At 70.5% G+C, this 55,103-nt stretch carries 61 protein-coding genes, 1 pseudogene and 1 riboswitch (2 of these 63 cut by a window edge); of the genes and pseudogenes, 27 read left to right on the top strand and 35 right to left on the bottom strand.

The window, feature by feature from the left end; translation table 11 throughout:
* From JKJ07_RS18150 to JKJ07_RS18090, 13 genes are all read right to left on the bottom strand, one after another.
* Window positions 1–464, bottom strand: the 5' portion of a protein-coding gene (locus tag JKJ07_RS18150; RefSeq protein WP_202992776.1) for a DEAD/DEAH box helicase. The gene continues 118 nt to the left of window position 1, outside the view; the window shows 464 of its 582 coding nt (coding positions 1–464); it begins with the start codon at window positions 462–464; its stop codon lies off the left edge, out of view.
* Window positions 465–490: 26 nt separating this feature from the next.
* Window positions 491–1,669 carry a DUF1996 domain-containing protein gene (locus JKJ07_RS51145; RefSeq protein WP_202992775.1) on the bottom strand — a complete coding sequence of 393 codons (1,179 nt, stop codon included), beginning with the start codon at window positions 1,667–1,669 and terminating at the stop codon, window positions 491–493.
* 70 nt (window positions 1,670–1,739) lie between these two features.
* Complete coding sequence (locus JKJ07_RS18140) at window positions 1,740–2,006, bottom strand: hypothetical protein (RefSeq protein ID WP_202992774.1); 267 nt, start codon at window positions 2,004–2,006, stop codon at window positions 1,740–1,742.
* 18 nt (window positions 2,007–2,024) lie between these two features.
* Window positions 2,025–2,363 carry a hypothetical protein gene (locus JKJ07_RS18135; protein WP_202992773.1) on the bottom strand — a complete coding sequence of 113 codons (339 nt, stop codon included), beginning with the start codon at window positions 2,361–2,363 and terminating at the stop codon, window positions 2,025–2,027.
* Between the two features lie 244 nt (window positions 2,364–2,607).
* Window positions 2,608–3,804 (bottom strand): ABC transporter permease, encoded by a 1,197-nt coding sequence (locus tag JKJ07_RS18130; protein WP_202992772.1) that lies wholly within the window; start codon window positions 3,802–3,804, stop codon window positions 2,608–2,610.
* A complete protein-coding gene (locus JKJ07_RS18125; protein WP_202992771.1) occupies window positions 3,801–5,309 on the bottom strand; it encodes a sugar ABC transporter ATP-binding protein in 1,509 nt (502 codons plus the stop codon). Before JKJ07_RS18125 ends, JKJ07_RS18130 begins: the two co-directional genes overlap by 4 nt.
* Window positions 5,306–6,298 (bottom strand): sugar ABC transporter substrate-binding protein, encoded by a 993-nt coding sequence (locus JKJ07_RS18120; RefSeq protein WP_202992770.1) that lies wholly within the window; start codon window positions 6,296–6,298, stop codon window positions 5,306–5,308. The genes JKJ07_RS18125 and JKJ07_RS18120 overlap by 4 nt, the downstream gene beginning before the upstream one ends.
* Window positions 6,299–6,332: 34 nt before the next feature.
* Window positions 6,333–7,661, bottom strand: a complete 1,329-nt coding sequence (locus JKJ07_RS18115; RefSeq protein ID WP_202992769.1) for a lyase family protein — start codon at window positions 7,659–7,661, stop codon at window positions 6,333–6,335.
* A 118-nt stretch (window positions 7,662–7,779) separates the two neighbouring features.
* Window positions 7,780–8,373 (bottom strand): class I SAM-dependent methyltransferase, encoded by a 594-nt coding sequence (locus JKJ07_RS18110; protein ID WP_438871417.1) that lies wholly within the window; start codon window positions 8,371–8,373, stop codon window positions 7,780–7,782.
* Window positions 8,374–8,383: 10 nt separating this feature from the next.
* Window positions 8,384–8,800, bottom strand: a complete 417-nt coding sequence (locus JKJ07_RS18105) for an iron chaperone (protein ID WP_202992768.1) — start codon at window positions 8,798–8,800, stop codon at window positions 8,384–8,386.
* An 88-nt stretch (window positions 8,801–8,888) separates the two neighbouring features.
* The gene (locus JKJ07_RS18100; RefSeq protein WP_202992767.1) at window positions 8,889–12,056 is read right to left on the bottom strand and encodes a helicase HerA domain-containing protein; all 3,168 of its coding nucleotides are present in this window, start codon (window positions 12,054–12,056) and stop codon (window positions 8,889–8,891) included.
* Entirely contained in the window at window positions 12,056–12,718 is a 663-nt protein-coding gene (locus tag JKJ07_RS18095) for a hypothetical protein (RefSeq protein WP_202992766.1), read from the bottom strand. The genes JKJ07_RS18100 and JKJ07_RS18095 overlap by 1 nt, the downstream gene beginning before the upstream one ends.
* On the bottom strand, window positions 12,705–13,622 hold the full coding sequence (locus JKJ07_RS18090) for a DUF559 domain-containing protein (protein ID WP_307834314.1): 918 nt from the start codon (window positions 13,620–13,622) through the stop codon (window positions 12,705–12,707). Before JKJ07_RS18090 ends, JKJ07_RS18095 begins: the two co-directional genes overlap by 14 nt.
* Before the next feature lie 382 nt (window positions 13,623–14,004).
* On the opposite strand from JKJ07_RS18090, the gene JKJ07_RS18085 reads away from it, so the two are divergent.
* The 6 genes from JKJ07_RS18085 (at window position 14,005) to JKJ07_RS18060 (ending at window position 16,875) form a co-directional block, all read left to right on the top strand.
* Window positions 14,005–14,760, top strand: a complete 756-nt coding sequence (locus JKJ07_RS18085) for a hypothetical protein (RefSeq protein ID WP_202992765.1) — start codon at window positions 14,005–14,007, stop codon at window positions 14,758–14,760.
* A gap of 5 nt (window positions 14,761–14,765) precedes the next feature.
* The gene (locus tag JKJ07_RS18080) at window positions 14,766–15,113 is read left to right on the top strand and encodes a hypothetical protein (protein ID WP_202992764.1); all 348 of its coding nucleotides are present in this window, start codon (window positions 14,766–14,768) and stop codon (window positions 15,111–15,113) included.
* Between the two features lie 9 nt (window positions 15,114–15,122).
* Window positions 15,123–15,491: a YbaB/EbfC family nucleoid-associated protein gene (locus tag JKJ07_RS18075; RefSeq protein ID WP_202992763.1), complete on the top strand. Its 369-nt coding sequence runs from the start codon at window positions 15,123–15,125 to the stop codon at window positions 15,489–15,491.
* A complete protein-coding gene (locus JKJ07_RS18070; RefSeq protein WP_202992762.1) occupies window positions 15,484–15,795 on the top strand; it encodes a type VII secretion target in 312 nt (103 codons plus the stop codon). Before JKJ07_RS18075 ends, JKJ07_RS18070 begins: the two co-directional genes overlap by 8 nt.
* Window positions 15,795–16,487, top strand: coding sequence for a WXG100 family type VII secretion target (locus JKJ07_RS18065; RefSeq protein WP_202992761.1), 693 nt, complete (start codon window positions 15,795–15,797; stop codon window positions 16,485–16,487). Before JKJ07_RS18070 ends, JKJ07_RS18065 begins: the two co-directional genes overlap by 1 nt.
* Before the next feature lie 64 nt (window positions 16,488–16,551).
* Window positions 16,552–16,875 carry a hypothetical protein gene (locus JKJ07_RS18060; RefSeq protein WP_202992760.1) on the top strand — a complete coding sequence of 108 codons (324 nt, stop codon included), beginning with the start codon at window positions 16,552–16,554 and terminating at the stop codon, window positions 16,873–16,875.
* A gap of 69 nt (window positions 16,876–16,944) precedes the next feature.
* On the opposite strand, the gene JKJ07_RS18055 is transcribed toward JKJ07_RS18060, so the two are convergent.
* From JKJ07_RS18055 to JKJ07_RS17990, 14 genes are all read right to left on the bottom strand, one after another.
* Window positions 16,945–18,129: a Gfo/Idh/MocA family protein gene (locus JKJ07_RS18055; protein WP_202992759.1), complete on the bottom strand. Its 1,185-nt coding sequence runs from the start codon at window positions 18,127–18,129 to the stop codon at window positions 16,945–16,947.
* Window positions 18,130–18,158: 29 nt separating this feature from the next.
* Window positions 18,159–19,205 (bottom strand): substrate-binding domain-containing protein, encoded by a 1,047-nt coding sequence (locus JKJ07_RS18050; RefSeq protein ID WP_202992758.1) that lies wholly within the window; start codon window positions 19,203–19,205, stop codon window positions 18,159–18,161.
* A 48-nt stretch (window positions 19,206–19,253) separates the two neighbouring features.
* Entirely contained in the window at window positions 19,254–20,270 is a 1,017-nt protein-coding gene (locus JKJ07_RS18045; protein WP_202992757.1) for an ABC transporter permease, read from the bottom strand.
* Window positions 20,267–21,874, bottom strand: a complete 1,608-nt coding sequence (locus JKJ07_RS18040; RefSeq protein ID WP_202992756.1) for a sugar ABC transporter ATP-binding protein — start codon at window positions 21,872–21,874, stop codon at window positions 20,267–20,269. The genes JKJ07_RS18045 and JKJ07_RS18040 overlap by 4 nt, the downstream gene beginning before the upstream one ends.
* Window positions 21,871–23,097, bottom strand: coding sequence for an ROK family transcriptional regulator (locus JKJ07_RS18035; protein ID WP_202992755.1), 1,227 nt, complete (start codon window positions 23,095–23,097; stop codon window positions 21,871–21,873). The genes JKJ07_RS18040 and JKJ07_RS18035 overlap by 4 nt, the downstream gene beginning before the upstream one ends.
* Window positions 23,098–23,327: 230 nt before the next feature.
* Window positions 23,328–24,437: a YihY/virulence factor BrkB family protein gene (locus JKJ07_RS18030; protein ID WP_202992754.1), complete on the bottom strand. Its 1,110-nt coding sequence runs from the start codon at window positions 24,435–24,437 to the stop codon at window positions 23,328–23,330.
* A gap of 201 nt (window positions 24,438–24,638) precedes the next feature.
* Window positions 24,639–25,448, bottom strand: coding sequence for an ABC transporter permease (locus tag JKJ07_RS18025; protein ID WP_202992753.1), 810 nt, complete (start codon window positions 25,446–25,448; stop codon window positions 24,639–24,641).
* Window positions 25,449–25,450: 2 nt separating this feature from the next.
* Window positions 25,451–26,209, bottom strand: coding sequence for an ABC transporter permease (locus tag JKJ07_RS18020; protein WP_202992752.1), 759 nt, complete (start codon window positions 26,207–26,209; stop codon window positions 25,451–25,453).
* Window positions 26,209–27,132, bottom strand: a complete 924-nt coding sequence (locus JKJ07_RS18015; RefSeq protein ID WP_202992751.1) for an ABC transporter ATP-binding protein — start codon at window positions 27,130–27,132, stop codon at window positions 26,209–26,211. The genes JKJ07_RS18020 and JKJ07_RS18015 overlap by 1 nt, the downstream gene beginning before the upstream one ends.
* Window positions 27,133–27,193: 61 nt before the next feature.
* Window positions 27,194–28,084: a MerR family transcriptional regulator gene (locus JKJ07_RS18010; protein WP_202992750.1), complete on the bottom strand. Its 891-nt coding sequence runs from the start codon at window positions 28,082–28,084 to the stop codon at window positions 27,194–27,196.
* A 221-nt stretch (window positions 28,085–28,305) separates the two neighbouring features.
* A complete protein-coding gene (locus JKJ07_RS18005; RefSeq protein ID WP_202992749.1) occupies window positions 28,306–28,911 on the bottom strand; it encodes a hypothetical protein in 606 nt (201 codons plus the stop codon).
* Window positions 28,908–30,767: a DNA primase gene (gene dnaG / locus JKJ07_RS18000; RefSeq protein ID WP_202992748.1), complete on the bottom strand. Its 1,860-nt coding sequence runs from the start codon at window positions 30,765–30,767 to the stop codon at window positions 28,908–28,910. Before dnaG ends, JKJ07_RS18005 begins: the two co-directional genes overlap by 4 nt.
* 11 nt (window positions 30,768–30,778) lie before the next feature.
* Window positions 30,779–31,993 (bottom strand): deoxyguanosinetriphosphate triphosphohydrolase, encoded by a 1,215-nt coding sequence (locus tag JKJ07_RS17995; RefSeq protein WP_202992747.1) that lies wholly within the window; start codon window positions 31,991–31,993, stop codon window positions 30,779–30,781.
* A 4-nt stretch (window positions 31,994–31,997) separates the two neighbouring features.
* A complete protein-coding gene (locus JKJ07_RS17990; protein ID WP_202992746.1) occupies window positions 31,998–32,360 on the bottom strand; it encodes a VOC family protein in 363 nt (120 codons plus the stop codon).
* Window positions 32,361–32,478: 118 nt separating this feature from the next.
* On the opposite strand from JKJ07_RS17990, the gene JKJ07_RS17985 reads away from it, so the two are divergent.
* From JKJ07_RS17985 to JKJ07_RS17955, 7 genes are all read left to right on the top strand, one after another.
* Entirely contained in the window at window positions 32,479–32,988 is a 510-nt protein-coding gene (locus tag JKJ07_RS17985) for a DUF4388 domain-containing protein (RefSeq protein WP_202992745.1), read from the top strand.
* A gap of 180 nt (window positions 32,989–33,168) precedes the next feature.
* Window positions 33,169–33,516, top strand: coding sequence for a hypothetical protein (locus JKJ07_RS17980; RefSeq protein ID WP_236029304.1), 348 nt, complete (start codon window positions 33,169–33,171; stop codon window positions 33,514–33,516).
* Window positions 33,517–33,533: 17 nt separating this feature from the next.
* Window positions 33,534–34,568 (top strand): DUF4388 domain-containing protein, encoded by a 1,035-nt coding sequence (locus tag JKJ07_RS17975; protein ID WP_202992743.1) that lies wholly within the window; start codon window positions 33,534–33,536, stop codon window positions 34,566–34,568.
* A 35-nt stretch (window positions 34,569–34,603) separates the two neighbouring features.
* Window positions 34,604–35,089: a roadblock/LC7 domain-containing protein gene (locus tag JKJ07_RS17970; RefSeq protein ID WP_202992742.1), complete on the top strand. Its 486-nt coding sequence runs from the start codon at window positions 34,604–34,606 to the stop codon at window positions 35,087–35,089.
* 67 nt (window positions 35,090–35,156) lie between these two features.
* Entirely contained in the window at window positions 35,157–35,528 is a 372-nt protein-coding gene (locus JKJ07_RS17965; RefSeq protein ID WP_202992741.1) for a hypothetical protein, read from the top strand.
* 72 nt (window positions 35,529–35,600) lie between these two features.
* Entirely contained in the window at window positions 35,601–36,671 is a 1,071-nt protein-coding gene (locus JKJ07_RS17960; RefSeq protein ID WP_202992740.1) for a DUF2786 domain-containing protein, read from the top strand.
* A gap of 57 nt (window positions 36,672–36,728) precedes the next feature.
* Window positions 36,729–37,802: an MFS transporter gene (locus tag JKJ07_RS17955; protein WP_202992739.1), complete on the top strand. Its 1,074-nt coding sequence runs from the start codon at window positions 36,729–36,731 to the stop codon at window positions 37,800–37,802.
* Here the strand turns inward: JKJ07_RS17955 and dusB are convergent.
* Window positions 37,799–38,917, bottom strand: coding sequence for a tRNA dihydrouridine synthase DusB (dusB, locus tag JKJ07_RS17950; protein ID WP_202993291.1), 1,119 nt, complete (start codon window positions 38,915–38,917; stop codon window positions 37,799–37,801). The two genes, JKJ07_RS17955 and dusB, sit on opposite strands and share 4 nt — an antisense overlap.
* Window positions 38,918–38,972: 55 nt before the next feature.
* Between dusB and JKJ07_RS17945 the strand changes: the two genes are divergently transcribed.
* Both JKJ07_RS17945 and JKJ07_RS17940 read left to right on the top strand, forming a co-directional pair.
* Window positions 38,973–39,446 (top strand): hypothetical protein, encoded by a 474-nt coding sequence (locus tag JKJ07_RS17945; RefSeq protein WP_236029303.1) that lies wholly within the window; start codon window positions 38,973–38,975, stop codon window positions 39,444–39,446.
* A gap of 37 nt (window positions 39,447–39,483) precedes the next feature.
* Window positions 39,484–39,966, top strand: coding sequence for an XdhC family protein (locus tag JKJ07_RS17940; protein WP_202992738.1), 483 nt, complete (start codon window positions 39,484–39,486; stop codon window positions 39,964–39,966).
* Here the strand turns inward: JKJ07_RS17940 and JKJ07_RS17935 are convergent.
* The 3 genes from JKJ07_RS17935 to JKJ07_RS17925 all read right to left on the bottom strand — a co-directional run bounded on the left by JKJ07_RS17935 (window position 39,963) and on the right by JKJ07_RS17925 (window position 42,278).
* Window positions 39,963–41,345 (bottom strand): glycine--tRNA ligase, encoded by a 1,383-nt coding sequence (locus JKJ07_RS17935; protein ID WP_202992737.1) that lies wholly within the window; start codon window positions 41,343–41,345, stop codon window positions 39,963–39,965. The genes JKJ07_RS17940 and JKJ07_RS17935 overlap by 4 nt on opposite strands.
* Window positions 41,346–41,424: 79 nt before the next feature.
* The gene (locus JKJ07_RS17930; RefSeq protein ID WP_202992736.1) at window positions 41,425–41,919 is read right to left on the bottom strand and encodes a hypothetical protein; all 495 of its coding nucleotides are present in this window, start codon (window positions 41,917–41,919) and stop codon (window positions 41,425–41,427) included.
* 17 nt (window positions 41,920–41,936) lie between these two features.
* Window positions 41,937–42,278, bottom strand: coding sequence for an antibiotic biosynthesis monooxygenase family protein (locus JKJ07_RS17925; protein WP_202992735.1), 342 nt, complete (start codon window positions 42,276–42,278; stop codon window positions 41,937–41,939).
* 34 nt (window positions 42,279–42,312) lie between these two features.
* Between JKJ07_RS17925 and JKJ07_RS17920 the strand changes: the two genes are divergently transcribed.
* The 7 genes from JKJ07_RS17920 to JKJ07_RS17890 are packed head-to-tail and all read left to right on the top strand — an operon-like array spanning window position 42,313 to window position 46,579.
* The gene (locus JKJ07_RS17920; protein ID WP_307834313.1) at window positions 42,313–42,564 is read left to right on the top strand and encodes a DUF6703 family protein; all 252 of its coding nucleotides are present in this window, start codon (window positions 42,313–42,315) and stop codon (window positions 42,562–42,564) included.
* 54 nt (window positions 42,565–42,618) lie between these two features.
* Entirely contained in the window at window positions 42,619–43,542 is a 924-nt protein-coding gene (locus tag JKJ07_RS17915) for a metal ABC transporter substrate-binding protein (protein ID WP_202992733.1), read from the top strand.
* A complete protein-coding gene (locus JKJ07_RS17910; RefSeq protein ID WP_202992732.1) occupies window positions 43,539–44,318 on the top strand; it encodes a metal ABC transporter ATP-binding protein in 780 nt (259 codons plus the stop codon). Before JKJ07_RS17915 ends, JKJ07_RS17910 begins: the two co-directional genes overlap by 4 nt.
* Window positions 44,319–44,362: 44 nt before the next feature.
* Window positions 44,363–45,232: a metal ABC transporter permease gene (locus JKJ07_RS17905; protein ID WP_202993289.1), complete on the top strand. Its 870-nt coding sequence runs from the start codon at window positions 44,363–44,365 to the stop codon at window positions 45,230–45,232.
* 5 nt (window positions 45,233–45,237) lie between these two features.
* Window positions 45,238–45,540: an ArsR/SmtB family transcription factor gene (locus JKJ07_RS17900; RefSeq protein ID WP_133872604.1), complete on the top strand. Its 303-nt coding sequence runs from the start codon at window positions 45,238–45,240 to the stop codon at window positions 45,538–45,540.
* Window positions 45,537–45,944 (top strand): Fur family transcriptional regulator, encoded by a 408-nt coding sequence (locus tag JKJ07_RS17895; protein ID WP_438871416.1) that lies wholly within the window; start codon window positions 45,537–45,539, stop codon window positions 45,942–45,944. Before JKJ07_RS17900 ends, JKJ07_RS17895 begins: the two co-directional genes overlap by 4 nt.
* A gap of 26 nt (window positions 45,945–45,970) precedes the next feature.
* A complete protein-coding gene (locus tag JKJ07_RS17890) occupies window positions 45,971–46,579 on the top strand; it encodes a hypothetical protein (protein WP_202992731.1) in 609 nt (202 codons plus the stop codon).
* On the opposite strand, the gene JKJ07_RS17885 is transcribed toward JKJ07_RS17890, so the two are convergent.
* Both JKJ07_RS17885 and JKJ07_RS17880 read right to left on the bottom strand, forming a co-directional pair.
* A complete protein-coding gene (locus JKJ07_RS17885) occupies window positions 46,545–47,096 on the bottom strand; it encodes a DUF6328 family protein (RefSeq protein WP_202992730.1) in 552 nt (183 codons plus the stop codon). The two genes, JKJ07_RS17890 and JKJ07_RS17885, sit on opposite strands and share 35 nt — an antisense overlap.
* A gap of 31 nt (window positions 47,097–47,127) precedes the next feature.
* Window positions 47,128–47,949, bottom strand: a complete 822-nt coding sequence (locus JKJ07_RS17880; RefSeq protein ID WP_202992729.1) for an alpha/beta fold hydrolase — start codon at window positions 47,947–47,949, stop codon at window positions 47,128–47,130.
* A 61-nt stretch (window positions 47,950–48,010) separates the two neighbouring features.
* Window positions 48,011–48,113: riboswitch (TPP riboswitch) on the top strand.
* A 69-nt stretch (window positions 48,114–48,182) separates the two neighbouring features.
* Here JKJ07_RS17880 and JKJ07_RS17875 point away from each other — a divergent pair.
* The 5 genes from JKJ07_RS17875 (at window position 48,183) to JKJ07_RS17855 (ending at window position 54,114) form a co-directional block, all read left to right on the top strand.
* On the top strand, window positions 48,183–48,755 hold the full coding sequence (locus tag JKJ07_RS17875; protein WP_202992728.1) for an ECF transporter S component: 573 nt from the start codon (window positions 48,183–48,185) through the stop codon (window positions 48,753–48,755).
* An 18-nt stretch (window positions 48,756–48,773) separates the two neighbouring features.
* Window positions 48,774–50,207 carry an ABC transporter ATP-binding protein gene (locus JKJ07_RS17870; protein ID WP_202992727.1) on the top strand — a complete coding sequence of 478 codons (1,434 nt, stop codon included), beginning with the start codon at window positions 48,774–48,776 and terminating at the stop codon, window positions 50,205–50,207.
* Window positions 50,204–51,004: an energy-coupling factor transporter transmembrane component T family protein gene (locus tag JKJ07_RS17865; RefSeq protein WP_202992726.1), complete on the top strand. Its 801-nt coding sequence runs from the start codon at window positions 50,204–50,206 to the stop codon at window positions 51,002–51,004. Before JKJ07_RS17870 ends, JKJ07_RS17865 begins: the two co-directional genes overlap by 4 nt.
* Before the next feature lie 1,254 nt (window positions 51,005–52,258).
* Window positions 52,259–53,449, top strand: a complete 1,191-nt coding sequence (locus tag JKJ07_RS17860) for a sensor histidine kinase (RefSeq protein WP_438871415.1) — start codon at window positions 52,259–52,261, stop codon at window positions 53,447–53,449.
* A 14-nt stretch (window positions 53,450–53,463) separates the two neighbouring features.
* A complete protein-coding gene (locus JKJ07_RS17855; protein WP_202992724.1) occupies window positions 53,464–54,114 on the top strand; it encodes a response regulator in 651 nt (216 codons plus the stop codon).
* Here JKJ07_RS17855 and JKJ07_RS17850 read toward each other — a convergent pair.
* A complete protein-coding gene (locus tag JKJ07_RS17850; protein WP_202992723.1) occupies window positions 54,111–54,854 on the bottom strand; it encodes an ABC transporter permease in 744 nt (247 codons plus the stop codon). The genes JKJ07_RS17855 and JKJ07_RS17850 overlap by 4 nt on opposite strands.
* Before the next feature lie 56 nt (window positions 54,855–54,910).
* Window positions 54,911–55,103, bottom strand: a pseudogene (locus tag JKJ07_RS17845) (ABC transporter ATP-binding protein); its annotated part runs 452 nt beyond the window's last position; the annotation flags it as partial.

Below are 55,103 nucleotides of genomic sequence, written 5' to 3'. Positions count from 1 at the left end.
CAGACGTGCTTGCCGGGCGCCGGGCGGAGCACTCGACGGGCGCACTGGACCAACAGGCCCTCGAAGGCGATCGGGCCGGCCAGGAACAGCGTGTCGAGGGCGGGTGCGTCGAAGTCCAGGCCGACGAACGACGTGGTGCCGACGGCGAGCAACCCGTCGCCCGCCGCGACCCTCGCGAGCCGGTCCGTTGCGGCGTTCCGGTCGGCGGCGCCCATGCCTCCGCGCAGCGACAGGGCATGGTGCCCGCGGGTCGTCAGCTGTGCGGCCAGGATCGCCACGTGGGCGACCCAGCGGGTGAGCACGAGGCAGTTCCGGCCGCGGTCCAGCGCGGCCGCGACGTCCGCGACGATCCGGCCGTTGCGGGCGTCGTCCGCGACCAGGGCTCGATGCACTGCCGCCTGGGTCAGGTTCCCCTCGGTCAGCCGGAAGCTGGTGTCGTGGACGAACAGGACCCTGTCACTCATGCTCCATGACTATAGTCACTCGGCAACTAGCGGTAGTAGCCGTTGTTGTCGCAGGTCTTACGTTCGGCGATGCAGTTCTTGGTGCGCTTGTTCATGGCGTCGGCGTCCCACATCACGAAGGCGTCGCCGTGCATGGAGGAGGCGCTTTTGCCCTGCGGATCCGAGGACAGGTAATAGCCGGCCTTCGTGCCCTTGGCCCCGTACTGGATGTCGAAGGTGATGGCCGGGATGCGTACGGGATGGCTCGCCGGGCAACCCTGCTCGTCGCCGTACTTGACGTGATCCTTGTGGTTGGGGCTGTCCAGGTTTTTGCCGTCCCAGCAGTCCGGGAACTGCATCATGAAATGCAGCGTGGCCGGCTCGCCGCAGATGGGCCAGTTGCCGTTCGTGCTGCGGGCGATGCCGTCGAGGTCGCCGGGGCCGTAGAAGGCGCAATAGAACTGCCCCTGCGCCCCGCGCGGCGTCGGCACCTTCTTCTTGGCGTCGCCGGCGATCATGCGCAGGCCGTTCGGCATCGGCATCACGTCCGACGAGCTCTTGCGCAGCGAGCGGTAATAGACGCGGAAGCCCGTGGTTTCGACCGGCTTCTTCGTCGCGTTGTCATAAAGAGTCGGGACCCAGTACGCCGAATGGTCGAGCACGGGCTTGCAGGTGGTCGCGGTGAACTTCATCAGGTCACCGGCGGTGGTGTCCGCGTCGACGGCCTTGTTGCCGACGAACGAATGCATGTGCGAAGCGCCCGCCAGCCCCGGAAAGACGATCGGGTCGTCGGCCCGGCGATGGCTGTATTGGCAGTCGGCGCGGAACTCGGGGAGGTCGCCGACGCCGGACGGCACGGGGTCGACCTTGCGCGCCTTGTAGGCGTTGACCTGCTTCTGCCAGGCGGCCCGGTCGACCGGGATCCAGCCGCCGCGAGGGGCCGGGGCGGTGGCGGCGGCCGTTGTCTTGGCGGGTCTCGCGGCGGGCGACGTGGAGGTCCGAGCAGCCGGAGTCGGCACGGCGGCGGCGGAAGTCGGCGGCGGGGTCGGGGCCGCTGTTCCCGCGACAAGCACGTCGCCGGCGGGCTCGCTCTCGCCCTTGCTGCCCGCCAGCGACACACCGGCCGCCGCGACCGCGACCACAGCCACGCCCGCGCAGACGACGGCCAGCGCCCGCTTGGGCCGCCGCCGATGACGCGACTGCGGCACGTCCGTCGAGTTCGACACAGGTCGCTCCTCACCCAGTTCTTGATCGCCGGATGGGGAGACGGGCCGCCCGTCCTCCGATAACAAAAAGTCAGGGAACGGCGGGATCGGGGTGCCCGCTCCCGAAGGCGACGGCCTGTTCCTCGTCGACCAGCCCGCTGTCCATCAGCCAGTCCACCGTGTGCCGAGCCGCGTGGGACGGCACCGGATCGACCAGAATCAGGGCAGGATCCAAATCGTCCAGGTCGACGGGGCTTTCGCCGTCGATGCCGCCATCCGACGTCCAGGGCCCAAGCGCACCCGTACGGGAATCAATCCTCGAGCGCGGCCGCCAGCTCTCCGAGATCCACCTGCTCAATCCGCAGCATGCCGGATCCTAACCGTCGTACGGGTCCGTGGGGATGAGCCGAATCTCCGGCATGACGGCCGCGCGCTCCTCGGGCGTCGCGTCGAAGGCCAGCATCTCGGCGCCCTCCGGAATGCCGACCCGGGGCAGAAAAATACCGTCGCGTGCCACGTCGCACCACAGCGTCGCGAAGCCGATTCTGCTTTCCGAGCTTCCCGTGTACGTGATGTGCAACCGCCCGCCATCCCCGTCCGGGCACAACGCTTCAACCCGTACGGGCCAGGCGTCACGAATCCTGGTGAAGGCGTCGAACCAGGCCTCCCACCGCCGCTGCGCTCCCGCCATGTCGGGCAGAGGACGGCCGGTCATCGGCTCGGCCGTTCGGTGGGGTCTGCCACCACCACGAAGGTAGCGATGCCCGTCCATGGCTGTTGCAAGATCGCGGAGCAGCCACCGCCTCCCCCGCCCACCCAGGGAAGAAAGACAGCCCCGAACTTACGCCCTTGTCAAGCCGGAGCCCCGAGTTGTCCACAGCGCCCGAAACCTATGCACAGGGAAGCCCGGCAGCGCCGTTGCTGCCGGGCCTCGTTCACTGCCCGTCGCCGGGCCTCGTTCAGTGTTCGACCAGCACCTTTTCCGACGGCTGCGTCGACGCCGGCGGATCGCCCTTCCCCCGCCGCAGAGCCAACCGGAACCGCCGACGCTCCCGACCACTGGTAGCCGTGTAGAGCGAAGCCGCAGCCACCAGCACGGTCCCCTGCACCACGTTCTGGTAGTTGGAGCCGATGTTCAGCACGTTGAACCCGTTGCTCAGCGTGAACAGAATCAGCGTGCCCACGACCGACTTCGCGACGTAACCCGAACCGCCGAAGAGGGAGGTTCCGCCCAGCACCGCGGCCGCGATGACGGTCAGTTCGCCGCCGGTCAGGACTGTGGGGTCGACGGAGTTGAAGCGGCCCGCGTAGAGCACGCCGACCATCGCCGCCACGGTGCCGTTCACCACGAAGGCCACCATCTTGTAGCGGTCGACGGCGATGCCGGACAGGCGCGCCGCCTCCGGGTTGCCGCCCACGGCGTACAGGTTGCGGCCGACCACCGTGAAGCGCAGCACCAGCGCGGTCAGGACGGCGAGCACCAGCATGATCCAGACGGGTGCGGTCTGGGTCAGCATCAGCGGGCGGAACACGGCCAGCAGGATCAGGGCCAGGCCGGCGAACCACAGGCCGGCCGTCGCCACGATCGACTTGCCGCGCCGGATCAGCAGGAGGGCGCCGGCGATCAGCAGCACGCCGATCACGACGGCCACGGCGATCGGCAGGGTCCAGCGGGCGGTCGCGAGGTCGAGCAGCGTCGTGTCCTTGGCGGTGATGCTCTGCCCGTCGAGGATCGCCTGCACCACGCCTCGCACCGCGGTCAGTGTGCCGAGCGTGACGATGAAGGCGTTGACCCCGAGCTTCTGTACGAGCACCGCGTTGACCAAACCGACCAGAGCCCCGGTGATCAGGGCGGCCAGCAGAGCCACCACCGGCCCGTACGAGTCGATGGTCTTCAACGCCACAGTGCCCGCGAGCGCCGCCGTGGAGGCCACCGACAGGTCGAAGTTGCCGGTGATCAGCACGACCGTCATGAAGATGGCCAGGATCGCGATGAGCGCCGACTGGTCGAGGATGTTGCTCAGGTTGACGCTGCTCAGGTAGCTCGGGCGCCCCTGCGCGGCCGACGTGATGGTCAGGATCGCGACGAGCGCGATGAACGCGTACACGACTCCGGCCGCCCGGGGCGCGAGCGAGCGCCGCCACGAAGAACTCATGCTGGTTGCCCCTCTTTCAAGCCACTGGCGAGCGCCGTGACCTCGTGCAAATCGGTGTCGGCGACCCGCAGGTCGGCGACGATCTCGCCGCGCCGGATGACGAGGATCCGGTCGCAGGCGGTGAGCAGTTCCTCGAACTCGCTGGACACCATGAGCACCCCGCGCCCGTCGTCGGCCAGCCGCCGTACGAGCTGCAGGATGTCGGCCTTGGCGCCCACGTCGACGCCGGCCGAGGGCTCGTCGAGCAGCAGCACCCGGGCCGGCCCGTACACCCATTTGGCGAACACGACCTTCTGCGCGTTGCCGCCCGACAGCTCCCCCACCGGCGAGTCGGTCGAGCCGGCCACGATGCCCAGGTCGTCGACGGCCTGCTCCGCGAGCGCACGCTCGCGGAAAAGTGCGGGCAGCATCCGTCGCCACGACATGCCGCTCAGGTAGGGCAGCGAGATGTTGCGCCAGATCTCCCAGTCCCGGATGAAGCCCTGCCGCGCCCGGTCCTCGGGGACGAGAGCCAGTCCCGCGCGGACGGCGGCCCGGGGCGAGTGCCGCACCAAATGGTCGTCGACCCGCACCTCGCCGGAAGAAGCCGGATCCGCGCGGTAGATCGCCTCCAGCAGCTCGGTGCGCCCGCTGCCCAGCAACCCAGCCAGTCCGACGACCTCACCCTCGTGCACGGTCAAGTCAATAGGTCCGAAATGTCCGGAAGAGGCGAGCTCGCGCACTTGAAGCACAGGCCGGCCAAGCGACCGTTGTAAAGGCGCAGACGCTTCGAGCCGGGCCAGCCGCTTCCCGACGATCGCGGTGACCAGGCTTTCCACTGTCACGTCGGCGGTCGGCGAATCGACCACCACGAGACCGTCCCGCAGCACGGTCAGGTGGTCGGTCAGCGCCATCACCTCGTCGAGGAAGTGCGACGTGTAGACGAACGTCGTTCCGGAGTCGCGCAGCCGCCGCACCGAGCGGAACAGCACCTCGCGCTCGGCCGGCGACAGCGCCGCGGTCGGCTCGTCGAGCAGCACCACGTCCGGGTCGCGGGCCAGCGCCTGCAGGATCGCCACCATCTGGCGGGCGCCCACCGAGAGCTCGGAGACCAGCTCGTCCGGGTTGAGCTCGTAGCCGACCCGCTCGCAGAGCGCCAGCAGCTCGGCGCGGCGGGCGGGGGCGTCCCATCGCTTGGTCTCGCGCCGGCCGAGGAACACGTTCTCGACCACGGTCATGGCGTCGACCAGCGGGGTGTGCTGGTGCACGGCGGCCATGCCGGCCTCGAGCGCCTGGCCGGGTCGCGACCAGTCGACCGGCTCGCCCTTCCACTCGACCGTGCCCGCGCTGGCCTGCTGCCAGCCGGACAGGATCTTGATCAGGGTGGACTTGCCGGCGCCGTTGGCGCCGATCAAGCCGTGGACCGTTCCCGGGAGCACCCGCATCGAGACGCCGCGCAGGGCCCGGGTGCCGCTCGTGTACGTCTTCTCGACGTCACGAACGGCGAGCACGGGTGCGGTCGTCACCATTGCGGGGTGCAGGAGTCGACGTTGGCCTTCGTCACTCCCGGGGTGTCGTAGAAGGTGGTCTTCGGCGCGCCCGACAGCTTGCCGGTCACGGCGTCGTGCAGCATCTGGACGGCCATCTCGCCCGAGTCGTACGGCTTGTAGCAGACCGTGCCGAGCAGGGTGCCGTCCTTGACACCCGCGATGCCGGCCGCGGAGCCGCCGACGCCGATGATCTTCGCTTTGGAGTTGGCCGACTTGACCGCGGCCGCGCAGCCGACCGCCATGTCGTCGCTGATCGCGTAGATCAGGGCCAGGTCGGGCGTGGCGGCCAGGATGTTCTGGCAGGCCGACTGCCCGTCCTGCTTGGTCCAGTTGCCCGGCTGCGTCGCGACGACCTGGAAGCCGCCCTTGGCGTCGAGCGCGGCCTTGAACTTCTCGACGCGCGTGGTGTTCTCGTCGAAGCCGGGCGCGCCCGTGATCACGGCCACCTTGCCCCCGCTGACCTCCTTGACCGCCAGGTCACCGGCGGTCTGCCCCGCGCCCTGCTCGTTCTCGGTCACGATGAACTTCAATTTCTCGTACGGGTTGTCGACCGCGCGGTCCGAGCCGACGTAACCGTGCGCGGTGCCGACCGGGATGTTCGCGTTGGCGGCCTGGTCGACCAGCGCCTGGCCGGGGCCGGGGGCCAGCGGCACGAGAATGATGCCGTCGACCTTCTGCGCGATCAGGTCCTGCATCTGGCTGGCCTGCTTCTGCTGGTCGCCCTGCGAGTCGAGCGCGACCAGCTTGATGCCGAGCTCGTCGGCCTTGGCCTTGGCCCCCTTGGCCAGCGCGGCCGGGAAGGTCACCGACTCCTGCTGGTTGGCCAGCCCGAAGGTGAGCTGCTTGGGCGCGGCCGACGCGCCGGCCGCGGTCGACTCGGACGGGGACTCGGTGTCGCAGGCGGCGGCGCCGGTCAAAAGCAGGCCGAGGCCGACGGTGACGGCCAGGCTCCGGGTGAGATTCATGGATGCTCCTGTTGGGACGGAGAGAGGGAGGGATTCAGGCGCGCCACTCGGACAGGGCGGCGTCGCAGACTCGGCGGGCGGAGCCGACATAGGCCGACGGCTCGGGAAGGGTGTCCGCGATCGTGGACCAGGTGACGTCCCCGACCTTGGCGCGCACGGCGTCTCGCAGTGAGGACCCCTCGGACCGGGAGTCGCGAACCGCGCCGTACACCAGCTCGTGTGCTTTGTCCCGGCCCAGGGTGGCGGCCAGGGCGATCATGTAGGCCTCGGCCATCAGCCGGCCCCCGTCGGCCTCGAGGTTGGCCGCCATCCGCTCGGGGAAGACCCGCAGCCCGTTCGCGATGGCGGCGGCGGCCCGCAGCGCGCCCGCGACGGCGGTCAGCGTGGCCGGCACGGCCTGCCACTCGACCTGCCACTCCCCCGCGGCGCGCTCGTGCCCGGCCTCCAGGGCCCGCAGCACGGCCTGCGCGTTGGCCTCGGCCATCACGCCGAACCCGACGGCCAGCTCGGACGAGATCGGGTTGGCCTTCTGCGGCATCGTTGAGGAGGCGCCGCGATACATCCCGTCGGCCTCGGCGATCTCGCCGACCTCGGTGCGGGACAGGTCGACGACCTCGCGCCCGAGCCGCACGCAGGTGGCCGCGGCCAGGGCGGCCGACTGGGTGAGCTCGCCGATCCGGTCGCGGGCGACGTGCCACGACGCGACGGTGTCGCGCAGCCCCAGGCGGGCCGCGAGATCGGTCCGTACGGCATCGGCGGTGTCCCCGAGGGCCGCCGAGGTGCCGCCCGCGCCGAACAGCGAGACGACGGAGACGGCGTCCCGGGCCGCGGTCAGGCGGGCCCGGTGCCGGGTCAGCTCGCCCAGGAAGACGGCCATCTTGGCGCCGAACGTGGTCGGCACGGCCTGCTGGGCGTGGGTGCGGCCGGCCATCACGGTGCCGGCGTGCTCCTCGACCAGCCGCGCCAGCCCGTCGCCGACGACGCCGACCTGGTCGAGCAGGCGGCTCGCGGCGTCGCGGACCTGCAGGGCGAGAGCACAGTCCATGATGTCTTGCGTGGTCGCGCCGTAGTGGACGAACGCGGCATCGCCGTCGTCGAGCGCCTCGCAGATCATCCGAACGAGCGGAAAGATCGGATAGCCGACGTTGGCCGACTCGGCCCACAGCCGGGGCAGGTCGATCACGTCGAGGCGGCAGGCCTGGGCGATGCGCTCGCCGGTGGCCGCGTCGACGACCCCGGCCGTGGCCAGCGCCCGGCCGAGCTCGGCCTCGACCCGCAGCCAGTCGGCGACGGCCCGCTCCTGCGAGAAGACGGCGGCCATGGGCTCGTCTCCGCCGAGCTGGGTCAGGAGGTCAAACGCCACGGTGTGCTCGCTCTCGTTCGCTCACTCAACGATCTGTTCAATCGTTTGAACGAGTGGAGACTATGACGCAGCACACGGTTCGGGCAACCGTTTGAACGGTGGGGATTTTTCCGGGGTGTTACAGGGCGGCGCGCAGAACGGCGACGAGGAAGTCCGATTCCGGCGTGAAGGGGCGCAGATCCCACGTGCCCAGGAGCAGGTCGGGGGTCAGCCCGGCGGCGGCCGCGTCGGCCAGGAAGTCGTCGAACGCGTAGTCGCGCCCGGCGCCGAAGCCGACGACAAAACGGGCACCATCGCCCAGATGGCGCCCAGCCTGGCGGAGAATCTCGACGCGGGTGCTGGGCGCCACGAAGGTCACCACGTTGCCGGCGCAGACGATCAGGTCGAACCGGCCGGGCAGGTCGAGCTCGCTCAGGTCGCCGACCAGCCACTCGGCGGCCGGGTGATCGGCGCGGGCCGCCTCGATCAGCTTCGGGTCGAGGTCGACGCCGACGACGTCGTGGCCGGCCGCGGCGAGATAGCCCCCGACGCGGCCCGTGCCGCACCCGGCGTCCAGGATCCGCGCGCCGCGGGGCACCATCGCGTCGACCAGGCGCGCCTCGCCGTGCAGGTCGGCCCCGGCCTCGGCCATCTTGCGGAACCGGTCGATGTACCACTGCGAGTGGTCCGGGTTCTCACCGAGGAGCTTGAGCCAGCCGTTCTGATCACTCACGGCCCCGATGTTATCCGGCGGCCCGCTTCACCAGGCCGGCAATGCGCTCCTCGACCTCGGGGGTGAGGGCCGTGACGGCGAACGCGGTCGGCCACATCGCGCCCTCGTCGAGCTGCGCGTCCTCGCTGAAGCCGAGGGTGGCGTACCGGACCTTGAACTTGACCTTGGCCTGGAAGAACACGGTCGCCTTACCCCCTTTCCCGTACGCCGGCATGCCGTACCACAGGCGCGGCAGCAGCTCGGGCGCGACCTCCTTGACGATCGCGTGCACACGCTCGGCGATGGCCCGGTCCTCGCCCGCCATCTCGGCGATCTTCTCGAGCACGGCCGGCTCCTGGTCCTTGCCCTTCGTGGTGCGGCCCTTGCGAACCTCCTGGGCCCGCTCCTTCATGGCCGCGCGTTCCTCGCTGGTGAAGTTCTCGCTCATGCCCCGAGCCTAGGAAAACCCTGGTCGCGGCCGCTTCTCGAATCCTGATCACTTCAAGCCGCGGGCGCGCGCGACGATCCTGGACGGTTCAGCCGCGGGCGCGCGCGACGACCTCCTCGACGGTCAGCGGGCTGCGCGGATGATGGGTCAGCGACAATGGCGTACGGATCTTGCGGGGTGCCGCCCCCTCGGCCGCCAGATAGAACTCGCCCGTCGTCAGCCGCGAGATGTCGGGGACGTCGCCGCCCTTCGCCTTGGCCATGTCGCGGGCCGCCTCGATCTGGATCGGGCTGTTCATCAGGCCGTACATCTGGGTGGCGGCGTTGCCCGGGATCCGGTTGTGCAGGCCCTTGGGCGCCTGAGTGGCGAAGACCAGCCCCAGGCCGTACTTGCGGGCCTGCGCGGCCAGCGCGAGCGTGCTCTGCGTGCAGGCGGTCATCGCGCCGGACGGGGCGAACGTCTGCGCCTCATCCATGATCAGCAGCCCCAGCAGCGGGCGGTCGCCGGCCGGGTTCTTCTTGATCCACGCGAACAGCGCCATCTGCAGCTGGTTGACGAAGCTCTGCCGGGCGTCGTCCGAGGGCAGGCCGACCAGGCTGATCACCGAGATCCGGGCCCGCTTGCCCGGCTTCGGGGTGAGCAGCCGCCCCGGGTCCATCGGGGTGCCGTCGCCGCCGAAGAGCGGGTCGTTGACCATGGCCGCGGTCAGGGTGTGGGCCAGCCCCAGCCCGATCTTGTCGGCGCCGTCGATGTCGATCAGCCCGTCCGGCAGGTCACCCAGCGTGTCGATGAGCCCCTTGAGGCGGCGGCCGCCACGCCGGCCGTAATGCTCGACCGCGGTCCGCAACACGGCCAGCCCGAGCTGCGCCTTCGTCGTTTTCGCGGTGACTCCGGCCCGCGGGGCGAGCGAGGCCACCGCGGCCTCCACCGCCTCGGCGAACTCGTCCGGATCATCCCGTACGCCGCGGAAGTCGGGCAGCGGCTGGAAGCTGAGCGGCCGACCGGCGGCGCGCCGCGGCGTCCAGACGACGACGTCGGTGCCGGCCAGATAGTCGGCGGCCTTGACGTCGTCGCCGGGTCGCCAGGCGGCGGGCTGCTCGGGCCAGGGCTCGCCCAGCCGGGCCAGGTCATTGTTCGGGTCGAGCACGATCGCCGAGACGCCCTGCAGCGCGCACTCCTCGACGATGCGCCGGATCAGCACGGTCTTGCCCGAACCGGAGCCGGCGAAGATCGTCGCGTGTTTGCGCAGCGCCTCGAGCGGCAGGCAAACGGGCCCGCCGTCCTCATAACCGTGACCGATCACAAAAGCCGGCCCGGCGCTCGTGGACTCGACGTGCGGGGGCCCGGCCTGCGCGGGCTCGGGCTCAACCCGTACGGGATCCGTCTTGGCCTGCGCGGGCTCGGGCTCAACCCGTACGGGATGGGTCTTGGGCTGCACCTCACCCAGGGCCTGCCGCAGGAACGCGAGCCCGTGGGCCGGACGCCGCTCGATCAGCCAGCCCTGCAGGTCCATAGTGGTCTCGGTCAGCATCACCTGCAGCGCCGACAACGTCCGCAGGTCGTCCTCGCTGAGCGGCAAGGTCATGCCGCCCTCCTGCTCCAACTTCAAGACCGCGGCCCGCGTACGCTCCCCCGCCGCCCATTTCCCGTTGCGCAACAGGAAGAGCCGGCGCTTGGGCGTACCGGCATCCACGGCCGCCGCCATCGACGCCTTGCGGATGCGCGACAGGGCCGCGCTGTGATGGTGCTCGTCGCTGATGGCGCGAAAACTCCAGTGCGCCTGATCCTCGGTCTGCTCGTTCAGGGTGAGCCGCAGCCGCGCGTGCAGCGGCGGGTCGTTGCTCGGCGGCGGGTCCACATTGAACGCCTCGCCCGCCTCGCCGCGCTCGAGGATCCACGCCGTGAGCCCGGCCGCCAGCAGCGGCGGCACCACCCTGTCCTCGGTGTCGCGGGCCAGCGGGGCGAGCACCTCGGCCGCCTTGCGCAGCTCGTCGAACCGGGCATCGAAATCCTCGGCACCCGTCGGCGGCTTCGGCGGCCGACGCTCGGAGGACACCGCGGCCCCGAGCCGTTCCAGCAACCGCACCTCGTCGTCGTCGATGCAGGCCCGGACGTGCTGGTCGATCTCCTTGAGCAGCTGCCGCGGCGTGTACCGCCCGGCCTGCGCGAAGGCCTGCGGCGCGACCGGCCACGTGGCGAAGGGCGGAGTGAAGCCGATCTCCTGATAGCGCGGCCCGAACCGCTTCTCGACGATCGCCCGGGCCAGGTCGTCGTCGTTGATCCGCTGCAGGTGCGGCGTCAGGCGGAACCGGTCGGCCACCGTGTCGGCCGCGGCCGTCGAGACGATCGTCCACGAGTTCGGGATGCAGGCCAGCACGGTCAGCGTGCGCCGGGTGATCTGGCGCAGCGTCATCAGCCCGTCGGCCATCCGGGCCAGCATCAGCGCCTGCTCGGGGTCGACGACGGCCGCCGCGGCCAGCGCCGGGTCGCTCTGCACGGCGACCTGGGCGATCAGCGTGTCGACCTGGTCGATCGCGATCACCGCCGGGCCGGTCAGCGCGAGCAGCCACGACAGGTCCTGCACGATCAGCTGCGCCGACCGCGGTGCCCGGCGCATCCCCCACGCGTGCCGCTCCCCGGGCACGTTCTCCTCGCCCGAGATGAAGTAGTTCTCGGCCAAGTCGCGGTGGGCGACCTCCTCGGAGGCGGCCAGGGCCAGGGCCCGCGCCGTCTCCTGGCTCGACCGCGCCACCTGCCGGTCGAAGGCGCCCAGCCCCTCGATGAACGCGTCCAGGTCGGCCCGGGTCAGGTCGGTGTCGCCCATGACCGCGCGCCGGGACTTGCGGGGCGCCCCGACCATCGCCGACAGCCGGCGCAGCAGCTGGGTGAGCTGGGTCTGGCCGGTGCCCGGCACGGGACGGGCCAGGCCGTCGAGCATCGCGGCCAGCACGCTGTCCCAGAAGCTGCCCGCGTCGAGCAGGCTGACCAGGAAGAAGTAACCCTCGCGGGCCTGCACCTGCTGCCGCACCCAGCCCAGCAGGTGGGTCTTGCCGGAGCCGCGCTGGCCCTGCACGACCAGGCCGATCGGGCTGGCGTCGCGGCTCCGCTCGGCCTCGGCGTAGCCGTCCGAGATCTCGCGCAGCACCGGCACGTGCAGGCCGTCGACGTGGAACGGCAGCGGCCGCCAGATGTCGTCGGGCACCGGCGCCCAGTTGAAGCGCAGCGACTTGAGCGCCGCCCGCTGCTCCTCGTTCATCACACCCCGACCGCCAGCAGGTGATTCTCCTGCCCGCCGAGCCGCAACGCGGCCTCGTGGTCGGCCGCGGTGAGGGTCCTCTGGTTCGACTCGGGCACGATCGTGACGGCACCGCGATCGCTGAGCTGCCGCAAGGCCTCGTCCAGCTCGTCACGCGGGACGTCGGCGAAGAACGGCCGCAACCGGCGCAGGCCCACCCAGTCGCCCGGCTTCTCGGCGAGCGCCCGGACGGCGGCCAAAACCCGCGGACCCAGCCCCGCCGGGGCGCGCATGTCCGTACGCGGACTCAGCCCAGCTGGGGCGCGCATCTCCGTACGGGCGAAGAGCTCGGTCAGGTTGGCCGCACCGCTGCGCTCGACGATCCGGTCCCGCAGGTGGGTGTGCAGGGCGGTCAGCGCGGCCCCGAGCGCCGTGGCCCCGCGCGCCTTGAAGTCGAAGTCGCTCTGCATCCGCACCCAGCCCTTGTCGTCGAGCTGCAGCGCGGTGGTGCGGCCACTCTTGCGGTTCGAGACGTAGTGCAGCCGCGCCAGCTTGTCACGGGACGGCTTGCGCACGTCAAGCCCGTACCGCTCCCGCAGTTCGGTATTGAGCACCTCGCGCGCCTCGACCATCAGCACCACGAGAATCGCGGCCTCCGAAGGGGTCAGGTCATCGCCGGCCATGCTGGTGTCCTTCCGCGTGGTCACGGCGCCGGGCCCGCACATACGTGCCGATCTGATGAACCACAGCGCCGAGGTCATGGGTGATGCGGGCATTGGTGAACCGAAGAACGGCATAACCGTCCAGCTGCAGTCGCACGTCCCGGCGCCGATCCGCCTCGAACCGCACGGGGTGACAGTGCTCGGGCCCGTCGATCTCGACCACGCACCTTTCGTCAGGCCAGAGCAGATCCAGCCGTACGGGCGGGGTGAGCTCGTTCGTGCGGTAGTCCTGATTCCAGCGGCGGCCGCCCGCCCACGCCTCCGCGGCGAGCGCGGCCTCGAGCGCCGTCTCGGCAGCACTCGCGGGATGCGGCCGCCCCCGAGCAGCAACGCTGCGGGCCGGCGCGACGATCGAGGCCCGGACGACGGGAACGCGGTCGTCGGTGGTGCCGAGCAGCCACACGGCCGGGCCACCGTTGTGCACCAGCCACTCGGCACCGGCGATCACCGACTCCCGGTCGTCGGGATCGTCGACGAGCAGAACCGTGCGGCGCCGGCCGAACGCCTCGGCCACCAGGCGGGCCAGCTGCCGGGCACGGACACGCAAGGGTGGCGTCGCTCGCGGCCGGCGACCGGTCAGCGCGAGGGTGGCGAGGTCGGTCAGGAACGTGCGGGGAAAGCGGTTCTCACCGGCCATCTCTTCCGCGAGCAGGCGGGCCGCGGCGAGGCCACCGACATCGGGGCGGGCAATGCTCGCGCCGGGAAGCCAGGCCGGCAGCAGCTCGACGGCCGCTCGTTCGAGATCGGCCACTGCGGCTTCGGCGAACGCTCCCGGCGTGACACAGCCCTCCGGCACACGGGTCACGATCGGCGCGAGGTCGTCGGGGCTGCTCGCCATCGTGCACGCGAGCTCGTCGACACTCACGCCATCAATCGAGACAACCCGATCAAGCGGAACATCGGCGACGATCATGCCTTCGCGCATTCCGCGGCAACCAGTGTTCTCAGCCCTCTCACAAAAGACGTCCGCCGTCCCGCAACAGCCTACGAATTTGATCTCTGAACCGCCACATCACAGGTGTGACCCTTTTCTCGCCGAACGGTCGATTGCCCTGACCAACTGTGACCTCAGTCGCAGGTCACGTGCATTTCGATCCGCGCTTTGCACCAATCTTGGGCGCTCTTTCCGGGATCGCGGTAATGCGCGACTTCGCGATCCACAATGAATGACTCCGCGGGGATCGATTGCCGTCTGTTGTTACGCTCCGGGGCCTGCCCGCTGACCTGCAACGAACGGACTGATCCGGGTGACGTCGCGACCGAGAAGCCACGGCTCCGGGGATTCGTCCGAGCCGCCCGACCCGGGCGTGAGCGGCGGCGGAAGCAAGCCGCCCGACAACGACGGACCGCCGCCACGTTCACCCGGGGCGGGCGACGACGGAAGCGCCGCCGGCCAGCAACGCATGATCGGTGAGGCGGCCATTGACGGGCGGGTGCGCACGGGTGAGAACGCCCGGCCGGTCGAGCAGGGCACCGCGTCCTCACCGCCGCTGTCCGACGATGACATCACCTTGGCCGGATTTCAGAAAATCTACGACGACCTCGGCGACGCTCCGCCAGTAATCGATTTCGTCCGGAACGATGACGACAATCCGGATGCCCACACCGTCGCGAAGCACGGGCATCAGGTACCGCTCCGGCGAGAACCGGGAGTGCAAACGATCGAGGGCCGCATCTACAAAGACTTCGGCTGGGGCAATCGGGCGACGCAGTCCTTCCGATGGGACAGCGACAAGGTCATGAGTGACGAGGTGAACGCCTACATCCATCAGAACTGGAACGCGATCCGCAGCGACTTGGCAATGGACGGCGAGCACCGCGCGGAGTATCACGCGGGCCACCGAGTCGGTGAGGGATTCTTCAACGGCGGGCTGGACGGCGGCGGCCCCCGTGAGGCGGTTTACATGGAGGCCAGCCGGGTGCGCATCCAGATCAGCGTCTCGGATTCGGACCCGCCCCACGCGTTCGTGGTCACCGCATTCCCCGTCGGCCTACTACGGTGAGGTTCATGGACATTCCGGAGCCCCTGCGCGCACGGCTAGCCGAGCGGGAGGCACGCTCGGATCTGGAAAAGGTGCGGTCGCTGCTGCAGGGTTATGTCGAAGACTCCGACGGCATCGACGAGATCCGGAACGGGCTCGCGAGGACCGCCCGGCGCAACACGCACTTCCTGCGGCAAGAGCTGGCCGCAGTCGAGTCACTCCTGACCGCCGAGCTGCCCAGCGGCACCCTGTTCCGCCTGGTCGCGGTCAACGGCGGCTGGGATTTGGACCACGATCCGACCGATGCCGGGGCTGCGGTGTTTTTGCGCGAGTTGGCCGGCTGGGTGCGGGAAGCCATTGACGCCGCGGGCTAAGAAGGAGCTATGACCGAGCCGCTGTTGGATCCGGATGCTTCTCGTGAATATTTGCGGGATTGGAAGGGGCGGGTGGATCGGGCCGCGGCGGCCGCTCAGGTGATGAGTGAGCGGCTGGGGCAGGCGAAGTTCACCGCCGCCGACGGCAATGGGCTCGTCGAGGTGACCATCGATTCCAGTGGTGTGTTGCTCGCCGTCGAGTTCAGTGAGCGGATTCAGCGGGTGCCGCCCGAGGCTGTGAGCCGGGCGGTCATGGGGGCGCTCGGCATCGCGCGGGGTAAGGCGGCCCGGGTCACGCGCGAGATCATCGACGAGACGCTGGGGCCCGATTCGACGGCGGGGCGTCTGATCAAGGAGCGGCAGGTCACCGATGAGTGACGGGTTCTCGGTCGACGCCCGGCAGATCCGGGCGCATGCGGCCAAGGTGGAGTCGATCGAGCAGCGGTTCGCGGCGGTCAAGTCGGCCAGTTCCGCCATCGTGGCCGACGATGCGGCGTACGGGCTGCTCTGCGGGTGGATGGCGGGCATCCTCGAGGCGCGGCACGCGAAGCAGGACGAGCTGTATGCCTATGTCGAGGAGAATCTGCGGCTCGCGTCGGAGGCGCTGGTCCGCACGAGCCAGGATTACGAGGTCGCCGATGACGCGGCCGCCGACCGGCTGCGGAAGGCGGGCGGGCTCTGATGACCAACCTGATCGCCGTCGCGTCGACCGGGCCGGGCACGTCGGGGGCGTCGCTCGTCGACAGCTTCCAAGGGTTGCAGCAGACGATCGCGGGTGGCAGCTGGGTCGATCAGGCGCTCGCCGGTGGGGCGTTCGCGCTGGAGGCGGCGTCGGCGGTGCTCGACCCGTTCAGCACGCTGCTGGCCAACGGGCTGGGCTGGGCGATGGAGTATTTCGAGCCGCTGCGGGAGGTGCTCGACAAGCTGGCGGGCATGCCCGACCGGGTCGCCGCGCACGCCGCCACCTGGGAGAACATGGCCCGGGAGCTGGCCTCGATGTCGGCCGACCTGCAGGGCGCGCTGGCCGCCGACGTGCCCGACTGGACGGGCCCGGCCGCGACGACCTATCAGAGCCTGATGGCGAACAACGTCGACGCGCTGGGCGGGCTCTCGTCGCTGGCGTCGACGATGGCGGTGTCCACCGAGGCCGCCGGCAACCTGGTCATGTTCACCCGGGACATCGTCCGGGATCTGATCGCCGACCTGGTGGCGCGGGTGATTGTGTGGGCCGCCGAGGCGTTGCTGATTGTCACGATCCCCGTGATCGCGGCGCAGCTCGCGTCGGCCGTGGTGAAGTGGGCCGGCCGGATTCTGGGTTACACGACGGCGCTGGTCACCAGCCTGACCAACCTGACCCGCCTGGTGAACGGCTGAACAGATCACCCGTCGGCGTGAGGGCGGTAATCACTTCGCCACGTAACCGTGTCATCGTCAGCGTGTGAATGATCAGCGCCGAGCGCCGGCCTACCTCGACGAGATCCGCGCGCTCATGCACGAGGTGCTCGCGGCCGGCGACCCCTCGATTCCGGCCGCCGCGATCCTGGCCGCGCTGCACGACCACCTGGAGACCGAGGAGTTCGCGACCAGCCTCTACCTGCTGTGGGGCTTCCTCGGCGAAAGCGAAAGCGAGAGTGAGTGGGAGCAGGGCCGGGCGGCCGACGCGGCCCGCGAGTGGCTGGCTCTCGATCATTCCGACCGCGCGTCCGTGCGCGGCTACTACGACCACTGGCTGTTCGACGTGTGCGGCTACCAACGGCCGTAATCCGTCGCGGGCCGGACCGGCGCGGGGCGCAACCGCGCCGTCCCTCGCCGGCCCGCGACGGACGCCTGGTTAGACCCGCTCCAGGGCCGGCTCGACCGAGGTCCACTCCGCCGATTCGGCCGAGCGGCTCACCGCGTCCAGCACCAGTTGCACCTGCAGCGCGTCGGCGAACGACGGCGTGGGCTGCTGCCCGGTGGCGATCGCCTCGATCAGGTCGCGCACCTCGTGGGTGAACGTGTGCTCGTAGCCGATGCCGTGACCCGGCGGCCACCACGCCCCGATGTACGGGTGGTCGGCCTCGGTGACCAGGATCCGGCTGAAACCCTGCTCGGCCGAGGGCAGCGCGCCGTCGTAGAACTCGAGCTCGTTCTGCCGCTCGAAGTCGAACGCGAGCGAGCCCAGCGAGCCGTTGAGCTCGACCCGCAGCGCGTTCTTGCGGCCGGTCGCGAAGCGGGTCGCCTCGTACGTGGCCACAGCTCCCCCGTCGAGCCTGGCCAGGAAGAGCGCCGCGTCGTCGACCGTGACGTCGCCCAGCCCGCTGCCGTCGGCCGCGGCGGACAGCCCGGCCGACTCGCCGGTCAGCGGCCGCTGCTTGATGAACGTCTCGGTCAGCGCGGACACCGTGGAGATCGACTGCCCGGTGACGAACTGGGTCAGGTCGATGATGTGGGCGCCGATGTCACCCAGCGCCCCCGAGCCCGCCAGCTCCTTGCGCAGACGCCAGACCAGCGGGAACGACGGGTCGATGATCCAGTCCTGCAGGTACTGGGCGCGGACGTGCCGGATGGTGCCGATCCGTCCGTCCCGCACGAGCTGCCGCATGAGTGCCACGGCGGGCACCCGGCGGTAATTGAAGCCACACATGGCCCGTACGCCGGAGGAAGCCGCCTGGGCCGCGGCCGCGGCCATCTCTCGCGCCTCGGCCACCGTGTTGGCCAGGGGCTTCTCGCAGAGAACGTGCTTGCCCGCGGCCAGCGCGGCCAGGGCAATCTCGGCGTGGGTGTCGCCCGGCGTGCAGATGTCGATCAGGTCGATGTCGTCCCGGTCGATCAGCGAGCGCCAGTCCGTGGTGTGCTCGTCCCAGCCGAGCTTCGCGGCGGCGGCCGCCACCCCTTCCGGGGAGCGGCCGCTGACCGCGGTCATCCGTGCCGACAGCGGCAGGTCGAAGGCGCGGTTGACGGTACGCCACGCCGTTGAGTGCGCGGCCCCCATGAACGCGTAGCCGACCATGCCGACCCGCAGCTGTTCCGACATCGAATCTCCTTATCGAAAACCCGGCCCGGTCAGAAGCCGAGCTTGGCGTACGCGTCCGCGTTGTCCTTGGTGATCGTCTCGGAGGCGAGCGTGATCTCCTTGGGCACCTGCAGCTCGACCAGGTCGCTCATGCCCTTGCCCTGCCCGATGAGCCGGGCCAGCGAGATGGCCGAGGAGGCCATCGACGGGCTGTACGTCACGGTCGCCTTGAGCACCGAGTTGTCGGCCTTGATCTGGTCGATCGCGGCCTTCGAGCCGGCCCCGCCGACCATGAAGAACTCGCTGCGGTTGGTCTGCTTGATCGCGGCCAGCACGCCGATGCCCTGGTCGTCGTCGTGGTTCCAGAGCGCGTCCATCTTGGGCAGCGCCTGCAGCAGCGCGGTCGCGGCGGCCTGGCCGGAGTCGGCGGTGAACTCGGCCGGGCGCCGGTTGGCCACCTTGAACCCGTACTCGGCGAGGGCGGTCTTGAAGCCCGCGCTGCGCTCCTGGGTCAGTTCGAGCGAGTCGATCCCGGGGATCTCGCCGATCAGCGGGTTGGCGACGTTCTTGGCCTTGAGCTGCTCGCCGATGTAGTGACCGGCGGCCAGGCCCATGCCGTAGTTGTCGCCCTTGATCTGCAGCCGGAAGGCGGCCTGCGACGGGAACGCCCGGTCCAGGTTGATCACCGGGATGCCGGCCTTCATGGCCTCGAGGCCGGCCGAGTCGAGCTCCTTGCCGTCGTGCGGCAGCATCACGATCACGGTGGGCTTCTGGGCCACCAGGGTCGAGATGGCGGCGCGCTGGGCGGCCGCGTCGGCGCCGGCCTCGACGGCCTTGAACTCCACGTCGGGGTACGCGGCGGCCTGGGCCTTGGCGTTGTTGGTGATCGCCGCGATCCAGCCGTGGTCGGCGGCCGGGGCGGTGAACCCGATGACGACCTTCTCGCCGGCCGCGGCGTTGGGGTTGGCGCTGGCGTCGGTGTTGGTGTTCACCTGCGCGCTGTTGTCGGGTTCGTTGCTCGTGCAGGCGGTGAGGAGGGCACCGGCACCGACGGCCGCGCCGCCGAACAGAATGCGCCTACGAGACAAAGCGGACATGATTCCTCCAAGGGGGTACCCGGACCGAGCGAAGCCGGGCGAAAGAGATCAGCGCTTGAACAATTGGGTGAGCGATTGGAACCGGAACTGCTGGATCAGGACGGCGGCCACGATGATCCCGCCCTTGACCATGTTCTGAACCTCGGTGGGGAGGTTGTTGATGGCGAACAGGTTGGTGATGGTGGAGAACACCAGCACGCCGAAGAGCGCGCCGACGATGGTGCCGCGGCCACCGCTGAGCAGCGTGCCGCCGATGATCGCCGCGGCGATCGCGTCGAGTTCGTAGAGGTTCGCCATGGCGGCCTGCGCGCTGGTCGCCTGCGACGTGAGCATGATCGCGGCGATGCCGCAGCACAGGCCGGACAGCGCGAACAGCAGCATCGTGTGCCGCTTGACGTTGATGCCGGCGAGCCGGGCCGCCTCGGGGTTGCCACCGACGGCCACCGTGCGCCGGCCGAACGTGGTGCGGTTGAGCAGCACCCAGCCCACGATCACGACGGCGGCCAGGATCCACACCAGCAGCGGGATGCCGAGCGGGCGGGTGCTGGCGATGTCGTTGATCGTGGAGTTGGTCGAGATCTGGGTCTGCTTGCCGGAGATCTGCGCGGCCAGGCCCCGAGCCGCGACCATCATCGCCAGCGTCGCGATGAAGGACACCAGCCTCCCGTACGCGATCAGGAAGCCGTTGATGAGCCCGACGGCGGTGCCGACGATGATCGCCGTGAAGATCATGCCGCCGGCCCCGTAGCTCTGGGTCGCGAGCGTGGTGGACCAGACTCCGGCGATGGCGACGATCGCCCCGACGGACAGGTCGATGCCGCCTCCGATGATCACGAAGGTCATGCCCACCGTGACCACGCCGATCGCCGACGCCTGCTGCAGGATCGTCAGGAAGTTGTTCTTGACCCAGGTCGGGTCGCTGTAGAGGTCGGGCTTCGTCGCGATGCCGACGATGATCAGGAGGATCAGCACGCCGACGAGACCCAGGTTGCGCAGGGTGTTCTCGTCGAGCTTGCGGCGTTCCTGCTTGGCGGGCGCCTCCGGGGGCGCCGTCTGGGTTGTCATGCTGGCTCCCCTTCCAGAATGGACTCAGTCGTGAGCGAACCCGACATGACGAGGTCGAGAACGGTGTCCTCGTCGATCTCGGGCGCCGGCGCCTCTCGGACGATCCGGCCCTCCCGCATGACCAGCACGCGGTCGGACAGGCCGAGCACCTCGGGCACCTCGCTCGAGACGAGCAGCACCCCGACGCCACGTTCGGCCAGGTCTTGAATCACCTGATAGAGCTCGGCCCGGGCGCCGACGTCGACGCCGCGGGTGGGCTCGTCGAGCAGCAGCAGCTTGGTGTCGTCGAGCAGCCAGCGCCCGACCACCACCTTCTGCTGGTTTCCGCCCGAGAGCGTGCGCACCGGGCGGGTGACGTCGCGCGGCCGCAGTTCGAGCAGGTCGGCCGTCTTCTCGGCGGCCCGGCGCTCGCCGCCCGCGTCGGTGAACCCGGCCTTGGCGAAGCCGCTGAACGACGCGAGCGTCATGTTCTTGTAGACCGGCTCGTCGAGCAGCAGCGCCTGGCTCTTGCGCTCCTCGGGGGCCATGCCCATGCCCTTGCGCACCGCCCGGCCGACCCCGGTGATCCGCTGGCCGTCGAGCGTGACCGTGCCGGAGTCGGCCCGGCGCGCGCCGAAGATGGTCTCCAGCAGCTCGGACCGGCCCGAGCCGACCAGGCCGGCGATGCCGACGATCTCGCCCGGCGCGACCGTGAGGCTGGCGTCGGCGAACTCGCCCTTGCGGCTCAGCCCCTCGACGACGAGCAGCGGGTCGCGCGCCTCGAGCGTGCGGCGCGGCGGGAAGACGTACTCGATGGATCGGCCGGTCATGCGGCTCACCAGGTCACGCGTCGGTGTGCTGCGGGCCGGCAGGTTGGCCGCGGTGGTGCGGCCGTCCTTGAGCACGGTGACCCGGTCGCCGATCTCGCGGATCTCCTCGAGCCGGTGCGAGATGTAGATGACCGCGATCCCCTGGGCGGTGAGGCCCTGGATGATGCGGAACAGATTGTCCACTTCGTCATGAGCGAGCACAGCGCTGGGCTCGTCCATGACGATCAGCTTGGCGTCGTGCGAGAGCGCACGGGCCATGCTGACGATCTGTTTGCCCGCCGCGGGCAGGTCACGCACGTGGGTCCGCGGCGGGATCTCCGGGTGGCCCAGGCGGGACAGGATCTCGCGGGTCTTCTGCGCCGTGGACCGCCGGCGGGTGAAGCCGAGGCGGGCGTCCTCGTGTCCGAGGAAGGCGTTCTCGGCCACCGACAGGTCGTCGACGAGGTCGAGCTCCTGATAGATGGTGGCGATGCCGGCGCGCATGGCGGCCTGCGGGGTGGCCGGCGCGAACGGCTCACCGAGCCAGGTGATCTCGCCGCCGTCGGCGTGGTGCACCCCGGCCAGCGTCTTGATCAGCGTGGACTTGCCGGCACCGTTCTGCCCGAGCAGGCAGTGCACCTCGCCGGCGCGCACCTCGAGCGACACGCCGTCGAGGGCCCGTACGCCCGGGAAGGTCTTCACCACATCGGTGAGGCGCAGAACCACGTCTCGGGGGCTGTCGCCGTCGTTCTGCTCCGGCGTCGCCGGCACTTGGTCATCGGATTTGAGGTCTTCACGCGGGGCGGGAATGGTCATGATGCCTGCTCGAAAGCCGTGTCGCTGGCCAGCACGGCGGCGCCGGTGACGCCGGCCCGGCTGCCCAGCTCCGAAAGGACAACGGGGAGGTTGCCGGTGGCCAGGGGCAGCGACCGGCGGTAGACCACACTGCGAATCTCGGCCAGCAGCACGTGCCCGAGCAGGGCCAGGCCGCCGCCGATGACGATCATCGAAGGGTTGGAGAAGGAGACCAGCGTGGCCAGCACCCCGCCGACGCGGCGGCCGCCCTCGCGGATCAGTCGGATACAGGTGACGTCACCCTCGGCGGCGCCCTCGGCGACGTCGCGGGCGGTGATCGTGACGACGGGCTCGGACTGGTCGTCGTCGCTCTGGCTCTCGGCCAGGCTCAACGCGGCGGCAAGCCGCTCGGCCAGGGCCGGCGACTCACCCGAGCGGGCGGCCGCGATGGCGTCCCGGCCCAGGGCGAAGCCGCTGAACAGGGCCTCCAGGCAGCCGGTGTTGCCGCACGAACAGACCGGTCCGTTCGCATCGACCTGGATGTGCCCGATGTCGCCCGCGCAGCCGTCGACCCCGCGATAGACCGTGCCACCCAGGTGGATGCCGCAGCCGATGCCCGTGCCGATCTTGACGAAGAGGAAGTCGTCGACCGAGTGCGCGACGCCGCCGTGCCGCTCGCCGATCGCCATGATGTTCACGTCGTTGTCGACGACGGCGGGGCACCCGTGTTCCCGGGCCAGCAGCTCCCGTACGGGATATCTGTCCCAGCCGGGCATGATCGGGGGCGACACGGGGACGCCGTCGCGGAAGCTCACCGGGCCGGGAACGCCGATGCCGACCGCGTCGAGCCGCTCGTACGCCCCGTCGGTGCGCGCCTTGTGCAGCAGCTCATTGACCCGTTGCAGTATGGTCCTCGGCCCCGAGCGGATGTCGGCGGTCTCGCGATAGGTCGCGACCGGCTCGAGCCGTCCGTTCGTGACCTCTATGTCGATCGAGCTGGCGCCCAGGTCGACGGCGGCGAAACGGAGTCGGGGGTCGAGCTCGACGAGCGTCGACCGGCGGCCGCCGCGCGAGGCGGCCATGCCGGCCTCGGCGATCAGGCCCGCCGCGACGAGCCGCTCGACCTCGGCCAGCAGGCGCGGGCGAGTCAGCTCGAGTCGATCCCCCAGTTCGGCGCGCGACACCGGTCCTTCGTCGCGCAGCAGGCGCAAAACCCGCAGGTGGGGAGCATCGGCCACGTGCACGAAAGACCTCCGGAGGCGCTTAACACCGGGGTAACCCTTCGGTGTTGTGACGGTCACAGTAGGCGCGTTGTGCCTCGGGAGTCCATACCTTCTCGAAGATCATCGCAAACTTTTGTCTCTTGGAGCAAAAGTTGGGTTTGTTATCGGCCGTTGACCTAGGTGTGTTTCCGGCGCCGGACACACGTGAGCCCCCGGCGTTTCCGCGCCGGGGGCTCGAGATCTTGCTCGTCTTAGTTGGTGCTCAACCCTTGCTCGCTGCCCTTCTTGATCTTGCGATCGTCGCGCAGTTCGAGGAACGGCTCGTCCGACGGGTCGTGGCCGGCCGCGATCGCCCGCCCGCGTTCCAGCTCGGCGTCGAGCTCGGCCCCGAGCAGGATCGCGATGTTCGAGATCCACAGCCAGACGAGGAAGGCGATGACACCACCCAGGGTCCCGTACGTCTTGTCGTAGTTGGCGAAGTTGCCCAGGTAGATCGCGAACCCGGCCGACGCGATCAGCCACAGCACCACGGCGAAGATGCCGCCCGGGCTGACCCAGCGGAACCCGCCGGTCTTGGCGTTCGGCGACGCCCAGTAGAGGATGGCGAACATCAGGCTGACCAGCATGATCAGCACCGGCCACTTGGCGATGTTCCAGGTCGTCACGGCCGCGTCGCCGAGGCCGATCCGGTCGCCGACCACCTGGGCCAGGTCGCCGGTGAAGATGACGATGAACGCGGAGACGATCAGCATGAGGCCGATGACCGCGGTGACACCGACCCGGATGGGCAGCGTCTTCCAGATCGGGCGGCCCTCGGGCACGTCGTAGACGGCGTTGGAGGCGCGCATGAAGGCGGCCACATAACCCGAGGCCGACCAGAACGCCAGGAGCACACCGATGATCGCGGCGAACCCGGCGCCGCCGGTGCCCTGAACCTGGTCGATCACCGTGCCGACCAGGTCCTCGATCTGCTGATTGTTAGCGATCTCGCTGACCGTGTCCTTCACGGTCTCCTGGCCGTTGTCGCTGAGCAGGCCGAGAATCGACACGAGCACGACGGCACCAGGGAAAATCGACAGCACGCCGTAGTACGTCAGCGCGGCCGCCCAGTCCGAGACGTTGTCCTCGGAGAACTGCTTGAACGTGCGCTTCACCGCGGCGAACAGGCCCTTGCCCTTGAGCTGGGTCGGGCTGTCCGGACCGGCGTCGGGCGACGGGGCGGAGAGGTTGGGCTCCTTGTCCTCGCCCGTCCGGGTGCTGGTGGCCGCGGCCACGTCGTAGTCCTCGGCTCCCTTGCCGCGGGCCTTCTCGGCGTCGGCGGAGCTCGCCTTCTCATCGTCGTGCTTGTGGCGCAGCTTCATCGGGTTCCTCCAGGCACACGGTCCTTGATCAGGTCCGCCTCGCACGCCGCCCCGGGCTCCGTGACATGCGACAACGACCTGATCCCGTGATGCCCGCCACGAGCCGCCCCTAACCACCTTCTCCCCGTTCGGGAACGTCACCGTTCACCATCTGCGCTTATTTGCGTCGCTTTATTTGCCTCGCTCTCATTTGCCTCGCTCTTATTTGCAGAGCTGCTTCGCCATCCGCCGGCCGGCCACGGTCAGGCCGAGCGCCATCAGGGCCAGCAGATAAGCCACGTCGAGCAGCTGCAGCCAGCCCGTCGTGCCGGTGCTCAACGCCCGGATCAGGTCGACCGAGCGGTAAAGCGGAGTGATCTCGATCAGCCAGCGCACGACCGCCGGATAGGCCGTGGGCGGGACGAAGGTGCCCGAGAACAGGAACAGGGCGAACTGACCGGCCGCGATGAGGTCGAAATCCTGCCAGCTGCGGATGATCGTCGCCACGGCCATGCCCAGCGCGCCGAAGGCCAGGCCCACCAGCAGCGTGGCGGGCAGCATGACCAGCGCGCGCGACCACGTGGTGAGGCCCATCAGCGTCATGATGACCACGAACGCGGCCGAATAGATCACGCCGCGGACCATCGCCCAGGCCAGCTCGCCCAGCGCGATCTCGATCGGGCGGACGGGGGTGGCCAGAATGCCCTCGTAGAGCCGGACGAACTTCATCTTGCCGAAGAAGTTGAACGTCGTCTCGGCCAGCGCCCCGGTCATCGCCGACGCCGCGAGCATGGCCGGGGCCACGAACTCGGCGTAACCCACCACCTCGCCCCCGGGCAGCGTGATGTCGCCGATCAGCGCGCCCACGCCGACCCCGATCGAGAACAGATAGAGCACCGGCTCGAGGAAGCCGGACACCATGACCACCCAGTACGCCGAGCGCAGCGTCGAGATGTTGCGCTCGGTCACCGAGGCCGCGCGGCGCCCCGTGCCCTCGAAGGACAGCAGCCGCGGCATCACCAGACTCACCATGATCACACCACCAGCCGGCGACGGAAACGGGCGTTGACCAGCAGCCAGCCGGCGACGCACCAGGCCAGCAGCACGGCCACGTGCACCACCCCGAGCGCCCCCGGGTCGAGGCCGAGCATCGCGTCACGGCTCAGCTCGACGCCGTGCCACAACGGGAACACGTATGCCACCCACTGCAGCAGCAGGGGCAGCGACTCGACCGGGAAGAACACCCCGGAGAACAGCGACATCGGCAGCACCGCGAACCGCATCAGGATGATCAGATAGCTGTCGCTGGTGATGCTGGCCGCATAGGCCATCGTGGGGGCGGCTGAGGCCATGCCGACCAGCAGCGCCACCAGCAGGGTCATCGGCGCCCACCACGAATGCAGCGTGCCGAAGGCGGCCGCCATCGCGAGGAACGCCGCCGCGGTGAGCAGCACCCGGAACAGCATGAAGGCCAGATGGCCGCCGATGATGTCGGCCACCCGCAGCGGCGCCGCGGCCTGCGCGAAATAGACCTTGAGCCACTCGAAATAGCTCAGCACCGGCCAGGTGGCCTCGCCGAACGCCGCCTGCATGGCCGTCGACGCGATCAGGCCAGGCACGATCCAGTCGATGTAGGGCACGCCCTCGACGCCGCCCCGCACGTAGGCCCCGACGCCGACGCCGAACCCGAGCAGCGTCAGCAACGGCATGACCAACGTCGACAAGGCGCTCGAGCGCCAGGTGCGGCGATAGTTGACCAGGTGATATTCCAGAACGGAGAGCGTGGCCGTCATCAGTCGACCAGCGTCCGGCCGGTGAGATGCAGAAAGACGTCCTCCAGGCTGCTGCGCCGCACGAGCACGCTGGCCGGGCTGAGCGAGCGGCGGTTGACCTCGTCGGCCGCGCCGTCGCCGTCGTCGACGTAGAGCAGGACGCGGTCGGGCAGCACCTCGAGCCGCTCGCCGATGCCGGCCAGCTTGTCGGCGTAGGCCGCCTGATCCTCGGTGTTGAAGCGCAGCTCGACGACCTCGCGCGTCGAATACTGCTCGATCAGCGCCCGCGGCGACCCCTCGGCGACGATGCGGCCGCCGTCCATCACCACCAGGCGGTCGCAGAGCTGCTCCGCCTCATCCATGTAATGGGTGGTCAGCACCAGCGTCACGCCCTGCTGCTTGAGCCGGAACAACCGCTCCCACACCAGGTGGCGGGCCTGCGGGTCGAGGCCGGTGGTGGGCTCGTCGAGCAGCACCATCTCGGGCTGGTTGACCATCGCGCGGGCGATCGTGAGCCGCCTCTTCATGCCGCCCGACAACGGCTCGACCTTGCTGTCGGCGCGCTCGGACAGCTGCACGAACTCGAGCAGCTCGTCGGCGCGGCGGCGGGCCTCCTTGCGCGCGATGCCGAAGAAGCGGGCGTAGGTCGTCAGGTTTTCCCGCACGGTGAGCTCGATGTCGAGGTTGTCGAGCTGGGGGCAGACGCCGAGCTTGGCCCGGATCTTGGGACCGTCGCGCCGCGGATCCAGGCCGAGGATCTCGAGCACGCCCTCGCTGGGCGGGGAGACACACCCGATCATGCGCATGGTCGAGCTCTTGCCCGCCCCGTTGGGCCCGAGGAAGCCGAACGCCTCGCCCCGCCGGACGTCGACGTCGATGCCGTCGACCGCGGTGAAATCGCCGAACCGTTTGATCAGGCCGCGCGCGTGTATCAGGGAGTCCACGCTGACGACCCTAGAGAGGGGGTACGACAGAAACGACCGCTTTTCCCACCGGCACAGGCGATCAGTTGTCCGGGGAGCAGGCGTTGGCCAGGGCGTCGCCGAAAAGCCGCCCAGCGAGTTCCACGCAGCGCATCCGAGCAGGCGAGAAGTCGTACGGCAGCTTGGTGATCGCCGCGGCGGCACTCAGCTTCGCGCCCTCATCCCCTGTCAGATCGGCGTCATAGCCCTCGAAGATCCTCTCCTCGTCCGCGTCGAGACCAGCCGCCTCGATGGCTCGATTCAGGGCCATCAGGTGAGCGCAGCGCTGCACGGCGAGCTCTTCGACGCGCGGGTCGTCGGGTTCGACGCCGTCGTCGAGGGCGGCCTCGGCCGCCTCCAGACGATCCTCCTCGGCCCGCAGGCCGGGGTGGGTGGCCAGCATGATGAACGTGCCGGCCTGGATGGCGGCGCCCAGCGGCCCGAAGATCCGTTCAGTGACCAACAGGGTGTCCAGATCCGAGTGGCGCAACGCGCCCGCGGGCAGGTCGCTGAGCCGGTCCGTGACCAGTTCCGAGAGCAGCCCCAGCGGGCTGCCCACCGCCTGCAGGCGCTGGACAGCCGCGCGCCGGCGTTTGACGGCGGCCTCCTGCGCCGCCAAGGTCTCCTCCAGGCGGGCCAGGACCGACTCGATACCCGGGGCTTGGTCCCGGGCTTCGTCCAGGGCTTCGTCCCGGGCTTCGTCGAAGGCGACCCGCATGTCATCCAGGCTGATACCGGCATCCGCCATCTTGCGGATCCACAGCAGGCGGGTCATGTCTTCGTAGCCGTAGCGGCGGCGGCCGTCCCCGCCGCGCTCGGGCTCCGGCAGCAGACCGATCTCGTGGTAGTGGCGGATGGCGCGTGGGGTTGTCCCGGCGAACGCGGCGGCATCACCGATCTTGACCTGCCGGGGAGGCGTGAGGGAGGGGTACATCGCAGACGGAGCCTTCCGTGTTGTGGTGCCCCGACCCCACCACATGCCGCTACGGCATGTGCAACAACAGCGTCACGGTGTACTAGTCCCCGGATAAAAAACCCGCCCTCCCAGGGGGGCCACCGCCACGGGATCATCATGACCGAAAAGCGGCGATCTTGCGCGGGGGCCTGTGGACAACCCGGGATTGTGGATAACTCGGGAGCCCGGTTGGGGCGGCCCTATTCTGGGGCGGCCATCGTGCCTTGGGCGGTGGCCACCAGCTCGTCAGTCAGCTCGATCACGGCAGGGAGGGTCACCGGTGTGCCCGAGTCGTAGCGAACCGCCCAGCTCAACCCGTTCCGCCCCGGCACGCGGCGGCCGACCACCCGCACCCCGCCCGCGCCCGACGGCAGCGGATGGTGCGTCGTGTAGGCCACCGACCTGGTCACCCGGGTGCGCACCTGGTCGGGCAGCTGGCCGGGTTCGAGCAGCAGGAAGCTCTGGATCGGGCCGTCCACGAGCACGGCGTAACCGTCGCGCTCCTCGGCCTGCTCGGCCGGGGTGATCCGCAGCTCGCGCCCCGACCAGGCCGCCTTGTGGATCTCATGCCAGCCCAGGCGGCGAGCCGAGGAGCCGGCCGGACGGGAGCCGGCCGAAGAGGAGCCGGCGGGAGCGGAGCCGCCAGAAGAGGAGCCGGCGGGGGAACCGGGCAGCCACAGCCCGTGGTTCGTCGCCACCACGGCCCGCTCGTCGGAGACCAGCGCCCACGCCACGACCCGCTCCTCCTTGTCGAGCTGCGGCTTGAGGGCCGCCGGGAGGGAGGGCTTGCGCCGAAGGAAGTTCACAGTCCACCTGCCGCCTGGTCGCGCAGGGCCCGGGCCTGCTGTTCGAGCGAGAAGAGCTCGCCGGCCAGGGCGAGGTAGGCGTCCTTGTTGGCCACCGGGTTGAGCCGTTGCACCTTGGACTTGAGGTCGCGGATGCGGGTCGTCACCGCGCCCATCTGCAGCCGGGCCAGCGTGATCTGCACGTAGTAGGGCTCCACGGCCCCGTCGACGCGCAGCGGCTCGACCGCGAGCTGCGAGATCATGCCCTGCCCGGCCAGGTCGGTGCAGCTGTCGCGCACCTTCTCGATCCAGACCACGCCACCGCTCGACACCGACGACGCGCCCCCGGCGGCCTCGATCGCCGTGCGCACCGCCTGATAGACCGGGTCGGCGTAGTTCTCGGCGCCGACGACGTCGAACATCGGGCCGGCCAGCACCGGTTCCTGCAGCGCGAGCTTGAGCGACTCGCGTTCGACCAGCCGCTGCGGCGCCTCGGCGGCCTGCGGGGCGGGCCGGGCGTCGGCCACGTCGGAGCCGCGCATGGCCGACGCCACGGCCCGCTGCACCGGCTCGAGATCCATGCCCAGGTCGCCGGCGAGCTTGCGGGCGTACTCGGGCCGCTTCTCCCGGTCTTTGATCTTGGCGATGAGCGGGGCGGCGCGGCGCATGGCGTCGACCCGGCCCTCGACCGTGTCGAGATCGAACTTGGCCAGCGTCTGCCGCAACGCGAAGTCGACCAGCGGCTCCCGCCCGGCGATCATGTCGCGGACGGCCAGGTCACCCTTGGCCAGCCGCAGCTCGCACGGGTCCATGTTGTCGGGGCTGACGGCGATGAACGTCCGCCCGACGAAGCGCTGATCCTCCTCGAAGGCCCGCAACGCCGCCTTCTGCCCCGCCGCGTCGCCGTCGAACGTATAGATGATCTCGCCGGTGAAGCTGTCGCTGTCCATCAGCAGGCGGCGCAGCACCCCGATGTGGTCGATGCCGAACGCCGTGCCGCAGGTGGCCACCGCCGTCGGCTCGCCGGCCTCGTGGCAGGCCATCACGTCGGTGTACCCCTCGACGATCACCGCCCGGCCCCGCTTGGCGATCTCGCGCTTGGCGTGGTCGATGCCGTAGAGCACGTGCGACTTCTTGTAGAGCGGCGTCTCGGGCGTGTTCAGATATTTCGGGCCGTCGTCGTCGTCGAACAGCTTGCGCGCGCCGAAGCCGATCACGTCGCCCGACAGGTCGCGGATCGGCCACAGCAGCCGCCGCCGGAACCGGTCGATCATCGAGCCCGACCGGGCCGGCTTGGTCAGCCCCGCGGTGTTCAGCTCGTCGGCCGTGAAGCCCTTCTGCCGCAAATGCTTGGCCAGCGCGTCCCACGAGTCGGGGGCGAACCCGCAGCCGTACCGCTCGGCCGCGTCACGCCCGAAGCCGCGCTCGGCCAGGAACTGCCGGGCCTTGCGCGCGCCCGGGGTGCCGAGCTGGTCGCGATAGAAGTCGGTCGCGGCGGCGTGCGCGGCCAGCAGCCGCTGCCGCTGCCCGGTCTGTGGCCGGGGCCCGCTCGGCGCGCCCGTCTCGTCGTAGCGCAGCTGCACGCCCGCACGCCCGGCGAGCCGCTCGATCGACTCCATGAACGACAGATGCTCGGCATCCATCAGGAACTTGATCGCGTCGCCGCCCACGCCACAACCGTGGCAATAATAAACATTTCGGGCAGGCGCCACCGTGAACGACGGGGTCTTCTCGTCGTGGAAGGGGCACAGGCCCTTGAGGTTGCCACCGCCCGCGGGCCGCAGCGTCACCGACTCGCTGATGATGTCGGCGATCGACGTGCGGTCGCGGACCAGTGCGATGTCTTCGTCCTTGACCCTGCCCGCCACGGCATACATCCTGCCTCGTGTCAGGCGCGCGCTGCCACCAGGGTCCCGTGCCAGCTCACCGCGGCCGTGTCGGTGAGCGACGCCACCTGGTCGATCACGACGCGCAGCGCCTCGGCGTCACTCTCCGCTGCCTCGAAGAGGGGCGCAAAGATCGGATCAAGAGCGTCCGGCGTACGCATGAGGGCCTGCACCAGCTCGACCAGGATGACACGCTGCCGCTCGTACCACTCCTCGGCCGCTCGCGTCCGCATCACGTAGCGCAACGCCATGCCCTTGAGCAGCGCGCACTGATTACGCACGGTTCGCGGCACGATCAGGTCGGCGGCGTACCGGCGTACGGGATCGGTGCCGAACCGGCTCTGGGTCGCGCCGACCGCCGAAGCCACGAAACGGCCGGTCAGCACGCTGGTCATCCGTTTGAGGCCGACCTGGGCCCGGTAGCTGCCGTCGTAGTCCGCGACCTCGGTCACCACCGGGTCGGCCAGCAGTTGATCGAGGGCGGCGGCCAGCTCGCCGACCGGCTCGTCGGAGTAGACCTCGGCCACGTCGGCGCACAGGGCGGCCCGCTCGCCGGCGTCCTCGATCAGCGGCCGCAGCGCCAGGTAGTTGCCGTGCACGCCGTCCTCGACGTCGTGCACGGAATAGGCCACGTCGTCGGCCCAGTCCATCACCTGCGCCTCGATGCAGCGCCGCTCACCCGGTTCGGCCCCGCGGATCCAGTCGAAGACCGGGCGGTCGTCGGCGTACACCCCGAACTTGCGCCGTCCCGGCTGCCGCTCCCAGGGGTATTTGCAGCTCGCGTCGAGCGACGCCCGGGTCAGGTTGAGCCCGGCCCCGGGCACCTTGGCCTCGAGCCGGGTCAGCACCCGCAGCGTCTGGGCGTTGCCCTCGAAGCCGCCGCAGGGTTCGGCCACGACGTGCAGCGCCGCCTCGCCGTTGTGGCCGAACGGCGGGTGGCCCAGGTCGTGGGCGAGCCCGGCCACGTCGACCACGTCGGGGTCGCAGCCGAGCCGCTCGCCCATCTCGCGGGAGATCTGCGCCACCTCGAGCGAGTGGGTCAGGCGCGTCCGCAGGAAGTCGTCCGAGCCCGCGGTGTGCACCTGGGTCTTGGCGGCGAGCCGGCGGAACCCGGCCGAGTGCAGCACCCGGGCGCGGTCGCGCTGGTAGGGCGTTCGTCCGTATCCGCTGTCCTTGGCCGGTTCGGGAATCCACCGCTGGGCGTCGAACGCCGTCATGTGATCAGCCTAAGCGGCTCCTCGAGGAGAGGACACAGAACTCGTTGCCCTCGGGGTCGGCCAGCACGACCCAGGGCACGTCGTCGCCCTGGCCGATGTCGGCGTGCCGGGCGCCCATGTCGAGCAGACGCTCCACCTCGGCCTCCTGGTCGTCCGGGCGCAGGTCGATGTGCAGCCGGTTCTTGACCTTCTTGACCTCGGGGTCGCGGCCGAAGAGCAGGCCTGGCAGCTGGTCGGCGCCGCGGCGGATCTCCACCTCGTCGGGCTGCTCGTGCACGATCACGTAGCCGAGCGCCTCGGCCCACCAGCGAGCGAGCCGCGCGGGGTCCTCCGCGTCGACGACGATCTGCTCCCATTGGCTCGGCATCCATCTCTCCTTCATCGAAAAGTGGCGATCATGTTACGCGCCTGCCTCCATTAGACCCCGTCGGTAACAGCGCACTGACGGTCCGACGACGGCCCTCGATGCCGCTGAGGATGACTGCGTGATTCCAGGTTCACCGGCCACCGCGAGTCTGCGGCGCCTGCTGACGGAGTTGGGTGAGTCCGCGCGCACCGGCGCGCTGCACATCGACGGGCACCCGGGTGGTGTCCTCTATCTGGTGGCCGGGCGGATCGCGTACGCCGAGACCCCGGCCTGCCCCGGCATCGGCGACCGCCTCGTCGCGTCGGGCCGCATCCCGGCCGCGGTCTGGCGGCGGGCGCTGGCCGAGGGCCGCGGCGCGCATCGGGTCGGGCGGCTGCTGCTGCGCGACGGGTTGATCGGGCAGCACGAGCTGGCGCTGCGGCTGGTGGCGGCGATCGCGGACGCCACGCACGAGCTGTTGCAGTCGGCCGCGGCCCCGGTGCGTTTCGTGCCGGGCGAGCGGCATTGGCTGGGCCCGGTGGCAGGTCTGGAGCCGGCCCGCCGTTTACGCGCGATCGGGAGACGAAATGCCTGCCCACGGGCGTGGTCGCCACGGCCGCCGACCATGACGCACATGGGGTGCGACTAGCTGCCGCGGTGTGGTCAGAGGATGGCCCACGGTGACGGCGAGGCCACGTGATCCAGCGGGGTGGCGCCGGCGCCGACCGGAGGCTCGCCGAGGACCGCGGCAATGATGCACGGCCCGGCGGGAGCAGCGCAGCGCTGAGGAGAAGAAGTGCCCGGCGTCGATCATTGTCTACAGGAGGCCATGGCGATCCCTGGCGCGGTCGGCGCCAGCCTCGTCGACTACACCACCGGCTTCCCGGTCGCCACGACGGGAGCCGCACCGAACTCCGATCACCAGGCCGCGGCGGCGGGGACGGCCGACGTGGTGCAGGCGGCCACCAGCCGATCGCTGTTCGTCTCGGCCCTGCCGCACGACCTGCTCGAAGATCTGATCATCACGACCGCCGGCGGCTATCACCTGCTGCGGCTGGTGCACACCGACTTCGACAGCCGGCTGGTGCTCTACGTCTGGCTCGACCGGGTGCAGGGCAACCTCGCGGTGGCCCGCCGCCGCATGCAGAAGCTCGCCGACGAGCTCGTCGCTACCTGATGGGAACGGGAGTGGTTTTGACAGCCTCGAAGACCGTCTCGCCGGGGCGCCTGCTCACGCAGGTGGCCGGCGAGCGGCAGACCGGCGTGCTGGTGGTCGGCGGCCACCCCGGCGGCGCGGTCTACGTCCTCGAGGGCCAGGTCATCTACGCCGAGTCGCCGGCCGCCCCCGGCGTCGGCGAGTTGCTCACGGCGTCGGGCCGGCTGGCCGGGCGCACCTGGCAGAACGCGCTCGACCTGGGCACCTCCACCGCGCGGGTCGGGCGGCTGCTGGTCGAGCAGGGCCACCTGACCCGGGGTGAGCTCGAGATGTGCGTGCTCGGGGCGATCTATGACGCGGCGTACTTCGCGCTCGCGGCCGGCGCGGCCCAGGTCGACTTCCTGACCGGGGCGACGCACTGGCTCGGCCCGGTCGTGCACGTCGACCCGGTGGCGGTCACCGACGAGGTGGCGCGACGGGTGCGCATCCTCGACGAAATCTTCCCGGACGCGCGGGTCGACACGACGGCGATCGCCCCGGCGACCCGGCCGCCCCGCGAGCGGATCTCGCTCACCGCCCTGCAGTGGGAGCTGCTCGTGCACGCGGACGGGCAGCGTACGCCGGCCGATCTGGCTCTGCTGCTGGGCAAGGCCGGGTTCGCCTGCGTGCAGGAGCTGCGCCGGATGGCGGCGATGGGGCTGATCGAGCTGCCCGAGAAACCGGCGCCCGGGCCGGAGCTCGTGCGGCTGCCCCGGGCGCGGGGCACGGCCGTTGACGTGCAGCGACCGCCGGTGGTTCAGGAGGCGCAGCCCGTGGTGGTGGAGGCGCAGCCCATGGTTGTGGAGGCCCGAGCCACCGCGCCAGTACCGGACAAAACGGATCCCCCGCGCCATTCGGTGCCCGATGAGAGCGCGGCCACCCAGGCGCTCTATCGACCGCCGCCCCGCCTGGCCCGCCGCAAACCCGGGGCCCGGCTGCCCAAGGAGGTCGCCGGCGAGCCCCCGCCGGTGCATCAGGGCACCGACGAAGTCCTGCTCAAGCGCATTCGCACCGCACTGAGGGCCTTGCGGTGACACGCGCACCCCCGAGGGAGAAGGAGAGACCGAGGATGACGGTGGATCCGGCGGTGCTCGAGGAGCTCGACCGCCTGCGAGGCCGGCTGCACGAACTCTCCGGCAGCGTGCTCGCCACCACCGACGGGCTGGTGGTCGCGCACGACGCGCACGACATCGAGCCGGACAGCATCGCCGCGCTGGCCGCGGCCCACCTCGCACTGGCCCGCCGCTTCGCACATGCCGTCAATCACGGCGATCTGCGCGAAAGCGTGGTGGAGTGCGATCGCGGCTACATAACCTCATACACGGCAGGCCCCAACGCCCTGCTCACCCTGGTCACCTCGGGCGACGCGAACCTGGCCATGGTGCACCTCGAGGCGCGCCGCTGCGTCCGCCGCCTCGTCCGGATCCTGAGGTTGGAGAACCCACGCCCTCGCCCGGAGATCCCGCAGCAGGCGGGACCACCGAGCCCTCTGGCCCGGCGCACGCCGATGGCCAGCCTGTCGACCAACGCCCGCCGGCGGCAGGCCGCGGGCTAGCCCGCATGTTTCGAACGGTCCGCCATCACGAACGGACCGCCATCCCACCGCACTGGAGGACAATTCCATGGCCGACATGGACACCGCACTCAAAGAGATCATGGAGATCGACGGCGCCGTCGGCGTCGCCCTGGTCGACCACACGAGCGGCATGGCCCTCGGCACCGTGGGCGGCGGCAAGGACCTCGACCTGACGGTCGCCGCGGCCGGCAACACCGATGTGGTGCGGGCCAAGCTGCGCGCGATGGAGATGCTCAACATCACCGAGAAGATCGAGGACATCCTGATCACCCTCGACACGCAGTATCACCTGATCCGCCCGCTGACCAGCCGGGCCGGCAAGGGCCTGTTCCTCTATGTGGCCCTGCGCCGCGACCGGTCGAATCTGGCCATGGCCCGGCACCAGCTCAAGCGCATCGAGAACGACATGGACGTCTAAAACCGTCATCTCCGATGCGGAAAGGGAGGGCCGTTCCGGGCCCTCCCTTTCCGCGCTCTACTGTTTTTACCTGTGTCAGTGCAGGAGATCGTGCGGGACGTGGCCGGCGGCGCGATCGGATATGAGGCCGGGCTCGACGCGCTGACCGTGGCGCCGGCGGCCGAGGTCGACGCCGCGCTCGGGGCGAGCCTGCGCGACGCGTTCGAGCGGCTCTTCAAGGGCGGGTGGCAGCCGGCCGAGCTGCACCGGGTGGTGGCCCGGCTGGGCGATCCGGTGAAGGCGGCGCTGGTCGCGGACGGCGCCACGGCGTACGGGAAACGCTTTGCCGATGTTGACTCGCGCTGGCAGGAGCAGGTCGCGCGGCTGCCGGGGGCGACCCGACGCCGGCCGGACAGGATCAGCCTGATCGACTCGTCGCTCGGCCTGCTGATCGAGCTGCGGCGGCTGCCGGTGATCGAGGTGCTGATCCCGCCGCCCGGGGCCGTCGCCGACAAATCGGACAACAAGATTCTCGAACGGGTGCGGGCACTGCTGGCCAAGGCGGAGTCGACCGACTTCCCGGCCGAGGCCGAGGCGTATTCGGCCAAGGCCCAGGAGCTGATCGCCCGGCACAGCATCGAGGAGGCCCTGACCAGCGCGGACAGGGCCGAGGTGGTGCCGTTCGCGCGGCGGATCGGCGTGGATCACCCGTACGAGAGTGAGAAGGCGAGCCTGCTCGACGCGGTGGCCCGGGCCAATCACTGCCACACGGTGTGGTCGCCCGAGCTGGGCTTCTCGACGGTGTTCGGCTTCGACGCGGACATCGACGGCGTCGAGCTGCTCTACACGTCGCTGCTGGTGCAGGCGAACCGGGCCATGTCGCGCGACGAGCCGGCCAAGGGCAAGGCGCGGATCAAGGCGTTCCGGCGCAGCTTTTTGGTGGCGTACGCGATCCGGATCGGCGAGCGGCTGGCGCAGGTCACTCGGGAGGCGCTGCAGTCACACTCCGACCTGTTGCCGGTGCTGCGCAACCGCGACGTGCAGGTTCGCGAGGTCATGCAAAAGGCGTTCCCCCGTACGGTTCGAGCCCGCGGAAGCCGGATCGACAGCCTCGAAGGGTGGGAGTCGGGCCGGGCCGCCGCCGACGAGGCCGAATTGGGTTGACGGGCAGGGCAGACTGAGGGCATGTCTCCCCCACGTTGACGCTGAACCTTCTATGCGGTGCGGGCCTGTTCCGAGGCCGTCCCGCTCTACCCGGTGTATGCGCTGCTCTTCGCCGACACCGGTCTTTCCACTGCCCAGGTGTCGTCGCTGTTCGCGATCTGGTCGGTGGTGGCGTTCGCCGCCGAGGTCCCGTCCGGCGCGCTCGCCGACGCCTGGTCCCGCAAGCGGCTGTACGCGCTGGGCGAACTGGTCACCGCGGCCGGCTTCCTGACGTGGCTCCTGTGGCCGTCGTACGCCGGGTTCGCGCTGGGCTTCGTGCTGTGGGGGCTGGGCGGGTCGCTGTCGTCGGGGTCGCTGGAGGCCCTGGTCTACGACGAGCTGGACCAGGCAGATCTTTACGCCCGCCTCATAGGCCGCGCCAACACCATCGCGATCCTGGCCATGCTGGGTGCCACGCTGATCGCCGCCCCGGCCTGGTCCGTCGGCGGGTATGCCCTGGTCGGCGGCTTGAGCGTGGCGTTCAAGCTGGCCGGGGCCGGGCTCGCGCTGCGCCTGCCGGAGACCCGGGCGGCCACCGACGACGAGGATGAGCCCTCCTATTGGACCCTGCTGCGCGGCGGCGTCCGCGAGGCCGTCGGCAACCGGCGCATCGGTCTGGCCGTGCTCGTGGCCGCCCTCGTGCCCGGCTTCACCGCGCTCGACGAATACCTGCCGCTGCTGTCGGCGGACAAGGGCGCCTCGATCGCCCAGGTGCCGCTGCTCTACGCCGTGACCGCCCTGGCCATGGCCGCGGGCAGCGCGCTGGCCGCCCGCAGCTTCCCGTTGCCGGCCGCCCTGACGATCGCCGCTGCCGCGGTCGCCGCGGGCGCGCTGATCCCCCACCTGACCGGCATGCTCGTCGTCTCGGTGGCGTTCGGCCTGCTCGAATACTCGATCATCCGCGCCGAGACCCGCCTGCAGGACACGATCACCGGCCCGGCCCGCAGCACCGTGCTCTCGGTGGCGGGCTTCGGCGGCGAGGTCTTCGCCGTGCTGCTCTACGCGGCCTTCGCCGTCGACCTGCCGCTGGCCACGCTGTTCGCCCTGTGCGCTCTGCCGCTGCTGGCCACGGCCGTGATCGCCCGGCGCTAGCCGCCGCTGTTCTCCATCTCGGCGCCCTCGGGCACGGTGTCGTCGTCGCGGCTCTCGAGCCACCCGTGCGGCAGGGAGACCTTGCCCGGCGCGTTGACCCGCCCGCGCGGCTGACCGAGCTCGCCCACCGGGAACGGCTCGCCCGGGTCGAGCTTGCCCAGCAGATCGTCCAGCTCGGCCAGCGACGCGACCATCGAGAGCCGCCGGCGCAGCTCGCCGCCGACCGGGAAGCCCTTCAAATACCAGGCGATGTGCTTGCGGAAGTCGGCGCAGCCGTGCTTCTCGTCGCCCAGCGCGTCGACCAGCAGCTCCGCGTGCCGCGACATGATCTTGGTGACCTCGCCCAGCACCGGCAGCACCGGCTTGTAGTCGGCGCCCTGCGTGAAGGCGGCCTCCAGGTCGGCGAACAGCCACGGCCGGCCCAGGCAGCCCCGCCCGACCACCACGCCGTCGACCCCGGTGTGCTCGACCATGCGCAGCGCGTCGGAGCCCTCCCAGATGTCGCCGTTGCCCAGCACGGGCACGTCGAGCGCCTGCTTCAGCGCGGCGATCGCGTCCCAGTCGGCCTGCCCCGAATACCGCTGCTCGGCCGTGCGCGCGTGCAGCGCCACCGCGGCCACGCCCGCCTCCTGGGCGATCAAACCCGCTTCCACGTACGTCAGATGGTCGTCGTCGATGCCCTTGCGCATCTTGATGGTGAGCGGAATCCCGTACGGCTTGGCCGCCTCGACCGCCTGCCGGACGATCCGCCCGAACAACTTGCGCCGCCACGGCAACGCCGAGCCCCCGCCGCGCCGGGTCACCTTGGGCACCGGGCACCCGAAGTTGAGGTCGACGTGGTCGGCCAGCCCGTCCTCGCCCACCATCCGCACCGCGGCCGCGGTCACGTCAGGATCGACCCCGTAGAGCTGCAGACTGCGAAAATCCTCGTCCTCGGCGAACGCCACCATCTTGAGCGTCTTGGGAATCCGCTCGACCAGCGCCCGCGTCGTGATCATCTCGCAGACGTAGACACCCCCGCCCTGCTCACGACAGAGGCGCCGGAAGGCCACGTTGGTGATGCCCGCCATCGGGGCGAGCACAACGGGCGGGTTCACGGCATGGTCGCCGAGCATGAGCGGTGCAGTCACGCCCCCCAGCGTAATTGCCAAGGGTCCGTACCCTAAATCCATGGAGGCTCGGAAGACCAGCGCTTGGAGCAGCAACTACGTCGTGACCGATCGTGGTCGCGAGATCACCACGTGGGACAAGTCGACCTGGAAGAGCGGCGGCGAGTTCACGCTCGAGGGCCGCCGGTTCCGGGTCCGGTCCAAGATCTGGGGCAGCAAATACACGATGGTCGACGACTCGGACACTGTCGTCGCCTCGGCCGAGCGCGTGGGCCGCAAACACTGGACGGTCTCGGCCGGCGGCCAGACCTACAACTTCCGCCGCAAGTCCTTCTGGAGCAGCGAGGAAGAGTTCGTGCTGGGCGACACCCGGGTCGGCAGCATCCGCAAGACCAGCTTCTGGGGCGGCACCGTCGAGGTCGAACTGCCCGGCCTGACCCCCCAACTCCAACTCTTCGTCCTGGCCGTGGTCCTCAGCAAATGGGACGCCGAAGCAGCCGCAGCAGCCGCCTCCAGCAGCGGCGGCGGTGGCTGAGCCCGCGCGCGGATCAGAGATCTGGCACAGTCGGGGCATGGGTGATGGTGAGCAGCCCCGGCGCTTAGTGGTCGTGTTCGAGTCGCCGGTGGCCGAGGCCATTCTTCGGCTGACTCCTGACCTCGGGTTTCAGACTGTGCTCGTGGAGCCGGACGCGACGCGGCTGGGTGGGACGCCGCGGGCGCGGGGGGATCGGTTCGTGACGGAGCTGGCGGCGGCCAATCTCGACGAGAACACCGATGTCGTGCTGACCGATCACAATCGGGGCGAGATCGGGGTCGTGTTGAAGCAGGCGCTCGCGGCGCCGACCCGCTATGTGGGGATCATGGGCAACCCCAAGAAGGAAGGGCCGCACGTGGCGGCCCTTCGCTCCCTGGGTGTCGCGGACGAGCAGATCGCCCGGGTGCACCGGCCCATCGGGCTCAACATCCGGGCCCGCACCCCGGCCGAGATCGCCGTGGCGACCCTGGCCGGGCTCATCGCCGACCGGAACGAGCGGCCGGGCGGGTTCGATTTCTAAGAGCAGCCGGGCAGGCGCTTGATCAGGTAGTCCTCGATCTGCGCCAGGCCGACCCGCTCCTGCTTCATCGTGTCGCGGTCGCGGACGGTCACGGCGTCGTCGGTCAGCGTGTCGAAGTCGACCGTGACGCAGAACGGGGTGCCGATCTCGTCCTGCCGGCGGTAGCGGCGGCCGATGGCCTGCGAGTCGTCGAACTCGACGATCCAGCGCTTGCGCAGGTCGGCCGCGAGCCCCTTGGCCTTCGGCGACAGCTCCGGGTTGCGCGAGAGCGGCAGCACCGCGACCTTGACCGGGGCCAGCCGCGGGTCGAACCGCATGACCGTGCGCTTGTCGACGCCGCCCTTGGTGTTCGGGGCCTCGTCCTCGTCGTACGCCTCGAGCAGGAAGGCCAGCACCGCGCGGGTCAGGCCGGCCGCGGGCTCGATCACGTACGGCACCCAGCGCTCCTGCTTCTCCTGGTCGAAGTAGGAGAGGTCGACGCCGGAGTGCTTCGAGTGGGTGGACAGGTCGAAGTCCGTCCGGTTGGCGATGCCCTCGAGCTCGGCGAACTCCGTACCGCCGAACTGGAAGCGGTATTCGATGTCGACCGTGCGCTTCGAGTAGTGCGAGAGCTTCTCTTTCGGGTGCTCGTAGAAGCGCAGGTTCGACTCGGACAGGCCGAGCCCGAGATACCAGTTCCAGCGCTCCTGGAGCCAGTATTCGTGCCACTCCTCGTCCTTGCCGGGCTCGACGAAGAACTCCATCTCCATCTGCTCGAACTCGCGCGTCCGGAAGATGAAGTTGCCCGGGGTGATCTCGTTGCGGAAGCTCTTGCCGATCTGCGCGATGCCGAACGGCGGCTTCTTGCGGGCCGCGGTGGCCACGTTGTTGTAGTTGACGAAGATGCCCTGCGCGGTCTCGGGCCGCAGGTAGTGCAGGCCCTCGGCGCTCTCGGTCGGGCCGAGGTAGGTCTTCATCAGGCCGTTGAACATCTTCGGCTCGGTGAAGGTGCCCTTGTTGCCGCAGTTGGGGCAGTTCAGCTCCTGCAGCGAGGCCGGCAGCGAGCCGTGCTTGGCCTCGTACGCCTCCTCGAGGTGGTCGGCGCGGAACCGCTTGTGGCAGGACTGGCACTCGGTCAGCGGGTCGACGAAGGCGTCGAGGTGACCGGAGGCGGCCCAGACGTCGCGGGCGAGGATGACGGCGGAGTCGAGTCCGACGATGTCGTCCCGCTGCTGGACCATCTGACGCCACCACTGGCGGCGGACGTTCTCCTTCAGCTCCACGCCCAGCGGGCCGTAGTCCCAGGCCGAGCGGGTTCCTCCGTAGATCTCGCTGGAGGGGAAGACGAAGCCCCGGCGCTTGGCCAGGCTGACGACGGAGTCGATACGGTCGGCGGGCATGTTCCTCCTACGCCGGCTGGGTGTCGGCGGGGACGTCGGTGGCGGTGATCACGGGGCGTGATCGGGACAAACAGCGAGATTACTCCCCGACCGAGCACACCTCGAACTGACCCGTCGACGTGTTCTGGTCGAGCTCGGCCTCGAGCTCGTCGACCTGGCCGCCGTCGAGCGTAGCGGTGACCGGCACGATCATGCGGACGGTGTTGAAATCGCCGAGCCGCCACGCGGTGATCCGCTGCTCGCCCTCGACCCGCGTGCGGAACTCGCTCGAGGTCTCGCGCTGCTGCGCATCCTCACAGAGCAGCCCGTACGCCTGGTCGAAACGCTGGTCGCGGAGCGCGGTGAGATAGTCGTCGACGGCGGCGTGCGCCTGCTCGTCGAGCGCGCCCGTGATGGAGGTGCCGAGGCCGATCAGCGCGGCCAGCCCCCCGCCGCAGACAAGCACCAGCACGCCCGCGCCGATGCCCAGACCCCAGCCGAGGCGCTTGCCCTTGCCCTCGACCGGCGGGGCCGGGAACGGCGGCTGGACACCCGGGCCCCGCGGCGGGACCGGAACATGAGGCGCCGTCGTCATGACACCAACAGTAGTCGTCAGCGCCAGGGCTCGGCGGCCCGGTCGCTCTCGGCCACCACGACCTTTCCGCCCGGTTCGGCGCTGGCCAGGGTCTCGAACGCGGACGGCTCGTCGATCGACTCGGACAGCAGCGGGGCGCCGTGGACCTTGACGTCGAAGGCGCCCAGGGCCCGCCGGTAGGCTCCGACGGACTCCCACTCGGTGACCAGGGTCCACACCTGCGGGTCTTCGAGGGCGCGGGTCAGCCGGCCGGAGAGATAGCCGGGGCGGTCGGCCAGGGCGGCCAGCGCGGCGTGCGCCCGGGCGGCGAAGCCGTCCTGCGTGTCCGGCTGTACGTGGAAGCGGTTGAGCACCAACATGCGACGAGGGTACGCAGCGACGAGGAGTGACTTTGTGACACCCGACAACCTGCTCCGGCGCCTGTCCCGGGTGAGCCCGACGGCGGCCTTCGTCATCGCCCTCGTGGTGATGCTGGGCGGCCTCTTCCTGCCCGGCATCGTCGGCGCCGCCCTGCTCTTCGTGCTGGCCGCCGGGCTGGCCGCGCTCACGTTCACGACCTGGCCGGTGCAGTCCGGCTCGACCCGGGTGCTGCGCCTGGTGATCCTGGCCCTGCTGCTGGCGGTCGTGGTGGCGAAGGCCCTGTAGGGCGAACCCATGCGCTTTTGACAATCATTATCATTGTCGGCGACAGTAGGTGGTATGCGCCGCCGTCTCCTGCCTGCCCTGCTCGTGCTGGCCGTCGCCCTCGCGGGCTGCGGTGACCAGGCCGGATCGACGGGAAAGACGGCCGACGGGAAGTTCGAGATCGTCACGGCGTTCTACCCGCTGCAGTTCCTGAGCGAGCGGATCGGAGGCGACGTGGTCAGCGTCACCAACCTCACCAAGCCGGGCGCCGAGCCGCACGACCTCGAGCTCACGCCCCGGCAGGTCGGCGAGGTGGCCGACGCGGGTCTCGCGGTCTATCTCAAGGGCTTCCAGCCGGCCGTCGACGAGGCCATCGACCTGGAGGCCAAGGACAAGGGCTTCGACGCCGCCGCGGTCGTGCCCCTGCTGCCCGCGGGCGGCGCGGACGAGCACGGCCACGAGCACGAGGAGGCCGAGGGCGGCGAGGATCCGCACGTCTGGCTCGACCCCGTACGGCTGGCCACGATCGCCGGGAAGCTGGCCGAGCGGCTCGGGCAGGCCGACCCCGAGCACGCCGCCGGGTACACCGAGCGCGCCAAGGCCCTCGCCGCCGAGCTCACGACGCTGGACACCGAGTTCGCCGACGGCTTGCGGACCTGCGCGCGCCGCGAGCTGGTGACCAGCCACACCGCGTTCGCCTATCTGGCCGCCCGCTACGACCTGCACCAGGTCGGCATCACCGGCATCTCGCCCGAGGCCGAGCCCTCGCCGCAGCGCCTGGCCGCCGTGGCCACCGAGGCCCGCGAGACCGGCACCACCACGATCTACTTCGAGACCCTGGTCAGCCCGGCGGTCGCCGACACCATCGCCCGCGAGGTCGGCGCCAGGACCGCCGTGCTCGACCCGCTCGAGGGGCTCGTCGACCCCAAGGGCGACTACTTCACCGTGATGCGGCAGAACCTGGCCGCGCTCTCCACCGGATTGGGGTGTTCACGATGACTGTCGTGAGCGTGCGTCACGCCGCGGTCGGCTACGACGGCCGCGAGATCCTGCACGACGTCTCGCTGACCGTGCAGGCCGGCGAGGTCGTCGCGATCCTCGGCGCCAACGGCTCCGGCAAGTCCACGCTCATCCGCACGGTCCTGGGGCTGGTGCCGCTGGGCCACGGCGAGATCGACCTGTTCGGCACGCCGCAGCGCAAGTTCCGCGACTGGGCCCGCGTCGGCTACGTGCCGCAGCGGCTCGGCGCGGGCAGCGGGGTGCCCGCCACGGTGGGTGAGGTCGTCGCCTCGGGGCGGCTGGCCCGGCGCGGCATCTTCCGCCCGTCCGGCGCCGCCGACCGCGCCGCCGTGCGCGACGCGCTGACCGCCGTGGGCCTGCTCGACCGGATCAACGACCCGGTGACCACGCTCTCCGGCGGCCAGCAGCAACGCACGCTGATCGCCCGCGCGCTGGCCGGCAAGCCCGATCTGCTGGTGCTCGACGAGCCCACGGCCGGGGTCGACGCGGCCAGCCAGGAGGCGTTCGCCGCCGCGCTGGGCCGGTTCGCGGGCGACGGCGGCACGATCGTGCTGGTCGCGCACGAGCTCGGCCCGCTGCGGCCGCTGATCGACCGGGCCGTCGTGGTGCACGAGGGCCGCGTCGCGCACGAGGGCGTGCCGCCCGAGCCGGCCGGTCACCACGCCGAGCCCGACCACGACCACGTGCACCCGCACGCCGTGCAGCCCTCGGCCGGCATCTGCGTGGCCCCCGCCGACCGGATCGCGGCGAACTGACGCCGTCCTCAGCCCCACCGCCGCCCAAGAAAGGACTGAAGATCATCGATCTGTTCCAGTACGACTTCATGATCCGAGCGCTGCTGGGCGCGCTGATCATCGGCCTGGCCGCGCCCGCGCTCGGCATCTATCTGGTGCAGCGGCGGCTCTCGCTGATCGGCGACGGCATCGGGCACGTGGCGCTGACCGGCGTCGGCGTGGGCCTGCTGCTCAACCAGTCCCCCGTGATCAGCGCGGTGATCGTGGCGGCGATCGGCGCGGTCGGCGTCGAGCTGATCCGCGAGCGCGGCCGCACCTCCGGCGACCTCGCGCTGGCGCTGCTGTTCTACGGCGGCATCGCGGGCGGCGTGGTGCTGGTCGCGCTGTCGAACGACGCCAACAACAACAGCCTGGTGCAATACCTGTTCGGCTCGCTGATCACCACGTCGCCCGCGGACATCGGGGTGATCGCGGTGCTCGGGGCGGCCGTGCTGATCGCGATGCTGGTGTTCCGGCCGGCCCTGTTCGCGGTCTGCAACGACGAGGAGTACGCCCGGGTCAGCGGTCTGCCGGTGCGCGCGCTCAACCTGCTGATGGCGGTGACCACTGCCGTCACGGTGACTATCGCCATGCGTACGGTGGGGCTGTTGCTCGTCTCGGCCCTGATGGTGATCCCGGTGGCCGCGGCGCAGCAGGTGACCCGCGGTTTCCGCACCACCATGGCCGCGGCGATGGCCATCGGCCTGATCGCCGCGGGGATCGGTGTGGTCGTCTCGGCCGAGGCCGACACCCCGCCCGGCGCCACCACAGTGATCATCGCGCTGGCCGTCTTCGTCGCGATCACCGTCGGGGCCGCCGGCTTGCGGCTGGTGCGCCGGCGGGCCCAGCCGCCGCGCGAGGTGGAACCGCCCGACGTCGTTCTGCAGGAGGCCTGAGTCCGATGACGACGACGAGCGGTTACGAGGCGTACGAGTCGGCCGGTGAGCTGCTGCGGGCCCTGTCGGCGCCGATCCGGGTGGCGATCGTGGCAGAGTTGGGGGTGGGCGAGCGCTGCGTCCACGAGTTGGTCGAGAAGCTCGGCGCGCCGCAGCCGCTGGTCTCCCAGCACTTGAGGGTGCTGCGCGGCGCCGGGGTGGTCCGGGGTGCACGACGTGGCCGCGAGATCGCATACTCGCTGGTGGACGATCACGTGGCGCACATCGTCGCCGACGCCGTCAGCCACGCGAGGGAGGTCAGATCGTGAGTGCCGAGCAGAACGTCGCGCAGCGCAACACCAAGCAGCGCTCCGCGGTGAGTGCCGTGCTGTCCGAGGCCGAGGGCTTCTACAGCGCCCAGGAGCTGCACGCCCGGCTGCGCGAGCGGGGTGAGCGGGTGGGCCTGACCACGGTCTATCGCACGCTGCAGGGTCTGGCCGACGCGGGCGAGATCGACGTGATGCGCCCGCCCGGCGGCGAGCATCTCTACCGCCGCTGCAGCCAGGGCCACCACCACCATCTGGTCTGCCGGGAATGCGGCCGGGCGGTCGAGGTCGAGGGCCCGGCGGTCGAGTCGTGGGCCGACAAGGTGGCCAGCCGGCACGGCTATGTGGACGTCTCGCACACGATGGAGATCTTCGGAACCTGCCCGGACTGCGCCGCCAAGCACTAGCTCGTTCCCCGTGGGATTCTGTGCCGGTGAAGCCTTACGCCGACCGGCTGCCCACCGCCGTACGCCAGCTCCTGACCGACATCATCGTGGTCCTGTGGGTCTATCTCTGGGTCCGCGCGGGTCTGTGGGTCAACGACATGGTCGAGAAGCTGGGCGTGCCGGGCGCCAAGCTGGAGAGCGCGGGCGGCGGCATCGCCGACAACCTGACCGACGCCGGCAACAAGGTCGGTGACGTCCCGCTCGTGGGCGATCAGCTGGTCAAGCCGTTCACCGGCGCCGCCGACGCCGCCCGTTCCCTGGCCGAGGCGGGCCGGCAGCAGCAGGACGTCGTCGACACCATGGCGATCGTCGTGGCCCTGATCGCGGTGGCCGTTCCGTTCGCACTCGTGCTCTTCCTCTGGCTCCCGCTGCGGTTGCGCTGGATGCGGCGGGCCGCGGTGGCTTCCGCCGTACGCGATCAGCCCGCCGGACGCGACCTGCTGGCCCTGCGCGCCCTGGCCTCCCAGCCGCTCAACCGCCTGGCCAAGCTGGGCCCCGACATCGCGCAGAGCTGGCGCAACGGCGACGCCACGGCGGTCGACGCGCTGGCCGAGCTGGAGCTCAAGAGGCTCGGGTTGCGGTCTCCCCGGCGGTGACGTCGGCCCCGCTGACCTGCTCGTCCTCCTCCTCGGCGTCGTCGTCGATCCAGTTGTGCCGCAGGAACGGGATGCCCGCCCAGAACGTCAGGAAGAAGGCGGCCGCGATGCCCGCGAAGACGAACGCGATCCACCGGGTCAGGATGAAGTCGAGCACCAGCAGCACGCAGGCGACCATCGACACGAGCAGGAACGCGAGGCCGCCGCTGAGCAGGCGATGGGCGTAGCGCACCAGCTCGGGCTTGCGGCCCTGACGGAACAGCGCCCGGTGGAAGGCGACCGGCCCGATGATCATCGCGGTCGAGGCCGCGGCGGCCAGCAGGGCCACCACGTACGTGTCCTTCTGGAACTGCGAGACCCGGGGGAAACCGCTGCTGAACGGCAGCGTCAGCAGGAAGGCGAACAAGATCTGGATGCCGGTCTGCACGACCCGGAGCTCCTGCAGCAGGTCGCCGAAGTTCCTGTCCCACCGCTGTTTCTCGGTCTCGTGCCCGAGCCGCTTCTTCTCACCCGCCATGACGCTGCCGTTTCCCCTGATTCAACAGAAATCAAACTACGCCTATACGGGAGAGGGCGGCGTCGGCCAGCGCGGCGGACGCCTGCTCCGGCACCCAGTGGCTGACCCCCCGCAGCGCGACCAGCTGATAGTCGGCCTCGACCCAGTCCCGGGTGCGCAGGGCGGCGGTCAGCGAGACCACGCCGTCCTTGTCGCTCCAGACGTACGTGGTGGGCACGCGGATGATGCCGGGACCGCCGGGTGAGCTCCCGGTCGTCGCGCGATACCAGTTCAGGCCGCCGGTGAGCCGGCCCGGATCGGTCTGCATCGACTGGACGTACTTGTCGCCCTTCGCCCCGATCGGCTTGAACATCGCGCGCAGCACGGCGCCGTCACGGGCCAGCAGGAAACGCTCGGCGGCCTGCGACTGAAAGACCTTGAAGTACGCCATCCGCGCCCGCTGCGACGCCCGTACGCGCAGGGCCAGGCCCAGGGCCTTGGGGTGCGGCACCGAGACGGCGGTCAGCGTGCGCACCCGCTCGGGATAGCCGGAGGCCAGCCACCAGCCCACGATCGCGCCCCAGTCGTGCCCGATGACGTGCGCGGACTCGATGCCCAGCGCGTCCAGCACGGCCACCGCGTCGGCCGTCGGCTCGGACAGGCGGTAGGCCCCGACGTCGGCCGGGCGCGCGCCGGGCGACGTGCCGCGCTGATCCACGGCGTACGTGCGTAAGCCTTTGGCGTGCAGCCGCGGCGCGAGCAGGTCGAACTCGCGGTGATCCTGCGGGAAGCCGTGCAGCAGCAGCACCGGCTCGCCGTCGGCCGGGCCGCCCTCGTAGACGTCGAAGGTCAGGCCCCGCGCCTTGATCTCCATGTGATCACTCCCTCGCTGTCCCTTGTCCGCCACCGGTGTTAAGTTCATCGAAACACAAAGGTTTTTCCGACAGGGGAGCGCACAGCGCTGAGAGTGCGGGCAACCGCAGACCCTCGCACCTGATCTGGGTAATGCCAGCGCAGGAAGTTCGGTCTTCTCCAGCCGCGCCGTGTCCGGGTTCGCGCCCGGCGGCGGCGTGCGTCTCCTCCCGGTACCCACTGGGAGGTTCTCACATGAACAACCGTTGGCGGACGATCGACATCGTCATAGCCTCGATCGTCGCCGTGGCCTTCGGCGTCATCTTCTGGGCCTGGGGCCTGCTCTACAACGGGCCGGCCGACGCCATCCCCCTGCCCGGCCGGGCCTTGCTCTACGGGGTCTGGCTGGTGCCGGCCGTGCTCGGCGCGCTGATCGTGCGCAAGCCCGGTGCCGCCTTCTACACGTTGTCGCTGGCCGCGCTGGTCTCGGTGGCGATCGGCACGAGCTGGGGCTGGACGATCGCCGTGCAGGGCCCGCTCGAGGCCCTCGGCGCCGAGCTGATCTTCGCGATCTTCGCCTACAGGGTGTACCGGCTGCCGGTCGCGCTGCTGGCCGGGGCGACCGCGGGCATCGTGGCCGCGATCTACGACGTCTTCGTCTGGTATCCGGACACGGCGTGGGGCTCCTTCCGCATCCCGTACGTGCTCCTCACCGCGGCATCGGCGCTGATCATCGCCGGGCTCGGCAGCGTGCTGCTGACCCGCGCGCTGGCCCAGACCGGCGTGCTCGACAGGTTCCCGGCGGGCCGTTCGCGCGCGCTCGTCTGATCTGGTGTCATTCAAGTTATGAGTGAGGTCGTCCTCCGCGGTTTCGGCTGGCGGCATGCGGGCCGCCGAGCCTGGGCCGTCCGCGAGGTCGACCTGCACATCGCGCACGGCGAGCGGGTGCTCCTGCTGGGTCCCTCCGGGGCCGGCAAGAGCACCCTGCTCGCGGCGCTGGCCGGCCTGCTCCCCGACGACTCGGGCGAGGCCGAGGGCACGATCGAGATCGACGGGCTCGACCCGCGCAAGGCCCGCGAGCAGGTCGGCATCGTCTTCCAGGACCCGCAGACCCAGCTCGTGATGGCCCGCAGCGGCGACGACGTGGCTTTCGGGCTGGAGAATCGCGGGGTGCCGGCCGCGCAGATCTGGCCGTGGGTCAGCGACGCGCTCGACCGGGTCGGCTTCCCCTACCCGATCACCCGCTCCACCAGCGCGCTCTCCGGCGGCGAGGCCCAGCGACTGGCCCTGGCCGGCGTGCTGGCGCTGCGGCCGGGCCTGCTGCTGCTCGACGAGCCGACAGCCAACCTCGATCCGGCCGGGGCCACCCTCGTACGGGAATCGCTCGGGCTGTTGCGCGACACCACCACGGTGCTGGTCGAGCATCGGGTGGCCGAGGCGTTGCCGCTGGTCGACCGGGTGGTGGTGCTCGAGCCGGGCGGCGGGATCCGGGCCGACGGCGCGCCCGAGATGGTGTTCGCGGCCTACGGCGACCGGCTCGCCGACGAGGGCGTGTGGGTCCCGGGTTTCACGATTCCGCCCCTCAAGTCGGCCACGGCGGCCACCCCTGACCTCGTACGGGGGGAAGGGGTCGGGCTGGCGCAACGGCTGGCCCCGGTGACGCTCGGGGTCGGTGCGGGCGAGGTGCTGGCGGTGACCGGGCCGAACGGGGCCGGCAAGTCGACGCTGGCGCTGCTGCTGGGCGGGCTGATGGCGCCGACGGCGGGGCGGATCACGGGTTTCGGCGACCGGCGCCCGCCGCACAAATGGCGCGCGGCCACGCTGACCGGCCGGATCGGCTCGGTCTTCCAAAACCCGGAACACCAGTTCGTCACGTCCAAGGTCGCCGACGAGCTGGCGGTCGGCCCGCGCCGGATGGGCCGCTCGGCCACCGCGATCGCGGCCACCGTGGCCGACCTGCTCGACCGGCTGCGCCTGACGAAGCTGGCCGGGGCGAATCCGTACACGCTCTCGGGCGGTGAGGCCCGCCGCCTGAGCGTGGCCACGGCGCTGGCCACCGCGCCGAGGCTGCTGGTGCTCGACGAGCCGACGTTCGGCCAGGACCGCAAGACGTGGATCGAGCTGGTCACCCTGCTGGCCACCCTGCGCGACGACGGCCACGGCATCCTGGCCGTCACCCACGACGACGACTTCGTGCAGACCGTGGCCGACCGCACGTTCGCCCTGGGCCAGGCTCGCCTGCGCGACCCCCTCCCCCGCCGCCGGCGGTCCCACCCATGAATCTCGCTTTGCAGCCGATCGCCAACCCCTCGGCGCCCCTGGCCCGGCGCAACCCGGTCGCCAAGCTGGCCGCGGCGATGCTGTTCTCGCTGCCGCTGCTGGCCACCCTCGACCCGCTCACCCCCGCGATCGCCCTGGCCATCGAGCTCGCCGTGGTGCCACTCTTCGGCGTCCGCTATTCGACGCTGGCCCGCCGGGCCTGGCCGGTGCTGGTCGCGTCGCTGGGCCTGCTGGTCACCATGGTCCTGTTCTCGGCCAACCGCACCGGCACGCTGCTGCTCGAACTGGGCCCGTTCGACGTGACGACCGGCGTGCTGATGTCGGCGCTGGGCCTGATCCTGCGCCTGTTCGCCGTGGCCGTCCCCGGCGTGCTGGTCTTCGCCACCACCGACCCCACCGACCTGGCCGACGCCCTGGTGCAAAACGCCAAGGCCCCCGCCCGCTTCGCCATCGGCGCGCTGGCCGCCTTCCGCCTGCTCCCCCTGCTCGGCACCGAATGGCAGATGCTCACCCTGGCCCGCCGAGCCCGCGGCATCGACGCCGGCCGCAACCCCATCACCGCCGTACGCCTCTTCGTCTCGACGGCCTTCGCCCTGCTGGTCGGAGCCCTCCGCCGCGGCGGCCGGCTAGCGGTGGCAATGGACGCCCGCGGCTTCGACTCGGGACTGCCCCGCACGTACGCCCGCCGCCAACTCTTCCGCACCGCCGACGCCGCCCTCATCGCCGCGGCCGTCACCCTCTCCGCTGCCACGCTGGGCGTAACGATCGCCCTCGGCCTGTTCCGCCCCGTCATCTGACCCGCCGCGCCCCGCCCCACCCGCGCCGCGACCCGGCTCCTGCTCGACCTCGGCCACCACCGCGCGACAACTCGCGCACCAATCGCTCACTTCAACCGCTCAGTCCAGCCGGCCCACGCCCAAAGCACTCACCCGACGCGCAGAACGAACACTCCAAATGCGACCCCGCCGGCCACGCCCGGAACTCGGCCCTGTCGCCCATTCCGCGCATCAAACGCTCACCCGAACGCCCATCCCGATCAGCCCACGCACTAAACGCTCACCCGAACATCCACCCCGGGCAGCCCCACGCACAAACGCTCACCCCGCGCACCAAACGCGCACCCGAACACCCACCCCGGGCAGCCCCACGCACAAACGCTCACCCCGCGCACTGAACGCTCACTCCGAACGCGACCCGGCCAGCCCACGCACGGAACTTGACCCTGTCGCCCATTCCGCGCAACAAACGCTCACCCGAAACGCCCATCCCGATCAGCCTGCGCACTAAACGCGCGCCCGAGCACCCATCCCGGGGCAGCCCCACTCACAGACGCCCACCCCGCGCACTGAATGCTCACTTCGCCCGCCCACCTGACCAGCCGAAGATCGAATAACGCTCGCCCCGATCGCCTTCATTTGGTCCGATCAGCGCGCACCGAACGCGCAGCTTCGACCGCTCACTCCGGGCCGCCTACACACAACGCTCAACGCAGCGATTACTTCGGCGTAGTGGGGGTGGGGGCCGCGTCGACTAAGCGCGCAGCTTCGACCACTCGTTGCGGGCCGCCTGCACACAACGCTGAACGCGGGGCTCACTTCGGCAATGGTGGAGGCGCGTCGACTGAACGCGTAGCTTCGACCACTTGCTCGGGGGCGCCTGCGCAGAACGCGCAACGTGCGGTTACTTACGGCAGTAGTAGGGGCGGGAGGCGCGTCGGCTGAGCGCGCGGCTTCGATCGGGCGCTGCGGGTGGTCTGCGCGCAGTGGTCGACGTGGGGTTACTTTCGGCAGTAGTGGGGGTGGGAGGTGCGTCGATAGCCTGGTCGGATGGGTGGGCGGCGGGAGTGGGCTGTTGACGGGGGTATAGCGGCGGTCCTGGTGGCACCGGTTCTGGCCAATCATGTGATGAGCGCGAACCTGATCGGGATTCTCGGGTCGCTCGTGGCCGGGGGCGTTCTCGCGGCGACCGTGCGGCGGTGGCCGATCGTGGGCTGGCTCGTTGTCGTTCTCGGGACGCTCGCGGACGGCAACTTCGTGTTCGCGTTGCCGGTCATGAGCTACCTCGTCGGGCTGCGCACTGAGCGGATTCGTGCGGTCGCGGCGGCGTTCGCGATCGTCGCCGCCGTTGGTACGGCGCTCAACTTCGCCGTGCTGGGGACGAGCCAGGCCGAATGGTTCTCGCTGGCGATGATGCTCGTCCTGCTCGGGGTCTTCCCGTGGCTGGCCGGCCGTTATCGCGCCCAGCAGACCCGGCTCGTCTCGGCCGGATGGGAGCGGGCGGCCCGCCTCGAGTCGGAACGGCGCATGGTGCGACTGCGCGAACGTGCGCGAATCGCTCAGGAGATGCACGACTCGCTCGGACACGAGCTGAGCCTGATCGCGCTTTCGGCCGGTGCGCTCGAGACGACGCCGGGCCTGGCCGAGAAGCAACGCCTGGCGGCGGGGCGGATCCGGGAGTCGGCCGCGACCGCCACCGACCAGCTGCGCGAGATCATCGGCGTGCTGCGCGAGGACGGGGAGGCGGCTCCGACGACGCAGGACGACCTCGGGGCGCTCATCGCGAAGTCGCGCGACGCCGGGATGTCGATCCTCGTGGCGACGTCGGGCGAACTGCCGAAGGGCGCCGAGCGGACGGCCTACCAGGTGGTGCGCGAGGGCCTGACCAACGCGAGCCGGCATGCGCCGGGGGCCACCGTACGGGTCACCCTGCGCGACGACGGCGATGTGTCGACGATTGCGGTTGTCAACGACGCACCGGACGAAGCGCGCGCGGCCGGGGGCACAGCGCGCCTGGGGCTGATGGGGCTGCGGGAACGCGTACGGCTGAAAGGCGGAAGTCTTCTCGCCGAGCCGACACCCGACGGGGGTTTTCGCACCGTGGCCGAGATCCCGCGGTCGGGCGAGCCGGTTCCGGAGGAGGCCGGCGAGACCGAGATGCGCCGCCGGGCCCGCCGCAGCCTCGCCGCCGCCGTGCTCACCCCGGCCGTGCTGGCGCTGGTCACCGCGCTCGGCTACTACCCGTTCGCGGTGGCCGGGTCGGTGCTGGAGGAGTCCGCTTTCGAGCGCATGCGCATCGGTACGCCGCGCGCCGAACTGGCCGGGGTGCTGCCGTCGCGGGAGGCGGCGGGCGACAAGGCGGCGGGGTGCGAGCTCTACAGCGACGGCAACTTCCCGATGGCCGACGCCGCCTACCGGTTGTGCTTCACCGACGCCCGCCTGACCAGCAAGGAACGACTCAAGTGAGCGAAGGTGCGCGGGTGAGTGTCAGGGTGCTGGTGGCCGATGACGAGGCGATGATCCGGGCGGGGATCCGGGCGATCCTCGACAACGACGACGGGATCGACGTCGTCGGGGAGGCCGGGGACGGGGTCGAGGCGGTCGAGCTGGTGCGGCGGCACCGGCCCGAGGTGGTGCTGCTCGACATCCGGATGCCGCGGCAGGACGGGTTGTCGGCGGCGGCCGAGATCCGGCGGCTGGTTCCGGAGTGCGGGGTGCTCGTGCTGACCACGTTCGGCGAGGACGAATACATCGTGCGGGCCATCGCGGCGGGGGCGGCCGGGTTTCTGCTCAAGTCGAGCGACCCGCGTGAGCTGACCGCGGGAATCCGGGCCGTGGCGGCGGGCGCGGCCTACCTGTCACCGCGGGTGGCGCACCGGGTCATCACCGACCTGGCCGGCCCTCGACTGGGCTCGGGGGCCGCCGCCCGGTCCAAGGTGGACGTCCTGACCGATCGTGAGCGCGAGGTGCTCGCCCTGATCGGGGAGGGACTGTCCAATGCGGAGATCGGGCGGCGGCTCTTCCTCGTCGAGGGCACGGTCAAGGCGTACGTGAGCAGCGTGCTGAGCCGTCTCGGCGTCCGCAACCGCGTGCAGGCGGCGATCGTCGCGTACGAGGCCGGACTGGTCTAGGCGTCACGCCGCTGCAGGACGGCACGGCCCGCGAGGACCGCCGCGATCGCCCACGCCGACACGATCGCGAGGCCGACGAGCGGCGAGTCGCCCTCCAGGAAGTGGTTGCCCGCGACGCCGGGCATGGCGTCGGCCACGGCGTTGAGGACGGCGATGTCCGGCACCTGGAGCAGCGGCGGCACCACGACGATCAGCAGCAGCAGGACGACCAGGGTGAGCACCGGGCCGCGCAACGCCGCGCCGAGACCGACCGCCAGGATGCCGAGCACGGCCAGGTAGAGGCCGATCTTCAGGCTCTGGGTGAGGACGCCGGCCGAGGTGCCCAGGTCGTCCAGCAGCGGGCGGGCGACCAGCGAGCCCAGCAGGCCGGCGACCACGCCCGTCACGAACGTCACGGCGGCCACCACCGCGCATTTGGCGAGCAGGAGCCGGCCGCGGGCGGGCACCCAGGTCAGCGACGACCGGATCGTGCCGGTGGAGAACTCGCTGGTCATGGCCAGCATCGCCAGCGCCAGGAAGGCCAGTTGCGCGAAGCTGAGCGCGAGCACGGCGATGCTCCCGGCCGGCACCAGGCCGTCGCGGAAGACGCTCGCGGGCAGGTCGCCGTTCCCGGCGTAGAGCGCGTACTGGCCGGCGCCCGCGGCCATCAGCACCAGGGCCGACAGCAGGGCCCACCAGACCGTACGGGTGGTCCACAGCTTGGTCCATTCGGCGCCGATCGCCGCTCGGAGCCGGGTCATGACAGCACGCTCCCGTCGGTCAGCTGGTAGTAGGCGTCCTCGAGCGAGGCGTGCCCGGCGACGATCTCGGCCAGCGGCGCGTCCGCGAGCAGCCGGCCGCGGCCGATCACGATCAGGTGGTCGGCGGTCACCTGCATCTCGCTGAGCAGGTGGCTCGAGACGAACACCGTGCGCCCCTCGGCGGCGAGCCCGCGCATCAGGCCGCGGATCCATCGCACACCGTCCGGGTCGAGGCCGTTGACCGGCTCG

The sequence above is a fragment of the Paractinoplanes lichenicola genome (genome assembly GCF_016785085.1).
Lineage (GTDB): Bacteria > Actinomycetota > Actinomycetes > Mycobacteriales > Micromonosporaceae > Actinoplanes > Actinoplanes lichenicola.
This window is presented reverse-complemented; position numbering and strand designations above follow the sequence as displayed.

Bases quoted from the DNA above. Each gene is read 5' to 3' on its own strand.
- JKJ07_RS17915 (WP_202992733.1), top strand. From the start codon at position 42,619: ATGCGCCGCCGTCTCCTGCCTGCCCTGCTCGTGCTGGCCGTCGCCCTC.
- JKJ07_RS18030 (WP_202992754.1), bottom strand. From the start codon at position 24,437: ATGAAGCTGCGCCACAAGCACGACGATGAGAAGGCGAGCTCCGCCGAC.
- JKJ07_RS17865 (WP_202992726.1), top strand. From the start codon at position 50,204: ATGAATCTCGCTTTGCAGCCGATCGCCAACCCCTCGGCGCCCCTGGCC.
- JKJ07_RS18070 (WP_202992762.1), top strand. From the start codon at position 15,484: ATGAGTGACGGGTTCTCGGTCGACGCCCGGCAGATCCGGGCGCATGCG.
- JKJ07_RS18120 (WP_202992770.1), bottom strand. From the start codon at position 6,298: ATGAATCTCACCCGGAGCCTGGCCGTCACCGTCGGCCTCGGCCTGCTT.
- JKJ07_RS17980 (WP_236029304.1), top strand. From the start codon at position 33,169: ATGGCGATCCCTGGCGCGGTCGGCGCCAGCCTCGTCGACTACACCACC.
- JKJ07_RS18010 (WP_202992750.1), bottom strand. From the start codon at position 28,084: ATGTACCCCTCCCTCACGCCTCCCCGGCAGGTCAAGATCGGTGATGCC.
- JKJ07_RS17885 (WP_202992730.1), bottom strand. From the start codon at position 47,096: ATGGCGGGTGAGAAGAAGCGGCTCGGGCACGAGACCGAGAAACAGCGG.
- JKJ07_RS18050 (WP_202992758.1), bottom strand. From the start codon at position 19,205: ATGTCCGCTTTGTCTCGTAGGCGCATTCTGTTCGGCGGCGCGGCCGTC.
- JKJ07_RS17880 (WP_202992729.1), bottom strand. From the start codon at position 47,949: ATGGAGATCAAGGCGCGGGGCCTGACCTTCGACGTCTACGAGGGCGGC.
- JKJ07_RS17945 (WP_236029303.1), top strand. From the start codon at position 38,973: ATGGAGGCTCGGAAGACCAGCGCTTGGAGCAGCAACTACGTCGTGACC.
- JKJ07_RS18075 (WP_202992763.1), top strand. From the start codon at position 15,123: ATGACCGAGCCGCTGTTGGATCCGGATGCTTCTCGTGAATATTTGCGG.
- JKJ07_RS17925 (WP_202992735.1), bottom strand. From the start codon at position 42,278: ATGTTGGTGCTCAACCGCTTCCACGTACAGCCGGACACGCAGGACGGC.
- JKJ07_RS17965 (WP_202992741.1), top strand. From the start codon at position 35,157: ATGGCCGACATGGACACCGCACTCAAAGAGATCATGGAGATCGACGGC.
- JKJ07_RS18020 (WP_202992752.1), bottom strand. From the start codon at position 26,209: ATGACGGCCACGCTCTCCGTTCTGGAATATCACCTGGTCAACTATCGC.
- JKJ07_RS17995 (WP_202992747.1), bottom strand. From the start codon at position 31,993: ATGACGGCGTTCGACGCCCAGCGGTGGATTCCCGAACCGGCCAAGGAC.
- JKJ07_RS17935 (WP_202992737.1), bottom strand. From the start codon at position 41,345: ATGCCCGCCGACCGTATCGACTCCGTCGTCAGCCTGGCCAAGCGCCGG.
- dnaG (WP_202992748.1), bottom strand. From the start codon at position 30,767: ATGTATGCCGTGGCGGGCAGGGTCAAGGACGAAGACATCGCACTGGTC.
- JKJ07_RS17910 (WP_202992732.1), top strand. From the start codon at position 43,539: ATGACTGTCGTGAGCGTGCGTCACGCCGCGGTCGGCTACGACGGCCGC.
- JKJ07_RS18055 (WP_202992759.1), bottom strand. From the start codon at position 18,129: ATGTCGGAACAGCTGCGGGTCGGCATGGTCGGCTACGCGTTCATGGGG.
- JKJ07_RS18135 (WP_202992773.1), bottom strand. From the start codon at position 2,363: ATGACCGGCCGTCCTCTGCCCGACATGGCGGGAGCGCAGCGGCGGTGG.
- JKJ07_RS17870 (WP_202992727.1), top strand. From the start codon at position 48,774: ATGAGTGAGGTCGTCCTCCGCGGTTTCGGCTGGCGGCATGCGGGCCGC.
- JKJ07_RS18095 (WP_202992766.1), bottom strand. From the start codon at position 12,718: ATGGCCGGCGATGACCTGACCCCTTCGGAGGCCGCGATTCTCGTGGTG.
- JKJ07_RS17990 (WP_202992746.1), bottom strand. From the start codon at position 32,360: ATGCCGAGCCAATGGGAGCAGATCGTCGTCGACGCGGAGGACCCCGCG.
- JKJ07_RS17875 (WP_202992728.1), top strand. From the start codon at position 48,183: ATGAACAACCGTTGGCGGACGATCGACATCGTCATAGCCTCGATCGTC.
- JKJ07_RS17970 (WP_202992742.1), top strand. From the start codon at position 34,604: ATGACGGTGGATCCGGCGGTGCTCGAGGAGCTCGACCGCCTGCGAGGC.
- JKJ07_RS18045 (WP_202992757.1), bottom strand. From the start codon at position 20,270: ATGACAACCCAGACGGCGCCCCCGGAGGCGCCCGCCAAGCAGGAACGC.
- JKJ07_RS17900 (WP_133872604.1), top strand. From the start codon at position 45,238: ATGACGACGACGAGCGGTTACGAGGCGTACGAGTCGGCCGGTGAGCTG.
- JKJ07_RS17930 (WP_202992736.1), bottom strand. From the start codon at position 41,919: ATGACGACGGCGCCTCATGTTCCGGTCCCGCCGCGGGGCCCGGGTGTC.
- dusB (WP_202993291.1), bottom strand. From the start codon at position 38,917: ATGCTCGGCGACCATGCCGTGAACCCGCCCGTTGTGCTCGCCCCGATG.
- JKJ07_RS18025 (WP_202992753.1), bottom strand. From the start codon at position 25,448: ATGGTGAGTCTGGTGATGCCGCGGCTGCTGTCCTTCGAGGGCACGGGG.
- JKJ07_RS18040 (WP_202992756.1), bottom strand. From the start codon at position 21,874: ATGACCATTCCCGCCCCGCGTGAAGACCTCAAATCCGATGACCAAGTG.
- JKJ07_RS18065 (WP_202992761.1), top strand. From the start codon at position 15,795: ATGACCAACCTGATCGCCGTCGCGTCGACCGGGCCGGGCACGTCGGGG.
- JKJ07_RS18105 (WP_202992768.1), bottom strand. From the start codon at position 8,800: ATGAGCGAGAACTTCACCAGCGAGGAACGCGCGGCCATGAAGGAGCGG.
- JKJ07_RS17850 (WP_202992723.1), bottom strand. From the start codon at position 54,854: ATGACCCGGCTCCGAGCGGCGATCGGCGCCGAATGGACCAAGCTGTGG.
- JKJ07_RS17940 (WP_202992738.1), top strand. From the start codon at position 39,484: ATGGGTGATGGTGAGCAGCCCCGGCGCTTAGTGGTCGTGTTCGAGTCG.
- JKJ07_RS17860 (WP_438871415.1), top strand. From the start codon at position 52,259: ATGAGCTACCTCGTCGGGCTGCGCACTGAGCGGATTCGTGCGGTCGCG.
- JKJ07_RS18080 (WP_202992764.1), top strand. From the start codon at position 14,766: ATGGACATTCCGGAGCCCCTGCGCGCACGGCTAGCCGAGCGGGAGGCA.
- JKJ07_RS18100 (WP_202992767.1), bottom strand. From the start codon at position 12,056: ATGAACGAGGAGCAGCGGGCGGCGCTCAAGTCGCTGCGCTTCAACTGG.
- JKJ07_RS18130 (WP_202992772.1), bottom strand. From the start codon at position 3,804: ATGAGTTCTTCGTGGCGGCGCTCGCTCGCGCCCCGGGCGGCCGGAGTC.